The sequence below is a fragment of the Nonomuraea sp. NPDC050328 genome, assembly GCF_044459405.1.
Classification (GTDB): domain Bacteria; phylum Actinomycetota; class Actinomycetes; order Streptosporangiales; family Streptosporangiaceae; genus Nonomuraea.
In genome coordinates this window covers 111,868-167,814 of record NZ_JBITIW010000015.1, presented here as the reverse complement: position 1 = coordinate 167,814, position 55,947 = coordinate 111,868, and the positions used below count along the sequence as shown (strand labels likewise).

The 55,947-nt window shown below is 72.1% G+C and carries 48 protein-coding genes and 1 pseudogene (2 of these 49 cut by a window edge); 21 read left to right on the top strand and 28 right to left on the bottom strand.

The window, feature by feature from the left end; translation table 11 throughout:
• The 5 genes in view from ACIBG7_RS39665 to ACIBG7_RS39645 are tightly spaced (at most 37 nt apart) and all read left to right on the top strand, a layout consistent with a single transcriptional unit that may run on beyond the window.
• A protein-coding gene (locus ACIBG7_RS39665; RefSeq protein ID WP_357930801.1) for a maltose ABC transporter substrate-binding protein crosses the window boundary here: on the top strand, positions 1-563 show its 3' portion. 742 nt of this gene lie to the left of the window's left edge; the window shows 563 of its 1,305 coding nt (coding positions 743-1,305); its start codon lies off the left edge, out of view; its stop codon occupies positions 561-563.
• Positions 556-2,052, top strand: a complete 1,497-nt coding sequence (locus ACIBG7_RS39660) for an ABC transporter permease subunit (protein WP_397339591.1) — start codon at positions 556-558, stop codon at positions 2,050-2,052. The genes ACIBG7_RS39665 and ACIBG7_RS39660 overlap by 8 nt, the downstream gene beginning before the upstream one ends.
• Positions 2,049-2,891 (top strand): ABC transporter permease subunit, encoded by an 843-nt coding sequence (locus ACIBG7_RS39655; RefSeq protein WP_357930796.1) that lies wholly within the window; start codon positions 2,049-2,051, stop codon positions 2,889-2,891. Before ACIBG7_RS39660 ends, ACIBG7_RS39655 begins: the two co-directional genes overlap by 4 nt.
• Positions 2,888-4,594, top strand: coding sequence for a glycoside hydrolase family 13 protein (locus ACIBG7_RS39650; protein WP_397339590.1), 1,707 nt, complete (start codon positions 2,888-2,890; stop codon positions 4,592-4,594). The genes ACIBG7_RS39655 and ACIBG7_RS39650 overlap by 4 nt, the downstream gene beginning before the upstream one ends.
• Positions 4,595-4,631: 37 nt before the next feature.
• Positions 4,632-5,174: a DUF305 domain-containing protein gene (locus tag ACIBG7_RS39645; RefSeq protein ID WP_357930792.1), complete on the top strand. Its 543-nt coding sequence runs from the start codon at positions 4,632-4,634 to the stop codon at positions 5,172-5,174.
• A gap of 3 nt (positions 5,175-5,177) precedes the next feature.
• On the opposite strand, the gene ACIBG7_RS39640 is transcribed toward ACIBG7_RS39645, so the two are convergent.
• The 5 genes from ACIBG7_RS39640 to ACIBG7_RS39620 form a co-directional block, all read right to left on the bottom strand.
• On the bottom strand, positions 5,178-5,912 hold the full coding sequence (locus ACIBG7_RS39640; RefSeq protein ID WP_357930789.1) for a lytic polysaccharide monooxygenase: 735 nt from the start codon (positions 5,910-5,912) through the stop codon (positions 5,178-5,180).
• A 106-nt stretch (positions 5,913-6,018) separates the two neighbouring features.
• Positions 6,019-6,462 (bottom strand): response regulator, encoded by a 444-nt coding sequence (locus tag ACIBG7_RS39635; RefSeq protein WP_357930786.1) that lies wholly within the window; start codon positions 6,460-6,462, stop codon positions 6,019-6,021.
• Positions 6,455-7,924 (bottom strand): ATP-binding protein, encoded by a 1,470-nt coding sequence (locus ACIBG7_RS39630; RefSeq protein ID WP_397339589.1) that lies wholly within the window; start codon positions 7,922-7,924, stop codon positions 6,455-6,457. Before ACIBG7_RS39630 ends, ACIBG7_RS39635 begins: the two co-directional genes overlap by 8 nt.
• A gap of 4 nt (positions 7,925-7,928) precedes the next feature.
• Positions 7,929-9,062, bottom strand: coding sequence for a fused response regulator/phosphatase (locus ACIBG7_RS39625; protein WP_357930782.1), 1,134 nt, complete (start codon positions 9,060-9,062; stop codon positions 7,929-7,931).
• Between the two features lie 4 nt (positions 9,063-9,066).
• The gene (locus ACIBG7_RS39620) at positions 9,067-9,996 is read right to left on the bottom strand and encodes a LysR substrate-binding domain-containing protein (RefSeq protein ID WP_357930779.1); all 930 of its coding nucleotides are present in this window, start codon (positions 9,994-9,996) and stop codon (positions 9,067-9,069) included.
• A 134-nt stretch (positions 9,997-10,130) separates the two neighbouring features.
• Between ACIBG7_RS39620 and ACIBG7_RS39615 the strand changes: the two genes are divergently transcribed.
• Genes ACIBG7_RS39615 through ACIBG7_RS39605 form a run of 3 tightly spaced genes read left to right on the top strand, consistent with a single transcriptional unit; the run spans position 10,131 to position 13,548 of the window.
• Positions 10,131-10,892, top strand: coding sequence for a succinate dehydrogenase cytochrome b subunit (locus ACIBG7_RS39615; protein ID WP_357930777.1), 762 nt, complete (start codon positions 10,131-10,133; stop codon positions 10,890-10,892).
• Positions 10,889-12,811, top strand: coding sequence for a fumarate reductase/succinate dehydrogenase flavoprotein subunit (locus tag ACIBG7_RS39610; protein WP_357930774.1), 1,923 nt, complete (start codon positions 10,889-10,891; stop codon positions 12,809-12,811). The genes ACIBG7_RS39615 and ACIBG7_RS39610 overlap by 4 nt, the downstream gene beginning before the upstream one ends.
• Positions 12,808-13,548, top strand: coding sequence for a succinate dehydrogenase/fumarate reductase iron-sulfur subunit (locus ACIBG7_RS39605; protein WP_357930771.1), 741 nt, complete (start codon positions 12,808-12,810; stop codon positions 13,546-13,548). Before ACIBG7_RS39610 ends, ACIBG7_RS39605 begins: the two co-directional genes overlap by 4 nt.
• Before the next feature lie 49 nt (positions 13,549-13,597).
• On the opposite strand, the gene ACIBG7_RS39600 is transcribed toward ACIBG7_RS39605, so the two are convergent.
• Positions 13,598-14,026 (bottom strand): ester cyclase, encoded by a 429-nt coding sequence (locus ACIBG7_RS39600; RefSeq protein WP_397339588.1) that lies wholly within the window; start codon positions 14,024-14,026, stop codon positions 13,598-13,600.
• Positions 14,027-14,094: 68 nt separating this feature from the next.
• On the opposite strand from ACIBG7_RS39600, the gene ACIBG7_RS39595 reads away from it, so the two are divergent.
• The gene (locus ACIBG7_RS39595; protein WP_397339587.1) at positions 14,095-14,460 is read left to right on the top strand and encodes a winged helix-turn-helix transcriptional regulator; all 366 of its coding nucleotides are present in this window, start codon (positions 14,095-14,097) and stop codon (positions 14,458-14,460) included.
• Here ACIBG7_RS39595 and ACIBG7_RS39590 read toward each other — a convergent pair.
• A complete protein-coding gene (locus ACIBG7_RS39590) occupies positions 14,457-15,056 on the bottom strand; it encodes a TetR/AcrR family transcriptional regulator (protein WP_397339586.1) in 600 nt (199 codons plus the stop codon). The two genes, ACIBG7_RS39595 and ACIBG7_RS39590, sit on opposite strands and share 4 nt — an antisense overlap.
• Before the next feature lie 157 nt (positions 15,057-15,213).
• Here ACIBG7_RS39590 and ACIBG7_RS39585 point away from each other — a divergent pair, with 157 nt between their 5' ends.
• Complete coding sequence (locus tag ACIBG7_RS39585) at positions 15,214-16,074, top strand: polysaccharide deacetylase family protein (RefSeq protein ID WP_397339585.1); 861 nt, start codon at positions 15,214-15,216, stop codon at positions 16,072-16,074.
• Between the two features lie 15 nt (positions 16,075-16,089).
• Here ACIBG7_RS39585 and ACIBG7_RS39580 read toward each other — a convergent pair whose 3' ends face one another.
• Genes ACIBG7_RS39580 through ACIBG7_RS39570 form a run of 3 tightly spaced genes read right to left on the bottom strand, consistent with a single transcriptional unit; the run spans position 16,090 to position 20,008 of the window.
• Complete coding sequence (locus tag ACIBG7_RS39580; protein WP_397339584.1) at positions 16,090-16,680, bottom strand: TIGR03086 family metal-binding protein; 591 nt, start codon at positions 16,678-16,680, stop codon at positions 16,090-16,092.
• Positions 16,681-16,735: 55 nt separating this feature from the next.
• Positions 16,736-17,188, bottom strand: coding sequence for a hypothetical protein (locus ACIBG7_RS39575; RefSeq protein WP_397339583.1), 453 nt, complete (start codon positions 17,186-17,188; stop codon positions 16,736-16,738).
• Between the two features lie 6 nt (positions 17,189-17,194).
• Positions 17,195-20,008 (bottom strand): ATP-binding protein, encoded by a 2,814-nt coding sequence (locus tag ACIBG7_RS39570; protein ID WP_397339582.1) that lies wholly within the window; start codon positions 20,006-20,008, stop codon positions 17,195-17,197.
• A gap of 120 nt (positions 20,009-20,128) precedes the next feature.
• Between ACIBG7_RS39570 and ACIBG7_RS39565 the strand changes: the two genes are divergently transcribed.
• Positions 20,129-21,271, top strand: a complete 1,143-nt coding sequence (locus ACIBG7_RS39565) for an FAD-binding oxidoreductase (protein WP_357930750.1) — start codon at positions 20,129-20,131, stop codon at positions 21,269-21,271.
• Here the strand turns inward: ACIBG7_RS39565 and ACIBG7_RS39560 are convergent.
• The 5 genes and pseudogenes from ACIBG7_RS39560 to ACIBG7_RS39540 all read right to left on the bottom strand — a co-directional run bounded on the left by ACIBG7_RS39560 (position 21,246) and on the right by ACIBG7_RS39540 (position 28,153).
• Entirely contained in the window at positions 21,246-21,899 is a 654-nt protein-coding gene (locus ACIBG7_RS39560) for a phosphotransferase (RefSeq protein WP_357930747.1), read from the bottom strand. The two genes, ACIBG7_RS39565 and ACIBG7_RS39560, sit on opposite strands and share 26 nt — an antisense overlap.
• Positions 21,900-21,905: 6 nt before the next feature.
• Positions 21,906-22,583: a respiratory nitrate reductase subunit gamma gene (gene narI, locus ACIBG7_RS39555; protein ID WP_397339581.1), complete on the bottom strand. Its 678-nt coding sequence runs from the start codon at positions 22,581-22,583 to the stop codon at positions 21,906-21,908.
• Entirely contained in the window at positions 22,580-23,131 is a 552-nt protein-coding gene (gene narJ / locus ACIBG7_RS39550; protein WP_397339580.1) for a nitrate reductase molybdenum cofactor assembly chaperone, read from the bottom strand. The genes narI and narJ overlap by 4 nt, the downstream gene beginning before the upstream one ends.
• Positions 23,128-24,626, bottom strand: a pseudogene (gene narH, locus ACIBG7_RS39545) (nitrate reductase subunit beta). The gene narJ and the pseudogene narH overlap by 4 nt, the downstream one beginning before the upstream one ends.
• The gene (locus tag ACIBG7_RS39540; RefSeq protein ID WP_397339579.1) at positions 24,626-28,153 is read right to left on the bottom strand and encodes a nitrate reductase subunit alpha; all 3,528 of its coding nucleotides are present in this window, start codon (positions 28,151-28,153) and stop codon (positions 24,626-24,628) included. The pseudogene narH and the gene ACIBG7_RS39540 overlap by 1 nt, the downstream one beginning before the upstream one ends.
• A 46-nt stretch (positions 28,154-28,199) precedes the next feature.
• On the opposite strand from ACIBG7_RS39540, the gene ACIBG7_RS39535 reads away from it, so the two are divergent.
• From ACIBG7_RS39535 to ACIBG7_RS39515, 5 genes are all read left to right on the top strand, one after another.
• Entirely contained in the window at positions 28,200-29,360 is a 1,161-nt protein-coding gene (locus ACIBG7_RS39535; protein WP_397339578.1) for a nitrate/nitrite transporter, read from the top strand.
• A 40-nt stretch (positions 29,361-29,400) separates the two neighbouring features.
• Complete coding sequence (locus ACIBG7_RS39530; RefSeq protein ID WP_397339577.1) at positions 29,401-31,086, top strand: ABC transporter ATP-binding protein; 1,686 nt, start codon at positions 29,401-29,403, stop codon at positions 31,084-31,086.
• A 1-nt stretch (position 31,087) separates the two neighbouring features.
• Entirely contained in the window at positions 31,088-32,854 is a 1,767-nt protein-coding gene (locus tag ACIBG7_RS39525) for an ABC transporter ATP-binding protein (RefSeq protein ID WP_357930730.1), read from the top strand.
• Between the two features lie 127 nt (positions 32,855-32,981).
• Entirely contained in the window at positions 32,982-34,580 is a 1,599-nt protein-coding gene (locus ACIBG7_RS39520) for a histidine kinase (RefSeq protein WP_397339576.1), read from the top strand.
• Positions 34,581-34,646: 66 nt separating this feature from the next.
• The gene (locus tag ACIBG7_RS39515; protein WP_357930725.1) at positions 34,647-35,291 is read left to right on the top strand and encodes a hemolysin III family protein; all 645 of its coding nucleotides are present in this window, start codon (positions 34,647-34,649) and stop codon (positions 35,289-35,291) included.
• On the opposite strand, the gene ACIBG7_RS39510 is transcribed toward ACIBG7_RS39515, so the two are convergent.
• The 5 genes from ACIBG7_RS39510 to ACIBG7_RS39490 all read right to left on the bottom strand — a co-directional run bounded on the left by ACIBG7_RS39510 (position 35,276) and on the right by ACIBG7_RS39490 (position 38,631).
• A complete protein-coding gene (locus ACIBG7_RS39510; RefSeq protein ID WP_357930722.1) occupies positions 35,276-35,695 on the bottom strand; it encodes a hypothetical protein in 420 nt (139 codons plus the stop codon). The genes ACIBG7_RS39515 and ACIBG7_RS39510 overlap by 16 nt on opposite strands.
• Complete coding sequence (locus ACIBG7_RS39505) at positions 35,692-36,135, bottom strand: MarR family transcriptional regulator (RefSeq protein ID WP_357930720.1); 444 nt, start codon at positions 36,133-36,135, stop codon at positions 35,692-35,694. The genes ACIBG7_RS39510 and ACIBG7_RS39505 overlap by 4 nt, the downstream gene beginning before the upstream one ends.
• A gap of 32 nt (positions 36,136-36,167) precedes the next feature.
• The gene (locus ACIBG7_RS39500; protein ID WP_357930718.1) at positions 36,168-36,608 is read right to left on the bottom strand and encodes a VOC family protein; all 441 of its coding nucleotides are present in this window, start codon (positions 36,606-36,608) and stop codon (positions 36,168-36,170) included.
• Between the two features lie 42 nt (positions 36,609-36,650).
• Complete coding sequence (locus tag ACIBG7_RS39495) at positions 36,651-37,934, bottom strand: glycosyltransferase (RefSeq protein WP_397339575.1); 1,284 nt, start codon at positions 37,932-37,934, stop codon at positions 36,651-36,653.
• A gap of 82 nt (positions 37,935-38,016) precedes the next feature.
• Positions 38,017-38,631 carry a TetR/AcrR family transcriptional regulator gene (locus tag ACIBG7_RS39490; protein ID WP_397339574.1) on the bottom strand — a complete coding sequence of 205 codons (615 nt, stop codon included), beginning with the start codon at positions 38,629-38,631 and terminating at the stop codon, positions 38,017-38,019.
• 179 nt (positions 38,632-38,810) lie between these two features.
• On the opposite strand from ACIBG7_RS39490, the gene ACIBG7_RS39485 reads away from it, so the two are divergent.
• On the top strand, positions 38,811-39,359 hold the full coding sequence (locus tag ACIBG7_RS39485; protein WP_397339573.1) for a GNAT family N-acetyltransferase: 549 nt from the start codon (positions 38,811-38,813) through the stop codon (positions 39,357-39,359).
• Between the two features lie 144 nt (positions 39,360-39,503).
• A complete protein-coding gene (gene pyrH, locus ACIBG7_RS39480; RefSeq protein ID WP_357930709.1) occupies positions 39,504-40,220 on the top strand; it encodes a UMP kinase in 717 nt (238 codons plus the stop codon).
• Positions 40,221-40,465: 245 nt separating this feature from the next.
• Here pyrH and ACIBG7_RS39475 read toward each other — a convergent pair whose 3' ends face one another.
• Positions 40,466-42,526, bottom strand: coding sequence for a prolyl oligopeptidase family serine peptidase (locus ACIBG7_RS39475; protein WP_357930707.1), 2,061 nt, complete (start codon positions 42,524-42,526; stop codon positions 40,466-40,468).
• A gap of 44 nt (positions 42,527-42,570) precedes the next feature.
• On the opposite strand from ACIBG7_RS39475, the gene mshB reads away from it, so the two are divergent.
• On the top strand, positions 42,571-43,473 hold the full coding sequence (gene mshB / locus ACIBG7_RS39470; protein ID WP_357930704.1) for an N-acetyl-1-D-myo-inositol-2-amino-2-deoxy-alpha-D-glucopyranoside deacetylase: 903 nt from the start codon (positions 42,571-42,573) through the stop codon (positions 43,471-43,473).
• An 11-nt stretch (positions 43,474-43,484) separates the two neighbouring features.
• The gene (locus tag ACIBG7_RS39465; protein WP_397339572.1) at positions 43,485-43,949 is read left to right on the top strand and encodes a DUF6113 family protein; all 465 of its coding nucleotides are present in this window, start codon (positions 43,485-43,487) and stop codon (positions 43,947-43,949) included.
• Here the strand turns inward: ACIBG7_RS39465 and ACIBG7_RS39460 are convergent.
• The gene (locus ACIBG7_RS39460) at positions 43,837-44,844 is read right to left on the bottom strand and encodes a hypothetical protein (RefSeq protein WP_397339570.1); all 1,008 of its coding nucleotides are present in this window, start codon (positions 44,842-44,844) and stop codon (positions 43,837-43,839) included. The two genes, ACIBG7_RS39465 and ACIBG7_RS39460, sit on opposite strands and share 113 nt — an antisense overlap.
• A gap of 74 nt (positions 44,845-44,918) precedes the next feature.
• On the opposite strand from ACIBG7_RS39460, the gene ACIBG7_RS39455 reads away from it, so the two are divergent.
• Positions 44,919-45,338, top strand: coding sequence for a hypothetical protein (locus ACIBG7_RS39455; protein ID WP_357930697.1), 420 nt, complete (start codon positions 44,919-44,921; stop codon positions 45,336-45,338).
• Here the strand turns inward: ACIBG7_RS39455 and ACIBG7_RS39450 are convergent.
• From ACIBG7_RS39450 to ACIBG7_RS39425, 6 genes are all read right to left on the bottom strand, one after another.
• Positions 45,335-47,794 carry a penicillin acylase family protein gene (locus ACIBG7_RS39450; protein ID WP_397339622.1) on the bottom strand — a complete coding sequence of 820 codons (2,460 nt, stop codon included), beginning with the start codon at positions 47,792-47,794 and terminating at the stop codon, positions 45,335-45,337. The genes ACIBG7_RS39455 and ACIBG7_RS39450 overlap by 4 nt on opposite strands.
• A 94-nt stretch (positions 47,795-47,888) precedes the next feature.
• A complete protein-coding gene (gene cysS / locus ACIBG7_RS39445; RefSeq protein ID WP_397339569.1) occupies positions 47,889-49,256 on the bottom strand; it encodes a cysteine--tRNA ligase in 1,368 nt (455 codons plus the stop codon).
• Positions 49,257-49,277: 21 nt separating this feature from the next.
• A complete protein-coding gene (locus ACIBG7_RS39440; RefSeq protein ID WP_397339568.1) occupies positions 49,278-51,128 on the bottom strand; it encodes a sigma factor-like helix-turn-helix DNA-binding protein in 1,851 nt (616 codons plus the stop codon).
• Positions 51,129-51,176: 48 nt separating this feature from the next.
• A complete protein-coding gene (locus ACIBG7_RS39435) occupies positions 51,177-53,012 on the bottom strand; it encodes a UvrD-helicase domain-containing protein (RefSeq protein ID WP_397339567.1) in 1,836 nt (611 codons plus the stop codon).
• A gap of 7 nt (positions 53,013-53,019) precedes the next feature.
• Positions 53,020-55,161 carry a hypothetical protein gene (locus ACIBG7_RS39430; protein WP_397339566.1) on the bottom strand — a complete coding sequence of 714 codons (2,142 nt, stop codon included), beginning with the start codon at positions 55,159-55,161 and terminating at the stop codon, positions 53,020-53,022.
• Positions 55,162-55,273: 112 nt separating this feature from the next.
• A protein-coding gene (locus tag ACIBG7_RS39425; RefSeq protein ID WP_357930684.1) for a methyltransferase domain-containing protein crosses the window boundary here: on the bottom strand, positions 55,274-55,947 show its 3' portion. It continues 79 nt past the right edge of the window; the window shows 674 of its 753 coding nt (coding positions 80-753); the start codon falls outside the window, past its right edge; it ends in the stop codon at positions 55,274-55,276.

The following is a 55,947-nucleotide window of genomic DNA, read 5'->3' as shown; positions in this document are numbered from 1 at the left end:
GCGGCCTGGCGTTCGCCAAGGCGCTGGACGGCTGGCGCAAGAGCAAGGCGCTCAGCGCGGACGTCACCTACGACATCGCCAAGGAGGCCTTCAACTCCGGCAAGGCGCCCTTCCAGCTCACCGGCCCGTGGAACACCGACGACGCGGTCAAGGCGGGCATCAAGCTGGCCGTCGAGCCGATCCCGTCGGCGGGCGGCAAGCCGGCCGCGCCCTTCGTCGGCGTGCAGGGCTTCATGATCTCGGCGAACGCCAAGAACAAGCTGGTCGCCAACGAGTTCGTGCTCAACTACCTGGGCACGCCCGAGGTGAGCAAGGAGCTCTACGACTCCGGCAAGCGGCCGCCGGCCATGACCTCCGTCTACGAGCAGGTCAAGAGCGACCCGATCATCGCCGGTTTCGCCGCGGCCGGCGACATCGGCCAGCCGCTGCCCAGCATCCCGGCGATGGACGCGGTCTGGACCGAGTACGGCCACGCCGAGCGCGACATCCTGCTCGGCAAGGGCGACCCGGTCAAGCTGATGAAGCAGGCCGCCACGAAGATCAGAGACAAGATCGGTGACTGATCCGGCCAGGTCCGGCCAGCGGCTCGGGTCGCTGGCCGGGAAGCTGCTGCTCGTCGGCCTGGTCAACGCGCTGGCCGTCTACGGGCTGGTGGCGACCTACGCGGTGCGCGACTGGGGGATCTTCGCCGTGATCCTGGTCGCCACCGCGGCGGTGGACTACGTCTACTTCAGCCGCCGCACGCTCGCCTCGCGCTACCTGCTGCCGGGCCTGATCTTCCTGCTGATCTTCCAGGTGTACGTGGTGATCTACACGGCCTACGCCGGCTTCACCAACGTGGGCGACGGCCACAACCTGGACAAGCCGCGGGCGCTCCAGCACATCCTGGCCGTGTCGGAGAAGCGGGTGCCGGGCAGCCCGCCGTACAAGGTGCAAGTCCTGGCCGGTCCGGACGACCGGCTGCACCTGCTGGCCACCGGCCCCGACGGGCGGACCACCCTCGACGGCCGGCCGGCCACCGGGGTGCCGGCCGATCACCGGGTGCTGCCCTTCCGCGACCTGGTCGGCCGCCAGCAGGAGGTGCTGGCACTGCGGGTGCCGCTCCAGGACGGCTCGCTACGCACCGAGGACGGCTCGACCGGCTACATCGCCAAGCCGACCCTGCGTTACGCCGACGACGCCCTCACCGACACGGTGACCGGCACGGTCTACCGGGCCACCGAGCGCGGCTACTTCGAGTCGGCCGACGGCAAGGTGCTGACGCCGGGGTGGAAGGAGGTCGTGGGCCTCGACAACTACGTCCGGGCCTTCACCGACGAGCGGCTGCGCGCGCCGCTGCTGTCGGTCTTCGCCTGGACCTTCGCCTTCGCCGCGCTGTCGGTGCTGACCACGTTCGCGCTCGGGCTCCTGCTGGCCCTTACGCTCAACCGCGAGGGCCTGCGCGGGCGCGGGATCTACCGCTCGCTGCTGGTGCTGCCGTACGCGGTGCCGTCGTTCCTGTCGGCGCTGGTGTGGACCGGCATGCTGAACCAGAGCTTCGGCTTCGTCAACCACGGCCTGCTCGGCGGCGCGGACATCCCCTGGCTCAACGACGCGACCCTGGCCAAGGTCAGCGTGCTGCTGGTCAACCTGTGGCTGGGCTTCCCGTACATGTTCCTGATCTGCACCGGCGCGCTCCAGGCGGTCCCGGCCGAGGTCAACGAGGCGGCCCGCATCGACGGCGCCGGGCCCTGGCAGCTCTTCCGCCGGGTCACGCTGCCGCTGCTGCTGGTCTCGACCGGGCCGCTGCTGGTGGCCTCCTTCGCCTTCAACTTCAACAACTTCACCGTCATCTACTTCGTCACCGGCGGCGGGCCCAACATCCCCGACGCGCCGATCACGCTCGGCAGCACCGACCTGCTGATCTCCGCCGTCTACAAGGTGGCCTTCGGCGGCGCCGGGCGCGAGTGGGGCTTCGCCTGCGCGATGTCCACGATCATCTTCCTGGTCGTCGCGGCCATCTCCGCGGCCGGGTTCCGCCGCACCCGCGCGCTGGAGGAGACCTACTCATGACCCGCTGGTTCCGGGTGTACGGCTGGCGCCACCTCGTCGGCCTGCTGGCCCTGGTCTTCGCCCTGCTGCCGATCGTCTTCGTGATCAGCGCCTCGCTCAACCCGCGCGGCACGCTCACCGCCTCGGTGACGCTCTTCGCCGACGCCTCGCTGGACAACTACCGGGACCTGGCGGGCATCCCGTACGGCTTCTGGTTCGGGAACACGTTGTGGATCGCCGCGGCCACCGCCGTCGCCACCGTGCTGCTGGCGGCCAGCGGGGCCTACGCCTTCTCGCGCTTCCGCTTCAAGGGCCGCCGGCTCGGCCTGCTCGGGCTGCTGCTGGTCCAGATGTTCCCGCAGGTGCTCGCGGCGGTGGCGATCTTCCTGCTGATGGCGCAGATCAAGGGCGCGCTGCCGGGCATCGGGCTGGGCACGCAGTTCGGGCTCGTGCTGGTCTACCTGGGCGGCGCGATGGGCGTGAACATCTTCCTCATCAAGGGCTTCTTCGACTCCATCCCCACCGAGCTGGACGACGCGGCCAAGGTGGACGGCGCCTCGCACACCCGGGTGTTCTTCACCATCATCCTGCGGTTGGGCGCGCCCGTGCTGGCGGTGATCGCGTTGCTGTCCTTCATCGCCACCGTCAACGAGTTCATGATCGCGAGCATCATGTTGCAGGACCCGCAGCGCAAGACGCTCGCCGTCGGGCTCTACGGGCTCATCTCCGAGCGGCTGTCGGCCAACTGGGGCGTCTTCTCCGCCGGGGCGCTGCTCGGCGCGGTGCCCAGCGTGCTGCTCTTCCGCTTCCTGCAGCGTTACATCGTCTCCGGCCTGCTGAGAGGATCGGTGAAGGGGTGATCGGGCCCCACCACGACGGCTCCGAGCTGTACGTGCCGGTCCGGCCGGCGCTCGGCGCGACCGTCCCGGTGCTGGTGCGCGTGCCGCACGGCCACCCCGTCGAGCGGATCCACCTGCGCTCGACCTACGACGGCGACACCCGGATCGTGCCCGCCCGCCCGGTCCGCCGGGACGCGGAGGCCGTCTGGTGGCAGGCGGACCTGCTCGTGCACAACCCGCGCACCCGCTACCGCTTCCGGATCGACGAGTCCTGGCTGCACGCGGGCGGCCTGGTCGAGCACGACCCCACCGACGCCACCGACTTCCAGCTCACCGTGTACGGCAGGCCGCCCGCCTGGCTGCGCGACGCGGTGATCTACCAGATCTTCCCCGACCGGTTCGCCCGCTCCGGCCGGGTGAACGAGGCGCACCCCGGCTGGGCCGTCCCGGCGGCGTGGGACGAGCCGGTCGTGCACCACGGGCCGGACACCGGCCGCCAGCTCTACGGCGGCGACCTGCACGGCGTCACCGAGCGCCTCGACCACCTGGCCAAGCTGGGCGTGGACGTGCTCTACCTGACGCCGTTCTTCCCCGCCGGCTCCAACCACCGCTACGACGCCGCCACCTTCGAGCACGTGGACCCGCTGCTCGGCGGGGACGCCGCGCTGATCGAGCTCACCACGCGGGCGCACCGCCGGGGCATGCGGGTGATCGGCGACCTGACCACCAACCACACCGGCGCCGGCCACGAGTGGTTCCCGGAGCGGGGCGCCTACTACTACCTGCGCGAGGACGGGGGCTACGCCTCGTGGTTCGGCGTGCCCTCGCTGCCGAAGCTCAACTGGGGCTCGCCCGAGCTGCGCGCGGAGCTGGCGCGGGTGGCGGGCCGGTGGCTGCGCGAGCCGTACAACCTGGACGGGTGGCGGGTCGACGTGGCCAACATGACCGGGCGGCTGGGTGCGGAGGAGCACAACCAGGCGGCGGCGCGGACGATCCGGGCGGCGCTGCCGGACGGGAAGCTGCTGATCGCCGAGCACTTTCACGACCACACCGCGGACGTGCCCGGGGACGGCTGGCACGCGGTCATGAACTACGCGGGCTTCGCCAAACCGGTCTGGTCGTGGCTGACCCCCGGCTCCGGCTTCGTCTTCCCGGGCGAGGCCGGGCCGCTGCGGCCCCGCGCGGGCCGGCTCGTGGCCCGGACGATGCGCGAGTTCGCCGCCGCGGTGCCGTGGTCGGTCAGCGAGGCCAACGTCAACCTGATCAGCTCGCACGACGTGCCGCGGGCGCGCACCACGCTCGGCTCAGACGCGCTCGTCGCGGTCGCCGCCGGGCTGCTCATGACCTACCCGGGCACGCCGATGCTGTTCATGGGCGACGAGTTCGGGCTGGAGGGCCTCGACGGCGAGCACGCGCGCACCCCGATGCCCTGGGACCGCGAGCCGCCGCCGCTGTGGGAGGTCTACCGCGACCTCATCGCGCTGCGCCGGAGCTCCCACGCCCTGCGGCACGGCGGGCTGCGCTGGGGGCCGGTGGGCGACGACGTCCTGGTCTTCCTGCGGGAGAGCCCGCGCGAGCGGTTGCTCGTGCTGGCCGCCCGCGCGCCGTACGAGCCGCTTGACCTGCCGCTGGGCCCCAACCTGTACGGCGGCGCTGCCCGGGCCGACGGATTTGGGCCCACCTTCCAGGTCTGGCGTCTTGCGCAGCCCACCCACTCCGGTTAATCCTTAGGAAAGTTTCCTTTTAACAAGGGGATTGACCGTGCGACGCACCGGGATGGCCGCGGCTCTGATCGCCGCCCTGCTGGCCGGCGGCTGCTCGACCGCCGACTCCGCCCTGCCGACCGAGCAGGTGAACGCGGTGGACGTGATGTTCGTGCAGATGATGCTCCCGCACAACCAGCAGGGCATGCGCCTGGCCGGCATCGCCGGCGACCGGGCAGCCGCGGCCGAGGTGCGCTCGCTGGCCGCGGCCATCGAGACCACCGAAGCACTGGAGATCAGGGACATGACCCGCTGGCTGCACGAGTGGGACCAGCCCCTGGCCGCCCCCAGCTCCGCGCACGCCGCCCACGGCGGCCTGCCGGAGACCAGCGAGAAGGAGATCGCCCGGCTGGCCAAGGCGACCAGCGGGTTCGACCGCGACTTCCTGACGCTGATGATCGCCCACCAGGACGACGCGGTGCGGATGGCGAAGCTCGCGGCGCTGAACGGCTCCAGCCCGCGCGTGCTGAACCTGGCCCGGCAGGTCGACCGGGCCAGGTCCGCGCAGGTCACCTACATGCGGAGCCTGCTGGGCAAGTAGCCGTCACAGCCGCTGCCAGAGCGACGGCGCGTTGGGCGGCTCCCAGCCGGTGAGCGAGGTGTGCCCCTGGAGGCAGCGGTAGGAGGCGCCGCCGTAGGTCACGGTGGAGCCGGTGGCGTAGGTGATGCCGGGCGCCCACGAGCCGCCGGGCGGCAGCGTCGGGGTCGCGGTCGGGGACGGGGTGGGCGAGGAGGTCGCCGTCGGCGTGGGGGACGGGGTGCTTCCGCCGCCGCCGATGTTGACGTCCATGCAGCTGTAGAAGGCCATGCCGGTGTCGGCGATGTTCCAGATGGCGAGGATCTTCTGGCGGCCGCTGAAGCCGCCCAGGTTCACCGTGTGCGAGATGGTCGAGGGCGGCTGCTGGCCGTTGCCCGCCACGAACCCCACCCGGGTGTTGCCGATGTAGTACTCGTAGTCACGCGTGGCGTGCCGGGCGGTGAAGCGCCAGGTGAAGGTCACCGAGGAGCCGACGCCGGTGACCGGCCAGGCCTTGCTCTCGTCGCTGAGCGGCGCCCAGCGGGAGTCGCCGGCGTGGCAGTTGCGCTGGCCCTTCGGGCCTTCCACGCTCTGCGGCTCGTAGACGACCGGGCCGCAGTTGGCCACGCGACCGGCCGCGCAGTGCGCCTGCCGGCTGGGCGGCGCGGTCACGTAGCCGTGCGCGAAGGCGGGTTCGGCGATCACCGCCGTGCCCGCCGCCACGAGGAAGGCGGTTGACAGGATGGTTAGGAGTCTTCTCATGAAACGCTCCTGTGAAATGGGGGGATAACCCAAATGTAAAAGAAAGTTTCCTGTCTTTTAAGGGGTATGGCTGACTTTGGGTCCCCCCGCTTGTCAGATTTCCGCCCTACAGGAGGTGGAGGGGGAGCTTGACCACGGTGACGAAGAAGTGGTCGATCTGCCGCACGACCCGGATGAACTGCTCGAAGTCCACCGGCTTGGTCACGTAGGCGTTGGCGTGGAGCTGGTAGCTGCGCACGATGTCCTCCTCCGCCTCGGAGGTGGTCAGCACCACCACCGGGATGCTCCGGAGGTTGAGGTCCGCCTTCACCTCCGCCAGCACCTCCAGCCCGCCCTTGCGCGGCAGGTTGAGGTCCAGCAGGATCAGGTCCGGCCGCACCGCGCCCGCGTAGTCGCCGCGCCGGTGCAGGAACTCCATGGCCTCCTCGCCGTCGGAGACCACGTGCAGGTGGTTGCGGACCTTGTTGAGCTCGAAGGCCTCCTGGGTCAGCAGCACGTCACCCGGGTCGTCCTCGACCAGCAGGACCTCGATCGGCTGGAAGTCAGGCACGGCTCGTCCCCCGCAACGTCCAGCGCATGGTCGTCCCCTCCTGGACCGAGGTGTCCACCCAGATGGTGCCGCCGTGATTCTCCACGATCTTCCGGCAGACGGCGAGCCCGATGCCGGTTCCGTGATAGGCGTCGCGCGGATGCAGGCGCTGGAAGAGCAGGAAGATGCGCTCGGCGTACTTCTCCTCGACGCCGATGCCGTTGTCGGCGCAGGAGAACTCCCACAGCCCGGCGCCGGCCGGCCGCGCCGACACGTGCACCACCGGCGGCTCGGCCGAGCGGAACTTCACCGCGTTGCCGATCAGGTTCTGGAAGAGCTGGGTCAGGCTGGTGTGGTTGCCCAGCACCTCCGGCAGCTCGTCGTGGGTGACCGTCGCGCCCGACTCCTCGATCTGCGCCTCCAGGTTGCGCACCGCGGCGCGCAGCGGCAGCTCCGCGCTGATCGGCGCCTTCTCCCCGCCCATGCGGTCCACCCGGGAGAAGTCGAGCAGGTCGTTGATCAGCGACTGCATGCGCTTGGCCCCGTCCACGGCGAAGTGCATGTACTGCCGGGCCCGGTCGTCGAGCTGGTCGCCGTAGCGCTGGTCCAGGATCTGGGTGAAGCTGGCCACCTTGCGCAGCGGCTCCTGCAGGTCGTGGCTGGCGACGTAGGCGAACTGCTCCAGGTCGCCGTTGGAGCGGCGCAGCTCGGCGGCCTGCTCCTCGGCCAGCCGCCACTGCCGCAGGATCTCGCGCCGCATGCCGTCGATGTGGCCGGACAGCGCCACCAGCTCCGGCGGGCGCGCGACGTCGATGCGGCCCTCGAAGTCGCCCTTGGTGACCGCGTCGACCTGCTCGGCCAGGGTGGTGATCGGCTTGAGCACGACCCGGCGGACGACCAGGCCGAGCAGGATCAGCAGGGCCACGGTGACCACCAGCAGCACGCCCAGGGCCACCGCCTGGTCGAACGCCCGGGCCTCGATGACCGTCCTGGCCTGCTCGTGCCGGCGCTCCAGGACCGTGCGCTCGGCGCCCACGGCCTGCCGTACCGCGGCGTAGAGCGCGGTGTTGACCTTGGCGAGCTCGGTGCTGAGCGGCCTGCCGGCGGCGATGAGATCGCCGTAGCCGCGCCGCCAGGCGTCGGTGGCGGCCGCGATGCCGTCCAGCATCGGGGCGTCCTCGGGCACGAGGCGGCGCAGCTCGCCCAGGATGGCCGCCTCGTCGCGCCGGGCCTGCCGGTAGACCTCCAGGTGGTGCGGCTCCTTGGTGAGCCCGTAGGAGCGCACGGAGGCGTCCTGGCCGGCCTGGACGAGCGCCAGGTCGAGCGTCTTGAGCGCCGCCGGGTCGATCACGTCGATGATGCGGGTCCGGACGTCGCTGAGGTGCATCGTGGCGTTGACCATCAGCGCCGACCCGGCGAGGATCACCAGCGCGCCCACGATGGCGGCGTAGCGGAACCAGCGGTCGAGCGACCAGCCGGCCATGGGCTCAGCCCCTTCTCGTCACCAGGAGCGCGGCGACATCGTCGTTGATCTCCGAGACGCCCTCGATGATGCGGTCGAGGTCGATCGTGCCGTGTTCCTTGATCACCTGCACCAGGCCCTCGGTGCCGAGCAGGTCGGAGCCGTCGCCCACGGTCGCCTCGATCAGGCCGTCCGTGTAGACGAGCACCGACCAGGCGCGGCCGAGCTCCACGTCGACCGGCTTCCACTCCGCGTCGGGGAAGATCCCCAGCGGCGGTCCGGACGGCGAGGCCGCGGCGGAGCTGACCGTGCCGTCCCGCATGATCAGGGGCGGCGGGTGGCCGACGATGTACATCCGGGCGTGGTCGAGGCCGGGGGAGATGGTCGTGGAGCAGAGCGTGGTGAAGATCTCGGGGGACTTGCGCTCCTGCCGCAGCAGCGAGTCCATGATCTGCAACATCTCGGTGCCGGTCTTGCCGGCCATCACCAGCGTGCGCCAGGCGATGCGCAGCGCCACCCCGAGCGCCGCCTCGTCCGGGCCGTGCCCGCAGACGTCGCCGACCACCAGGTGCACCGAGCCGTCGGCGGTCTCGACCGTGTCGTAGAAGTCGCCGGCCAGCAGCGTGCGCTGGCGGCCCGGCCGGTAGCGGCTGGTGCGTTCGAGCTGGGTGGTGCGCAGGATCGGGGTGGGCAGCAGGCCGCGTTCGAGGCGGGCGTTCTCCTTGGCGGTCAGCTCGGCCTGCACCAGGTTGAGCTGGGCCAGGTCGGCGCGCTTGCGCTCCATCGCGTAGCGGACCGCGCGGGCCAGCAGCCGGGCGTCGACGTCCTGCTTGACCAGGTAGTCCTGGGCGCCCGACTGGACCGCCGCCACCCCCACGTGCACGTCGCGCAGCCCGGTCAGCACCAGCACCGCGGCGTGCGGCGCGATGGCCAGCACCTGCCGCAGCGCCTCCAGCCCGTGCGCGTCGGGCAGCGAGAGGTCCACCAGCACGCAGTGCACGCTGGTGGTCAGCCGCGGAGCCGCCTCGGCCAGCGAGCGCGCCCAGATCAGCTTGGGCGGCACCTCCGCCTGCTTCAGCAGCTCCTCCACGAGCACCGCGTCGCCGGCGTCGTCCTCGATGAGGAGCAGGGTCAGCGGTACGTCGAGGGTCTGCGTCACGGGGTCATTCTGCGATGAGCTCGAGCCCCTGGGGAAGGGTGTGCTCGTGCGCGGACTCGGCGAGGAAGAACAGGAAGGTGTCGCGGAAGGCCAAGGCCGCCCGGGTGGGCTCGACGTCCTTGCGGTGCGCGAGCGCGATCGTGCGGCTCAGTCCCGGCGGCGCCAGCGGGGTCCCGGCCAGGCCCGGCCGGCCGTCCAGCACCATCGACGGCACCACCGCCCAGCCCAGCCCCGACTCCACGAAGCGCAGCACCGCGTCCATCTCGCCGCCCTCGACCGCGTACCGCGGCTCGAAGCCGGCCTGCCGGCACGCGCTGAGCGTGGCCTCCCGCAGGTCGTAGCCGCGCCGGAACATCACCAGCGGCTGGGTCCGCAGATCCTCTATCCGCAGGTACGGCTTGCGCGGCGCGTTGTGCGAGGGGGTGGCCACGACCAGGCTCTCGCGCAGGATCTCCTCGGTGACCAGGGCCGGGTCGTCGCTCTGCAGCGGCAGGATGATCAGCGCCAGGTCGAGCTGGCCGCGGGCGAGCGTGCGGACCAGGTCGCGCGAGCCGCCCTCCTCGACCAGCAGTTCGACGCCCGGGTAGGTGGCGTGGAAGCGCGCCAGGGCGTCGCCGAGCAGGCCCGCGCAGACGCTGGGGGTGGCGCCGAGCCGTACCCGGCCGCGCTTGAGTCCGGCCAGCTCGGCCACCTCGCGCCGGGCGGTGTCGGCGTCGGCGAGCATCCGCCTGGCCAGGGGGAGCAGCGCCTCACCGGCCTGGGTCAGCGTGACGTTGCCGCGGGCACGCGAGAAGAGCGGCGCGCCGAGGTCCTCCTCCAGGGCCTTGATCTGCTTGCTCAGCGAGGGCTGGGCCACCCGCATCCGCTCGGCCGCCTGGGTGAAGTGCCGGGTCTCGGCGACCGCGACGAAGTAGGCGAGCTGCTGGAACTGCATGTGAGATTCGTCGCATTCGTCGGGTCGTGGGCGCTATAAGGGCGGGATAAATCAAGGATCATAGCCTAAGGCTATCGAAACCAGATCGGTGATGACTTGGACGGATCGTCGCAGGGTACCTAGCCTCTCAAGACGTGACAGCCACGATAGAGCGCGGTGCCGCCACGGCGCCGGTAGCCCCCGTTCCGCCAGCGCAGCCCGCCGCGCCCAAGCCGCGCAGGAAGTCGAAGGGCTTCCTCGGCTCGTCCAACGGCAAGAAGGTCACCATGGCCGCCACGGGCGCGATCATGGTCGGCTTCCTGGTCCTCCACATGCTGGGGAACCTCAAGATCTTCCTGGGCAAGGACTCCTTCAACGAGTACGCCCACGCGCTCCGCACGCTGCTGGAGCCGATCCTGCCCTACCGCACCGTGCTGACCATCCTGGAGGTCATCCTGGCCGCCAGCGTCGTGCTGCACATGTGGGCCGCGATCTCGCTGTCCCGCCGCGCGCGCCAGGCCCGGCCGGTCAAGTACGCGGTGAAGAAGTCGCAGGCCGGCGGCTACGCCACGCACATCATGCGCTGGGGCGGGCTGACCATCGCGCTCTTCCTCGTCTGGCACCTGCTCGACCTCACCTTCGGCGTGGTCAACCCCAAGGGCTTCGACTCCGCCCCCGCCGACCGCATGATCGCCGGGTTCGACCCCTCCCGCTGGTGGGTCACCGTCATCTACGTCGTCGCCGTCGTCATGGTCGGCCTGCACCTGCGCCACGGCGTGTGGAGCGCCTTCCAGACCCTGGGCTGGGCGGCCGGCCGGTACAAGGCCCTGCGCGGCGTCGCCGGGCTCCTGTCGGCCGTGCTCATCGTGGGCTTCCTCGCCCCGCCCATCGCCATCATGATCGGATTCAAGGGATGAACTACACCGAGGGCTCTGAGATCCGCGACACCAAGGCGCCCGCCGGCCCGATCGAGGAGCGGTGGGACAAGCGGAAGTTCTCCGCCAAGCTGGTCAACCCGGCCAACAAGCGCAAGCTCAACGTGATCGTGGTCGGCACCGGCCTGGCCGGCGGCTCGGCCGCCGCCACCCTCGGCGAGCTCGGCTACAACGTCAAGTCCTTCTGCTACCAGGACTCGCCCCGCCGCGCGCACTCCATCGCGGCCCAGGGCGGCATCAACGCGGCCAAGAACTACCGCGGCGACGGCGACTCGATCTACCGGCTCTTCTACGACACGGTCAAGGGCGGCGACTTCCGCGCCCGCGAGTCCAACGTCTACCGGCTCGCCCAGGTCTCGGTGAACATCATCGACCAGGCGGTCGCGCAGGGCGTGCCGTTCGCCCGCGAGTACGGCGGCCTGCTCGACACCCGCTCCTTCGGCGGCGCGCAGGTCTCCCGCACCTTCTACGCCCGCGGCCAGACGGGCCAGCAGCTCCTGCTCGGCGCCTACCAGGCGCTGGAGCGGCAGGTCGCGGCCGGCACCGTGGAGATGTTCACCCGGCACGAGATGCTGGAGCTCATCGTCGACGACGGCAAGGCGCGCGGCATCATCGTCCGCGACATGGTCACCGGCGAGATCGAGCGGCACGTCGCCGACGCGGTCGTCCTGGCCACCGGCGGCTACGGCAACGTCTTCTTCCTGTCGACCAACGCCAAGGGCTGCAACACCACGGCCATCTGGCGGGCGCACGAGAAGGGCGCCTACTTCGCCAACCCCTGCTACACGCAGATCCACCCGACCTGCATCCCGGTCTCCGGCGAGTACCAGTCGAAGCTGACCCTGATGTCGGAGTCGCTGCGCAACGACGGCCGCGTGTGGGTGCCGCTGCGCAAGGGCGACGACCGGGCCCCCGGCGACATCCCCGAGGACGAGCGCGACTACTACCTGGAGCGGATCTACCCCTCCTTCGGCAACCTGGTCCCGCGTGACATCGCCTCCCGCGCCGCCAAGAACGTCTGCGACGAGGGCCGCGGCGTCGGCCCCGGCGGGCTCGGCGTCTACCTCGACTTCGCCGACGCCATCGGCCGCCTCGGCCGCGACGCGGTCGAGAAGAAGTACGGCAACCTCTTCGAGATGTACGAGCGCATCACCGGCGAGGACCCCTACTCCCAGCCGATGCGCATCTACCCCGCCGTGCACTACACGATGGGCGGCCTGTGGGTGGACTACGACCTGCAGTCCACCATCCCCGGCCTCTTCGTGATCGGCGAGGCCAACTTCTCCGACCACGGCGCCAACCGCCTCGGCGCCTCCGCGCTGATGCAGGGCCTGGCCGACGGCTACTTCGTGCTGCCCACCACGCTGGGCGACTACCTGGCCGCCGGGCCCTTCGGCGAGGTGGACGAGCAGGCCGTCGCCGAGGCCGAGATCAAGGTCCGGCAGAAGATCGACCGGCTGCTGGCCGTCAACGGCACCCGCACGCCCGACTCCTTCCACCGCGAGCTCGGCCGCATCATGTGGGACTACTGCGGCATGGAGCGCACCGAGGAGTCGCTGCGCAAGGCGCTCGACCTCATCCCCGCCCTGCGCGAGGAGTTCTGGCGCAACGTCAAGGTCAGCGGCACCAACGAGGAGCTCAACCAGGTGCTGGAGAAGGCCGGCCGCGTCGCCGACTTCTTCGACCTGGCCGAGCTCATGTGCCTCGACGCCCTGCACCGCACCGAGTCCTGCGGCGGCCACTTCCGCGCCGAGTCGCAGGACGCCGACGGCGAGGCCCTGCGTGACGACGAGCACTTCGCCTACGTCGCCGCCTGGGAGAAGGGCGAGGACGGGTTCGTGCTGCACAAGGAACCGCTCGAGTACGAGTACGTCAAGATGACCCAGCGGAGCTACAAGTGAACCTCGTTCTGAACGTGTGGCGGCAGAGTGGCCCCACCGACGCCGGCCGCATGGTCAAGTACCAGGTCCAGGACGTCTCCCCGGACATGTCCTTCCTGGAGATGCTCGACGTGCTCAACGAGCGGCTGATCCTGGAGGGCGACGACCCGATCGCCTTCGACCACGACTGCCGCGAGGGCATCTGCGGCATGTGCGGCATGGTCATCGACGGCGTGCCGCACGGCGAGCAGCGGGCCACCACGACCTGCCAGCTCCACATGCGGCACTTCGAGGACGGCGCGACCATCACCATCGAGCCCTGGCGGGCCGCGCCCTTCCCGGTGGTGAAGGACCTCGTGGTCGACCGGTCGGCCTTCGACCGCATCATCCAGGCCGGCGGCTTCGTCTCCGTCCCGGCCGGGTCCGCGCCCGACGCCCACTCGGTGCCGGTCCGCAAGGACGACGCCGACGCGGCCTTCGACGCGGCCACCTGCATCGGGTGCGGCGCCTGCGTCGCGGCCTGCCCGAACGGCTCGGCCTCGCTGTTCACCGCCGCGAAGATCACCCACCTGTCGCTGCTGCCGCAGGGCCAGCCCGAGCGCGTGTCCCGCGCCAAGGCGATGGTGGACCAGATGGACCTGGAGGGCTTCGGCGGCTGCACCAACACCGGCGAGTGCACGGCGGTCTGCCCCAAGGGCATCCCGCTGGACACCATCGCGCGGATGAACGCCGACTACCTCAAGGCCAACGCCAAGTAGTCGTTCAGGACGGGTGGGGTACGGCCGGCCGTACCCCACCCCTCGCAGGTCAGGCGGTCAGGCCGAGCTGGCGCATCATGGCGTCGCGGTCGTAGAAGAGGTTCTCCTCCACGATCCGCCCGTCCGCCCAGCGCGCCACCGTGCAGAAGTCGACCTCGAAGGACTTGCCGGTCGGCGGCAGGACGGTCCCGTCGGGCAGGTGCATGGGCTCGGTCATCGTTCCGCTGAAGCGGGCGATCGAGCACGTCCAGTCGCCCTCGGCGAGCAACACCCGGTAGGGCCGGTTGCTCACCTGGTTGTCGGGGAAGGTGGCGAACACGCGCCGCGCGTCGGCCTCGTGGTGCTCGACGCCGTGGCTGGGCGGCTGCCCCGGCAGCCGGACCACCACGTCGTCGGCGTGGTAGCGGGCGAAGGTGGTCCAGTCCTGGGCGTTCCACGCGTCGTCGACGAGCTGCATCAGTTCGGAGGGAGTGGACATCGGTTCTCCTTTCGGCGACCGCCACGCTACTATCCTTCGGGAAGTAGTTACCAAGAGGAAAGCGGCTCATGGCTGCCCCCGAGTTCGACCCCTGCCCGATCGGCCCGGCGGCCGACCTGATCTTCGGCCGGTGGACCGCGCAGGTGGTGTGGGTGCTCAACCACCACGGCCGCCTGCGCTTCACCGAGCTGCAGCGGATGGTGCCCGCGATCACCCCCAAGGTGCTCACCGGCCGGCTGCGGCAGCTCGAACGCGACGGCCTGGTCGAGCGCACCTACCACGCCGAGATGCCGCCCAGGGTGGAGTACGCCACGACGCCCCTGGCCCGGAGCCTCACGCCGGTCTTCGACGCGCTGGCCACCTGGTCCGACGCCCACCTCGGCCAGATCGCGACGGCCCGCGAGCGGTACGACGCCGCGGACGGACCGCGCTAGCGGGGTCGCAGCCCGCGCATGGCGAGCTCGGCGACGTCGTCCAGGAAGGCCTCGTCGGTCGGGCGGCCCGAGACCAGCAGCCGGTAGTAGAGCTGCGCGTAGACCAGCTCGATGGCGCGGTAGGGGTCGATGTCCGCGGCGACCTCGCCGTCCTCCTGCGCCCGGCGGATCCGGGCCGCGACCAGGTCGGAGGCCGGCTCGATCAGCCGTTTGCGCAGTTCGGCGCCGAGCTCGGGGTCGTGCTGGGCCTCGCCGACCAGCCAGGACAGCACGGGCAGCGTGTCGCCGACCGTGTGGATCCAGGCGTCTTTGATCATCTGCTTGAGCTCGGTCTCGAAGTCGACGCCCCGGGGCTCGTTGAGGCGCTTGTAGAGCTGCCCCTCCAGCCGCCGGGCCCAGGCGTCCAGGACGACCGCGCCCTTGGACGGCCACCAGCGGTAGATCGTGCGCTTGCCGACGCCCGCGCGGGCGGCGATGCCCTCGATGCTGACCTTGGCCAGCCCGCCCTCGGCCGCCATGGCGAGGGCGGCGTCGAGGATCGCGGCGGTCGTCTGCGGGTTGCGCCGGGCGGGGTCGGGTGCGTGCGCCGGGGTCATGCCACCTCACTTCCAGTCGGTCCGAGGGTATCGGCTCGGGGAGACGATCCGGTTCGTGTTGACAGGGAGGTACGGCTCTGCCCTACAGTTCGGGGATACGGACCGGATCGTGTCGCGATACGAACCGGTCCGTATTCTATGCGCGGAAAGAGGAATCATGAAGAACGAGTTGTACGACTACAGCCCGATCATCGACCGGCCGGCGATCACCTGGCCGGGCGGGGCGCGCGTGGCGTTCTACGTCGGGCTCAACGTCGAGCACTTCGTCCTGGGGAAGCCGTCCACCAGCATCAACCAGGGCACCGCCGGGCTGGTGCCCGACCCGCTCAACCACGGCTGGCGCGACTACGGGCCCCGCGTGGCGATCTGGCGGATGATCGACATCTTCGACCGGCACGGAGTACGGCCCAGCGTCCTGCTCAACTCGGACGTCGCCGCGGAGTACCCGCAGATCATCGAGGCCGGCCGGGCCCGCGACTGGGCCTGGCTCGCGCACGGAAAGAACAACTCGACCGTGCAGGCCGAGGTCGAGGCGGAGGAGCGGGCCTACCTGACCGAGGTCGTCGAGACCATCGAGAAGGCCACCGGGCGCCGGCCGCGCGGCTGGATGGGGCCGGCGCTGAGCGAGACCTTCCAGACGCCCGCCCTGCTGGCCGAGCTCGGTCTCGACTACGTGATGGACTGGACCAGCGACGACCAGCCGTACTGGACGAACGTGCCCGGGCTGATGAGCGTGCCGTACACGCTGGAGCTGAACGACCTGGGGCTGTTCACCGCGCACTCGATCAGCGGCCCGGACTTCGTGCGGATCGTGCGGGACCAGCTCGACCAGTTGCACGCCGACGCCGAGCACAGCGGTCGGGTCATGTCGCTGGCCCTGCACCCGTTCGTCACCGGGCAGGCCTTCCGCGCCAAGTACCTCGACCAGGCGCTGGAGTACGTGGTCAACCACCCGGGGGTGTGGACCACCACCAGCGACGAGATCGCCGCCCACTACGCCGCCACGATGGGGGCGTAGCGGGCGGGCGACGACTCAGGCGGTCCAGTCGGGGCGGCGGCCCAGGAAGCGCAGGAGCTTGGCCGCGTCGTCGTCGCCGGGCTGCTCCTCCAGGGCCGTGGCGTAGGCGCCGTAGGCGCGCAGGGGCTCCACGATGGCCAGGGCGGGCTGGAGGCCGCGCGCCAGCTCGGATGTGAGGGGCGAGGGCTGGCCGGTGGCGACGGCGATGTCCCAGGCGTGCACCGCCGCGTCCAGGGCGCAGGCCGCGGCGCCGACCTCGGCGGGCAGCTTGTTCGGCGGGACGGGGACCGGCACCTCGGCGGCGTCCGGCGCGATGGTGGCCCACGCGGCGGCGGAGGCGCGCATGGAGTTCTCGGCGAGGTCGGCGGGGGAGCCGTCGATCCGGCCGGAGGGGGCGAACGGGTTCTCCTCCGGGCCGGGACCGCCGGTGATGAAGGCGGCGAAGCCGAGCTGGTCGCCGGCGGCGTGCTGGAGGACCTGGGTGACCGTCCACTGGTCGCAGGGGGTCGGCCGGTCCCAGGCGTCGGCGGGGACGCCCTGAACGGCGGTGCGCAGGGCCTCGTGGGCGGCGGTGAGGACGGTCCAGGGGGTGTTGTTCTCGCTCATGTCTTCACTCTATCAGAACGGAACCATCTATTCCACTATTTGGCTTCACCGGTCTTCAGGGGAGGACGAGCTCGGTCACCTTCACGGCCATCGGGCCCGCCGGGTCGTAGACCACCCGGACCGCCAGGCGCCCCTTCCGGAGCACCTCGTACAGCCCGCCGGGACCGCACTCGGTCTTGCCGAAGCCCTTCCTGGTGTAACTGTCGTGCGGGTAGCCCGCCGCGCGCTTGCCGCACTTCTTGTTGACCTGGTAGAAGCGCAGGCCCTCGGTGTAGTCGATCCTGATCGCCTTGCCGCTCTTCTTGCCCAGCGACCAGCCCGGCAGGCCGCTCTCGCCGAGCTCGCCGAGCGTGGCCTTGGTGGGGGTGACGATCATCGCCGAGTCGCCGGACATCTTGGCCCAGCCGTACACGGTCTTCAGCGAGCCAGGGGCGGCCTGGGCCGGGACGGCGGTGAGCGCCAGCGCGGCCGCGCTGGACAGGCCGAGGAGGAGGGGAGTGTGTCGCATGAACGATCAGACTCCCGCACCGCCCGAAAGGTTCAGCAGGTCTTCGGTGCAAGCCTGCTCGAACCGGGCGCCGATCCGCTCCCACGCCCGCGCCGAGCGGGCCAGCTCGTCCCGGTCGCCGTGCAGGCGGCCACGCGCGCGGGACAGGCAGGCGGCGGCCCAGTCGCTGCCCAGCGCGGCCGGCGCGGCCTGGGCCAGCCGGTCGGCGGCGTCGGGCAGGCCCGCGGCGACGGCCAGCTCGGCGGCCGTGGCCTGCGCGTAGCGCTCGAAGCGACCCGGCCTGAACTCGGCGAAACCGCGCTCGACCAAGGCCGCGGCCTGCCCGAAGTCGCCGGTGTGCAGGGCCACGCGGGCGTCGGCGAAGGCGGCGAACGGCACCAGGTCGGCCGTCCTGTCCAGACCGGCCGCACGAACCCGCCACGAGCGGGCCTGGGCCTCCTCGCCGCGCAGGCCGTAGGCCATCGCGACCGCGTACACCGACACCGCCAGCCACCGGCCCGGACGGCTGCCCGCCCACTCGCGGCGCTCCCACATGGCCGCCGCGTGACCGAGCGCCTCGTCGAACTCGCCCATCAGGACCAGCGGGGGGATCAGCTTGTTCAGGGCGATGGCCAGGTGGCTGCCGGCCAGGTCGTCGCCGAGGTTGCGGCGGGCGACCGCCAGCGCGGTGGGCAGGTCGCCGGCGGCCAGCGCGTAAGAGGAGGCGGAGTGGAAGGCGTCGACGATCTCGATGCCGGACTCCGGGTCGTCCCGGTCCATGTCGTCGATCAGCGCCAGCCGTTCGGCGGCCGTGCGGTAGGCCTCGCGGAGCTCGCCCTTCCTGGCGTGGGCCATGGTCAGGGCGTCGAGGGCGGCGCTCAGCAGGACCGGGTCGCCGGTGGCCTGGGCGGTGGCGACCGCGTGCTCGGCCGCCTCGTGCCCGGCGGCCTCGCCGCCCGCCGTCCAGGCTCGGGCTCCGGCCAGGTGGGCGGTCGCGGTGGCGCCCGCCGTCAGCTCGCTCGCCTCGGCCTCCAGGAGGGGCAGGCGCTCGTACGGCACGCCGGACTCGAAACCGAAGCCCGGGTGCCGGCGGGCGACCACGACGGCGCGGGACAGCAGGATCGCCCGGTCCGTGCCCTCGGCCTGGTCGGCGGCGGACAGGAGCAGGTCGAAGGCGTCGCCGGCGGCGGCGGTGGCCAGGGCTACCGAGGCGGCGGACCGGAGGTCCTTCGCGGCCTCGGCGGGGGTGGGGGCCAGCTCGGCGGCCTGGGTGAACCGCTCGCGGGCCTCGCGCAGGAACCGCCGGGCATAGGCCAGCTTTCCCAGGGCCCGAGCCAGCCGATGCCGCCGCCCGGCCTCCTCCGGAAACGGGGAAGGGTGGGTCGGGGATCCCTGAACGGGGGTTCCCAGGGCCGCGGTTCCCAGGGTCGGGTTTCCCAAAGCGGGGGTTCCCTGGGTTCCGGGGTGGGGGGAGTCGGTGGGGTGGGGAGTGGGTGGGTGGGTGAGGGCGGTGCGGAGGTCGTCGGCGATGAGGTCGAACTCCTCCCGCCAGCCGGTGGGCCACCCGGCGAGCCGTTCGGCCGCACCGGCCGCCCACCCCAGGTGAGCCGCCCGTACGGCAGGCAGGTCGTCCCCCAGGGCGGCCCAGGCGAAGGCCCGGACCGTCTCCAGCATCCGCCACCGGCTCTCGCTCCGCACGACCAGGCTCTTGCCGGTCAGCCGGGCGAGGCCGTCCACGGCGGCCAGGCGGTCGCCGGTGAGCGCGGTGGCGGCGTCGAGGTCGAAGGTGCCGGCGAAGACCGACAACCGCCGGAACAACGCGCGCTCCTCCTCGTCCAGGAGGTCGTAGCTCCAGCCCAGGACGGCGGCCAGGGAGCGGTGCCGTTCGTCGCCCCCGCGTCCGCCGGACAGCAGCCGGAGGGAGTCGTCCAAGGCGGCCAGCAGCCCCTCGGGCCCCAGGGCGGCACTGCGGGCGGCGGCGAGTTCGATGGCCAGGGGGACGCCGTCGAGCCGCGCACAGATCTCCGCCACCACGGCCGGGTCGGCGTCGAACCCGGGGTCGGCGTCCCTGGCCCGGTCGAGGAACAACAGCACCGCATCAGAGGCGGCCTCGGCCGCACGGGAGGAGGGGGAGGAAGGGGAGGCGGCGGAGGACGAGGCGGGGGAGGACGAAGCGGGGGAGAGGGGGAGGGGAGCGATCGGGACGATGCGTTCTCCCGGGATCCCCAGGTGTTCCCGGCTGGTGGCGAGGACGCGGGTGCCCGGGCAGAGGGCCAGCAGCCGGTCCACCAGCGGCGCCACCGCGTCGAGCACGTGCTCGCAGTTGTCCAGCACGAGCAGCGCCTGCCCGCTCCCCAGCCGCTCGGCGAGCGCGTCCTCCAAAGGCTGCTGCGTGCGCTCGATGACCCCGAGGGCGGAGGCCAGCGCCTGGGCCACCGACCCGGCCCGCACCGGCACCAGGTCCACGAAGGCCCCGCCGCCGGTGAAGCCGGAGGCGGTGACGATGGCCAGCCGCGTCTTGCCGACGCCGCCGGGTCCGAGCAGGGTGACCAGCCGCGATCCGGTGAAGGCGGCGGCGATGGCGGCCCGCTCGGCGCTCCGGCCGACGAAGGTGCTGCGCGCGGCGGGCAGACCGGTGACGGTGTCGCCGGCGGGCGAGGTCTGGCCGGCGAGCGCCGCGAGCGCCTTGCGGTCGGCCGCGCCGTACTTGCGCAGCAGCGAGGAGACGTGGCTCTCCACGGTGCGGACGGAGATGTGCAGCTTCCTGGCGATCTCCGCGTTGGTCAGCCGCGCGCCGAGAGCGGCCAGGACTTCAGCTTCGCGCTCGGACACTTCGCTCATGAAGGGCCACTTTAGTCACGAAACACCGGTGAGGTTCCGGCCGGTTGCGGGTCTGTTTCCGTAGTGGATCCGTGGTCGCCACGGATGTCCGCGGAGCCCTGACCGAGGAGAGTTGGACCCATGACGACGAACCTGATCGCTTCCGAGACCGGCACCATCCTCCCTGGTCAGCAGGGCTACGACGAGGCGCGCAAGGCGCTCAACCCGGCCGTCGACGCGCACCCGGCGCTGATCGTGCTCGCCTCTGGCGTGGCGGACGTGCGTGGTGCGGTGCTGACCGCCCGCGAGCTCGGCGTGCCGCTGGCCGTGCAGGGCAGCGGGCACGGCACGCACGTGGCCGCCGACGGCGCGGTGCTGCTCCGGACCAACGCGATGGACGAGGTCGAGATCGACCCGGTGCGCCGGGTGGCCAGGGTGGGCGCGGGCGCGAAGTGGGGTCAGGTCATCGACGCCGCCGCGCCGTACGGGCTGGCTCCGCCCGCGGGCTCCTCGCGCGACGTCGGCGTCGCCGGGTTCACCCTCGGCGGCGGCGTGGGCTGGCTGTCGCGCCGGTACGGCTTCGCCGCCGACCACCTGCTGCGCGCCCAGGTCGTCACCGCCGACGGCCGCCTGGTGAGCACGGACGACCACCCCGACCTGCTGTGGGCGCTGCGGGGCGGCGGCGGCAGCTTCGGCCTGGTGGTCAGCATGGAGATCGCGCTGCTGCCGGTCCCGCTGGTCTATGCCGGGATCGTGCCCTTCACCCAGGGCCTGGAGGCCTACCGCGAGCTGGCCGAGGCGGCGCCGGACAGCCTGAGCACCGCGCTGATCGTCACCCCCGAGGGCACCAAGCTGAAGGTCATGAGCGTGGGCGCCGACCCCGGCATCGAGGGCGTGCGGCCGATGGCGTTCGGCGAGGCGGTCATGGGCGGCACGCCGGCCCGGGTGCTGGAGTACTTCACCGGCCTGCCGGACGCGGTCCTGGAGACGGCGGCCGAGGCCGGGCAGCACGCCACCGTCGAGATCCGGCACTGGGGTGGCGCGATGGCCGAGCACACCGGCCCGGTCGCGGCGGCCGGCGCGAGCTTCTCGGTGATCGTCAGCGAGGCGCTGCCGGGTGTCGCCGAGGCGCTGCGCCCGCACGCCACCGGCGGGTCGTTCCTGAACTTCCTGGCCGACACCACCCGTACCGCCCAGGCGTTCACCGGCTACGCCGAGCTGGCCCGCATCCGGCGCGAGTGGGACCCGGCCGAGCTGTTCAGCGTGGGTCACTCCATCCGGTGACCGCCTCGATCCGCTCCAGCCAGGTCTTCTCGCCCGGCCCGCCCGGCTCCCACCGGGTGCAGAAGTCGAGCAGTTCCTGGCACCGCGCCACCATCGCCGCCTGCCGGGCGGGCCAGTCGGGGATCGGCCCGCCGTACGCGGCGAAGAACTCCGGCAGCGCCCAGGCGTGCTCAGGATGGTGCGTGCGAATGATCCACTCGCACCAGACGAGGTCCTCGACCGGGTCGCCGGCGTGCGCCCACTCCCAGTCGACCAGGGCCGCCGGCTCGAAGGTCTCGGGGTCGAGCAGCAGGTTGTTGGGGCCGAAGTCGCCGTGGACCAGCACCCGGCCGGAACGCACCGGCATCGACTGGATGAGCCGCAGCAGCTTCCCGCAGGCGCGCAGGACCTCGACGGCGTGGCCGTCGTCGAGCAGGTCCTGGCCGTGCTCGCCGGTGACGAACCGGGTGGTGAGGCTGGTCTCGCTGACCTTGACCACGCTGGGCACCGGAAGCCGGCCCCGGTAGCGTCTGAGCATCACCCGCTCGGTGTCGAGCCTGGTCAGCGCGTCGGGGCCGGCGAAACACTTGACGACGAACATGCCGTCACCGAATGTGCTGTTGGTGTAGCCGTGCCGCAGGTGCCCCATGAGGAGCTATCTTCTCGCAGTGCGGGACCGGTAGACGAGGTACGGGCGGAACAAGTACCCGATCGGCGCCGAGAAGGCATGGACCAGCCGGGTGAACGGGAACAACGCGAACAGCGCCATGCCGATCAGCGCATGCAGCTTGAACGGCCACGAGGCCTGTTCCATGGCCGCCGCGTCCGGTTGCAGCAGGTAGACGCTCCTGAACCAGGGCGAGACGCTCTGCCGGTAGTCGGTGGAGTGGTCGACCGTGCTGAGCACGGTGGCCGCCAGTCCCGCGACGAGGGCGGCGACGAGCACCACGAACATCAGCTTGTCGTTGCGCGTGGTCGCCCGGAAGATCGCCCGCGTGGTGCGCCGCCGGTACAGGAGGATCGCCAGCCCGGCCAGCGTGCAGAAGCCCGCGATCCCGCCCACCACGAGCGCCACCGCGTGATAGGCGGTGTCCGTCACGCCCAGCGCCCGGGTCCACGACTCCGGGATCAGCAGCCCGAGCACGTGCCCGAGGATGACGAAGATCAGCCCGAAGTGGAACAGCGGGCTCCCGATGCGCAGCAACCGGCTCTCGTACAGCTCGGACGAGCGCGTGGTCCAGCCGAACCGGTCGTAGCGGTAGCGCCAGACCAGCCCGCCGACCAGCACCACGATGACGACGTACGGCAGGATCACCCACAGCAGCGTGCTCACCCGTACACCCCCACCGACTCCGCCGGCGGCCCGCTCATGGCCAGCGTCTCGGCGGTCCTGCGCTCGGCGGCGGTCAGCGGCGGCAGGATGGCGCAGATCCGTCCGATCACCGACGCGTACGGCGAGCCCAGCTCGGTCAGCGACCGCTCCAGCAGGTCCAGCGCCGGCCGGTGCTCACGCAGCAGCGCCTCGCCCGAGGGGTCGAGCGCCCCGAACTCCAGCATGACCGGCAGGTAGTCCGGCAGCTCGTCGCAGAGCTCCCAGCCGGCCGCCCGGTAGCGCCCCTTCAGCCGGGCCAGCGACTCGCCCCGCCGCCGCGTGTCGCCGTCGGTGTAGTAGGTCAGGTAGAGGCAGCAGCGCCGGCGCAGGTCGAAGGTCTCGACGTAGTGCGCCGCCAGCTCGCCCGCGCCCAGTTCCTCGGCCCGGCCGATGAAGTCGGTGAAGTACGGCAGCGCGGCCTCCCTGATGAGCGGCAGCCGCGCCCAGAACCGCTCGTCGGGGTAGGCGAGCAGGTGCGCGGCGGCCTGCAGGACCAGGGCCCGGTTCATGACGGCTCCTTCTTGGTCTGGCGACGCTTGAGGCTGTGGAAGCTCTCGATGCTGACCGGCACCGGCCCGCCGGAGCCCGAGCCGAACGGGCCGGGTCCCTCGTAGCCGACGCTGCAGCCGATCTCCTCGACCGCGCCGGGTGCGGTGCCGTACGCGGTGGGGATCACGTAGCGCTCCTCGTACTTGGCCAGGGCCAGCAGCCGGTACATGGCGTGGATGTCCGCGGCGGGCAGGCCGGTGTCGGGCGGTTCCTCGCCCAGGTTGACCGCGCGCATGTGGGCGCGCATCGCGGCCAGCTTGCGCAGCGAGGCCACGACCGGGCCGGGGTCGCCGGCGGTGAACAGCTCGGCGAGGTAGTCGACCGGGATGCGCAGGGCGTCGATGGCGGCGAACAGGTTGCCCGCGTCCTCGCCGTCGTGTCCGGTGGTGGCGAGCGCGTCCACGACCGGGGAGAGCGGCGGCACGTACCAGACCATCGGCAGCGTCCGGTACTCCGGGTGCAACGGGAGCGCCAGGCGGTACTTCGTGATCAGGTCGCGGACGGGCGACCTGCGGGCCGCCTCCAGCCAGTCGTCCGGGATCCCGGTGATCCGCGGGTCGTCGGGGTCGAGGAAGAGCGAGAGCTGCGCCTCGTACAGCTCCTTGTCGTCCTTGACCGAGGCCACCTCCGAGACGCGGTCGGCGTCGTAGAGCATCACGCCGAGGTAGCGCAGCCGCCCCACGCAGGTCTCCGAGCAGACCGTCGGCAGCCCGACCTCGACCCGCGGGTAGCAGAAGGTGCACTTCTCGGCCTTGCCGGTGCCGTGGTTGAAGTAGACCTTCTTGTACGGGCAGCCGGTCACGCACATCCGCCAGCCGCGGCAGCGGTCCTGGTCGACCAGGACGATCCCGTCCTCGACCGCTTGTACATCGCGCCCGACGGGCAGGAGGCGACGCAGGACGGGTTGAGGCAGTGCTCGCAGATGCGCGGCAGGTAGAACATGAACGCCTGCTCGAAGCTGAGCTTGACCTGCTGGTTCAGCTTGCCGAGCAGCGGGTCGGGCGAGGGGTCGCCGCCCAGGTCGTCGTCCCAGTTGGCGCTCCAGCGCACCTTCGTCGGCTCGCCGGTGAGCTGCGAGTACGGCTGGGCGACCGGGGTGTCGGCGCCGAGCGGCGAGCGGATCAGCGTCTCGTAGTCGTAGGTCCAGGGCTCGTAGTAGTCGCCGATGCCGGGCAGCACCGGGTTGGCGAAGATCTCCAGCAGCTTGCGGAAGCGCCCACCGGCCCGCAGCCTGAGCCGGCCCTTGTTGTCGACCACCCAGCCGCCGCGCCAGCGTTCCTGGTCCTCGTAGCGGCGGGGATAGCCCTGGCCGGGGCGGGTCTCGACGTTGTTGAACCAGACGTACTCCACGCCCGGCCGGTTGGTCCACGTCTGCTTGCAGGTGACCGAGCAGGTGTGGCAGCCGATGCACTTGTCCAGGTTCATGACCATGGCGATCTGGGCCATCGCGCGCATCAGTACGCCACCTCCTGGGCGCGGCGGCGGATCATGGTGATCTCGTCGCGCTGGTTGCCGGTCGGGCCGAGGTAGTTGAAGGCGTAGGAGAGCTGCGCGTAGCCGCCGATCATGTGCGTCGGCTTGATCAGCACGCGGGTCAGCGAGTTGTGGATGCCGCCGTGCCGGCCGGTCGCCTCCGATTTCGGCACGTCGATCACCCGTTCCTGGGCGTGGTACATGTACACCGTGCCGCGCGGCATGCGGTGCGAGACCACCGCCCGCGCCACGACCACGCCGTTGCGGTTGACCGCCTCGATCCAGTCGTTGTCGGCCGCGCCGATGGCCGCCGCGTCCTCCACCGACATCCAGATCGTCGGTCCGCCCCGGCTGAGCGTCAGCATCATCAGGTTGTCCTGGTACTCGGAGTGGATCGACCACTTCGAGTGCGGGGTGAGGTAGCGGACCGTCAGCAGGCCGGGGCCGCCCTCGCCCCACAGGGCGGCGACGTCGAGCGGCGGGCGGAAGACCGGCAGGGCCTCGCCGTACTCGTGCATCCAGTCGTGGTCGAGGAAGAAGTGCATCCGCCCGGTCAGGGTGTGCCAGGGCTTGTCGTTCTCCACGTTGATGGTGAAGGGCGAGTAGCGCCGGTCGTGCGCCTCCTTGCCGGACCATTCGGGGCTGGTGCCGACGTGCACCGGCCGGGCCTGGGTGTCGGAGAAGACGATGCGGACGTCGCCGTGCATGACGTCGGACAGGTCGCTGCCGGTGCGTTCCTGCAGTTGGCGGAAGCCCTGCGCGGCCAGCCGCCCGTTGCTGCTGCCGGACAGCGCCAGGATCGCCTCGCACGCCTTGGCCTCGGTGTCGAGCAGCGGCCGGCCCGCCTCGTCGGTGCCGCAGCGCTGCGCCAGCCAGCCGATCTCCTCCCGCGGGTCGAAGGTCACCCCCTTGACCGGGAGCCCCAGGCGTTCGGCGAGCGGCCCGAGCGTGGCCATCTTCGCCGCCACGGCTCCGTAGTCGCGCTCGACGACCGCCAGGTTCGGCTCCACCGGACCGGTGGGCGCCCGCCCGCCCGGCTGGGCCGTCTCGCCCGGGGTGTCGTGCTGGTACGGCAGGCAGACCACGTCCTTGCGCACGCCCAGGTGCTTGGCGGCCAGCGTGCTGAAGGCGCGGGCGATGGCGTGGAAGGCCGTGAAGTCGCTCCTGGTCTCCCAGGGCGGGTCGATCGCCGGGTTGAAGGCGTGGATGAACGGGTGCATGTCGGTCGTCGACAGGTCGTGCTTCTCGTACCAGGTCGCGGCGGGCAGCACCACGTCGGAGAAGAGCGTCGTCGAGGTCATCCGGAAGTCCAGCGTGAGCAGCAGGTCCAGCTTGCCGCGCGCGCCCTCCGGGTCGGGGTCGGGCAGGTTGGAGCCGGTGCCGAGCAGGTGGTGCAGGAAGTACTCGTTGCCCTTGGCCGAGGAGCCCAGCAGGTTGGAGCGCCAGACGGTCAGCACCCGGGGCCAGTTGCGCGGCTCGTCCGGCGCCTCCACCGCGTACCGCAGCCGGCCCTCGCGCAGTTCGCGCCGGGTGTGCGCGATCGGGTCGGCGTGCTCGCCGAGCTCCAGCGGGTTGCGGTCGAAGGCGGGCGCCATCGGCATCCAGCCGTTGCGCACCGCCTCGGCGACCAGGTCCACCGTGCGCTTGCCGGCGAACTCGCCCGGCCCGAGCGGGGAGGCCAGGTCCCCGGCGTCGAACCGGTCGTAGCGCCACTGGCCGGTGTGCAGGTACCAGAACGGCGTGCCCGGCACCTGCCGGGGCGGCCGCGACCAGTCGAGGGCTCCGGCGAGCTGCGCCCACCCGGTCTGCGTGCGGCACTTCTCCTGGCCGACGTAGTGCGCCCAGCCGCCGCCGTTGCGGCCCTGGCAGCCGGTGAGCAGCAGCAGCGACAGGAAGGCGCGGTAGATCGTGTCGCCGTGGAACCACTGCGTGGTCCCGGCGCCCAGCACGATCATGCATCGGCCGCGCGTCTTCTCCGCGGTCTGCGCGAACTCGCGGGCGATCTTGACCGCCCGGGCGGCGGGCACGCCGCTGATCGGCTCCTGCCAGGCCGGCGTGTACGGCTCGGCCGCGTCGTCGTAGCCCTCGGGCCAGCGGCCCGGCAGGTGGTCGCGGCGCACGCCGTACTGGGCGAGCATGAGGTCGAAGACGGTCGTCACCAGGTGCCCGCCCACCCGGCGGACCGGCACGCCCCGGGTCAGCACGCCCTCGGCGTCGAAGCGCGGCAGCCGCACCTCGGCCGTCTCGCCGGCCGCGCCGACGTACAGGGTGAGCTGCGGGTCGGCGTCCAGCTTGAGGTTCCAGCGGCCCTTGCCGGAGTCGGTCCAGCGGAAGCCGACCGAGCCGTTCGGCACGACCGGCTCGCCGTCCGGGCCCAGGAAGACGGTCTTCCACTCCGCGGCCTCCTCGGCCGAGCCCAGGTCGGCGGCGGTCAGGAACTTGTCCGGCAGGTAGGCCCCGTCGTGCTCGCGCAGCCGGACCAAGAACGGCAGGTCGGTGTACTTGGCCACGTAGTCCGCGAAGTAGGGCACCCGGCGTTCGACGAAGCACTCCCTGAGCAGCACGTGCCCCATCGCCATGGCCAGCGCGCCGTCCATGCCGGGGACGACCGCCAGGAACTCGTCGGCGAACTTGGCCGCGTCGTTGTAGTCGGGCGCGACCACCACGACCTTCTGCCCGCGGTAGCGCGCCTCGGCCATCCAGTGCGCGTCCGGCGTGCGGGTGACCGGGACGTTGGAGCCCCACAGGATCAGGTAGGCCGCGTCCCACCAGTCGGCCGACTCCGGCACGTCGGTCTGGTCGCCGAAGACCTGCGGCGAGGCGACCGGCAGGTCGGCGTACCAGTCGTAGAAGGAGAGCATCGTGCCGCCGATCAGCGACAGGAAGCGGGACCCGGCCGCGTGCGAGACCATCGACATGGCCGGGATCGGGGAGAAGCCGGCCACCCGGTCGGGGCCGTAGGCCTTGATGGTGTGCACGTGCGCGGCGGCGACCAGCTCGGTCGCCTGCTCCCAGGTGATCCTGACCAGGCCGCCCTGGCCGCGGGCGCTCTGGTAGCGCTCGCGCTTGGCCGGGTCGGTGGTGATCTCGGCCCAGGCGGCGACCGGGTCGAGGCCGCGGGCCCGGGCCTCGCCGTACATCTCGACCAGCACGCCGCGGGCGTAGGGGAAGCGGATGCGGGTCGGCGAGTAGGTGTACCAGGAGAAGGCCGCCCCGCGCGGGCAGCCGCGCGGCTCGTACTCGGGGCGGTCGGGCCCGACGCTGGGGTAGTCGGTCTGCTGCGTCTCCCAGGTGATGATGCCGTCCTTGACGTACACCTTCCACGAGCACGAACCGGTGCAGTTCACCCCGTGGGTGGAGCGCACCACCTTGTCGTGACTCCAGCGGTCGCGGTAGAAGGCGTCGCCCTCCCGGCCTCCGGCGAGGTAGACCGTCCGCAGGTCGTCGCCGGTGACCGTCCGGCGGAAGAACCGGCCGGTCTTGAGAAGCAGCTCTTCAGCGCTAGCCATGGGCCCACTTCATCACATGCAGTAACTATCTGCTACACAGGGTGATATGCAGGCGCGAAACTTGACCCTGGCCACGGTGGCCTTTGCCGTCACGTTCTGGGCGTGGAACCTGATCGGGCCGCTGTCCGGCAGCTACGACAAGCTGCTCGGCCTGTCGGCCACCCAGACCTCGCTGCTGGTCGCCATCCCGGTGCTGGTCGGCTCGCTGGGCCGGATCCCGGTCGGGGTGCTGGCCGACCGGTTCGGCGGGCGGGTCATGTTCGCGGTGATCTGCTTCGCGACGATCATCCCGGTGCTCTTCGTCGGCTGGTCGGGCTCCTATCCCGCGTTGTTGTTCTGGGGCTTCGTGCTGGGCGTCGGCGGCACCTCCTTCGCGGTCGGCGTGCCGTTCGTCAACGCCTGGTACGAACCGGCCCGGCGCGGCTTCGCCACCGGCGTCTTCGGCGCGGGCATGGGCGGCACCGCGCTGTCGGCCTTCCTCACCCCGCGCCTGGTCGAGTCGCTCGGCCGGGGGACGACGCACGTGCTCATGGCGGTCGCGCTCGCCGTGATGGGCGTGATCATGCTGCTGTTCAGCCGCGACGCGCCCTCCTGGCGGCCCTCCACCGAGCCCGCGCTGCCGCGCATGCGGGAGGCGACGAAGATCAAGGCCACCTGGCAGTGCGCCTTCCTCTACGCGGTGGCCTTCGGCGGGTTCGTCGCCTTCTCCACCTACCTGCCGACGCTGCTGCAGAACGTCTACGAGTTCGCCCAGACCGAGGCCGGGCTGCGGACGGCCGGCTTCTCCATCGCCGCGGTCGTCGCCCGGCCGCTCGGCGGCATCCTCTCCGACCGGGTCGGGCCGGTGAAGGTGCTGCTGACCGCCTTCGCCGGTGCCGCGGTCCTGGCGGTCGTGCTCTGCCTCAACCCGCCGCTGGAGGTGCCGGCCGGGGTCAGCTTCGTGCTCATGGCCTTCTTCCTCGGCCTCGGCACCGGCGGCGTCTTCGCCCTCGTCGCCCAGCTCGTCGAGGCCTCGCGGGTGGGCACGGTGACCGGTCTGGTCGGCGCGGCCGGCGGGCTCGGCGGCTACTTCCCGCCGCTCGTCATGGGCGCGGTCTACGAGACGACCGGGGCCTACACGGCCGGCTACCTGCTGCTCGCCCTCACCGCGCTGGCCGCCCTGCTCTACACCGCCCGCGCGTTCAGGCCCGCTCGCGGCCGAAAATGATTTGCCTGGTCAGGCGGCTGTTTGCCAGTCTTGACGCCCTATGCGCCCTCTCCCCGAAGCCGATCCCGGCACGCCTGACGTCCGCAGTCCACTCCGCTACCTGTGGTGGAACGCGCGCCGTCAGGCTGCCCCGCTGTGGGCCGGCATCGGGTTCGCGGTGGTCTGGTGGCTGGCCCAGTCGCTGGTGCCGACCGTGCTCGGCAAGGGCATCGACGCCGTCCGCGGCAAGGAGACCGGCACGCTGCTCGCCTGGTCGGCCGTGCTGTTCGGGCTGGGACTGCTCCAAGCCTTCTCCGGCGTCATGCGGCACCGGATGGCGGTCTTCAACTGGCTGTCGGCGGCCTACCGCACGGTCCAGGTGACCGCCCGGCAGGCGACCAGGCTGGGCGCGACCCTGCCCAAGCGGCTGTCCACCGGCGAGGTGGTGAGCGTCGGCAACTCCGACATCGCGCACATCGGCAACGCGATGGACATCCTGCTGCGCGGCACCGGCTCCGTCGTCGCCATCGCCACCATCGCCGCGATCATGCTCTCCACCGCGTGGGAGCTGGGCCTGCTGGTCCTGATCGGCGTGCCGCTGATGTCGGCCGTCGTCGGCCCGCTGCTGAAGCCCCTGCACCGGCGCCAGCGCGAGCAACGCGAGCTGCAGGGCGAGCTGTCCACCCGGGCGGCCGACATCGTCGCGGGCCTGCGCGTGCTGCGCGGCATCGGCGGCGAGCGCGTCTTCGCCGAGCGCTACCGCCTGGAGTCCCAGCAGGTACGGCAGGCGGGCGTCCGGGTGGTCCGGGTCGAGTCGCTGCTCGAAGGCGTGCAGATCCTGCTGCCCGGCGTGCTGATCGCGGCGGTCACGGCCATCGGCGCGAGCTTCGCGGTCGACCACCGCATCTCCGCCGGCCAGCTCGTCGCCTTCTACACCTACGCCGTCTTCCTCATCGCGCCCATGCGCACGCTGATCGAGGCGGCAGACAAGCTGACCAAGGGGCACGTGGCGGCCAAGCGGGTCATCCGGATCCTGGCCATCGAGCCCGAGGTCAGCGGCGGCGACGGCGGCTCGCCCGGCGGTGAGCTGCACGACGAGGCCTCCGGCGTACGGGTGCGGCCGGGCACGTTCACCGCGCTGACCGCCTCGACGCCCGAGCAGGCCGCCGAGATCGCCGACCGGCTCGGCCGCTACGCCGAGGGCCAGGTCCGCTTCGGCGGGGTGCCGCTGGCCTCGCTGCCGGTGGCCGAGGTGCGCTCGCGCATCCTGGTCGCCGACAACGCCGCGCGGCTGTTCACCGGGCGGCTGCGCGACGAGCTCGACGTGGCCGGCGCCTCCGACGAGGCGGTGGCCGAGGCGCTCCACGCCGCCTGCGCCGAGGACATCGTCGAGTCGCTGCCCGACGGCCTCGACGCGCACGTGGCCGAGGCCGGCCGCGAGTTCTCCGGCGGCCAGCAGCAGCGGTTGCGCCTGGCCCGCGCGCTGATCACCGACCCGGAGGTGCTCATCCTGGTCGAACCGACCAGCGCCGTGGACGCCCACAGCGAGGCACGCATCGCCGACCGGCTGGCCAAGGCCCGCGCCGGCAAGACCACGCTGGTCTGCACGACCAGCCCGCTCGTGCTCGACCGCACCGATCACGTGATCTACGTCGAGGACGGCGCCGTCCAGGCCGAGGGCCCCCACCGGGAGCTCCTGGCCGCATCCCCGGCCTACGCCGGGACCGTGACCCGAGGGGAGGACTGAGATGGCCAAGACGCTGCTCCCGGTCGCCGACCAGGCCCAGGTACGGGCCTACGCCCGGCGGCTGACCCTGAAGTACCCGCGCGAGCTGACCGTGGCGCTGCTGCTGCACGGCCTGGCCGCCGTCGCCGGCCTCGGCGCCCCCTGGCTGCTCGGCGGGCTGGTCCAGGACGTCGAGTCGGGCCTGCCGGTGCGGATCGCGGTGGTGGCGCTGTCCATCGGCGCCTTCTTCGTCGGCCAGGCCGTGCTGGTGCGTTACGCCGCGCTGGCCTCGGCCAAGCTCGGCGAGAAGGTGCTGGCCGAGCTGCGGGAGGAGTTCGTCGAGCGAATCCTCGCGCTGCCGCTGTCCACCGTGGAGCGGGCCGGGTCCGGCGACCTCATCACGCGCACCTCGCGGGACGTCGACTCCCTGTCCCGGACGGTACGGCATGCCGTACCGGAGACGTTGATCTCGCTGGTCACCTTCACCATCAGTGTCGGCGCGCTCGTCCTGGTCGGCCCGCTGCTGGCGGCGCCGATGCTGCTCGCCGCGCCGATCCTGTGGTTCTCCACGCGGTGGTACCTGAAGCGGGCGCGCGACGGCTACCTGCGGGAGAACGCCGCCTACTCGGTGATGACCGAGGGCCTGACCGAGACGGTCGAGGGCGCCCGCGCGGTCGAGGCGCTCGGCCTCCAGGAGCGGCGGCACCGCCGTACCGACGCCGACATCGCCGGCTCGTGGGCGGCCGAGCGGTACACGCTCGGGCTGCGCACGCTCTGGTTCCCGTCGGTGGAGCTCGGCTACGTGATCCCGATCGTGTCCACGCTGCTGGTCGGCGGCCTGCTGTACAGCTCAGACCTCGCCACGATCGCCCAGGTCACCACGGCGATGATCTACGTGCAGCAGCTCATCGACCCGCTCGACCGCTTCCTGATGTGGATCGACGAGCTCCAGGTCGGCGGCGCGGCCATGTCCCGGCTGCTCGGCGTCGCCACCGTCCGCGACGACCGGGTGCCGGGCGACGAGCGGCCGGCCGGTGAGGAACTGGCCGCCGAGCACGTCCGTTACGCCTACCGCGAGGGCCGCGACGTGCTCCATGACGTCTCGCTGCGGATCGCGCCCGGCGAGCGGCTGGCCATGGTCGGCCCGTCCGGCGCGGGCAAGTCGACGCTCGGCCGCCTGCTGGCCGGCATCCACGGCCCGCGCTCGGGCTCGGTCACCGTCGGCGGCGTGCCCCTGGTCGAGCTGCCCCTGGACGAGCTGCGCGGCCACGTCGCGCTGGTCACCCAGGAACACCACCTGTTCAAGGGCACGCTCCGGGAGAACCTGCTCATCGCCGACCCCTCGGCCGACGACGAGCGGATCCTGGCGGCGCTCGGCGCGGTGGACGCGCTCGACTGGGTGCTCGCCCTGCCCGACGGCCTCGACACCGCGGTCGGCTCCGGCGGCACGGACGTCTCGCCCGCGCACGCCCAGCAGCTCGCGCTGGCCCGGCTGGTCCTGGCCGACCCGCACACGCTGGTCCTGGACGAGGCCACCTCGCTCATCGACCCGCGGGCGGCGCGCAACCTGGAGCGGTCCCTGGCGGCGGTGCTGGAGGGGCGCACGGTCATCGCGATCGCGCACCGGCTCTACACCGCGCACGACGCCGACCGGGTGGCCGTGGTGGAGGACGGGCGGATCAGCGAGCTGGGCTCGCACGACGAGCTCGTCGCGGCCGGCGGGCCGTACGCGGCGTTGTGGGAGAGCTGGCACGGCAGCCCGGCGGCGCTCGACCGGGTGAGCCAGTAGTCGCTGCGGCTCGGCCAGCAGTTGCCGGCCGGGCCGTGGTAGCTCGGTCAGTTGCCGGCCGGGCCGCGGTGGCTCGGTCAGTTGCCGGCCGGGCCGCGGTGGCTCACAATCCCCTTCCGGGGGATCAATGGCGAAATTTCACGACCGTACGGCCCGGCTGATCGCGGCGGGCCTGTGCGGGCTCGGCCTCGCGGCGCTGGCTGGCTACCCGCTCGTCCTGTGGACGGCGTCGCAGGTGTCTGTCCTGATGAACCCCAGCGTGCTGCTGTTCGCCCTGATCGCCACGCTGCTCGGAACCGTCGTGGTGGTCCGCCGGCCTCGCCTGGCCGCCGGGTGGCTCCTGCTGGCCGCCGGGGTGTCGTCGGCGGGGCTGGCCTTCGTGATCGTGCTGCAGAACTTCCCGTCCTTCGGGGACGAGCCCGGCGGCTACCACCTGGTCAGGGTCACCCGCGCGTTCTTCCGGCAGGCCGGCCACCTCGCGCTCGTGCTGCTGCCGCTGGTCTACCCGGACCGGCGGCTCGGCGAGCGGGGCTGGCGGTGGCTCTACCTGGGCCTGACCGCCTGGTTCGCGGCCGGCTGGCTGGCCCGGGTCGTGCAACCGGCCGCCTCGCCCTCCGTCCCGGCCAACCCGTGGGGCCTGCCGCAGGCCGAGGCGCTGGCGGCGGGGATGGTCGAGTGGGGTGAGCCGGTCCGGGCCGTCCTGACCTGGGGCGGCGTGGGCCTCCTGCTCCTGCGGTTCCGGCGGGCCGAGCCGGACGGGCGGCGGCAGATCGGCTGGTTCCTGCTCGCCGTACTGATCGAGAACCTGTGCACGGTGGCCTGGGACCTGACTCGCTGGGGCGGCTTCGCCCTCGTGGACGGCGCGCCGGCCATCCCGCTGGCCGTGCTGCTGGCGATCACCCGGTACCGCCTCTACGCGATCGACACCCTGGTCGGCCGGGCGGTCATCGGCGGCGTCCTGGTGGGCGGGGTCGCCGCGACCTACCTCGGCGCCGCGGCGCTGGCCGGGTTCTTCCTGGCCGACCACGGCCGGCTGGTCGGCGTGGTCACGGCCGTCGTGGCGGGCAGCTTCTTCCGTCCGGTCCAGCGGGGCATCCAGCGGCGGCTCGACCGCCTCCTGTACGGCCGCAGCGGCGATCCGCAGACCCACGCGCGGGCCCTGCGGGACCAGATCCAGCATGCCGGTCCGGCCGATGCGCTGGGGGCCGCCGTCGAGGCGGTCATGAACGGCCTGGCGGTCCGCGGCGCCGCGGTCGACCTCGGCGCCGGATCCCCGGCCGCCGGGCCGACCCGGGGCGACCTGGGCGGGACGGCCCGGGAGATCCCGCTGGTCTGGCACGGGCAGCGGGTCGGCACGCTCCTGCTCGGTGCGCCCGGCGTGCGGCGCTTCCCCCGGGCCTACGAGCGGCGCATGCTGGTAGCGCTGGTGCCGATCGTGGCCGACGCCGCGCATGCCGTACGGCTGGCCGAAGACCTGCGCCGCACCCGCGAACGGGCGGCAGGGGTGGCCGAGGAGGAGCGGCGGCGGCTCCACCGTGACCTGCGCGACGGCCTGGGCAGCCGATTGACCGGCATGGCCCTGGCCCTCGACTCGGCGCGGCACTCCCTGGACGGCTCCCCGGACCGCGCGGATCGGTTGCTGGGCGACCTGCGGCTCGGCATGGACGCGGTCACGGAGGAGATCCGCGACCTCGTCCACGGCCTGCGCCCCGGCGACCCGGACTGAATCCGGGATCCCGGTGTGACGAGCACAACAACCTACGGCGACGTAACTTACGCTACCGTAGGTTGTATGACGGTCCTCGAAAAGCCCCGCCTCCGGGGCTGGCTCCACGCCGGCGCGCTGCCCGCCGCGCTGGTGGCCGGGTTCGTCCTGGTCGCCCTCGGCCCGACGGTCGAGGCACGACTGGCCGCGACGGTCTACGCGATCACCTCGGCCCTGCTCTTCGGCGTCTCGGCCACCTATCACCGCGGCAAGCTGTCGCCCCGGGTGGCGGAGGTGCTGCGCCGCTTCGACCACGCGAACATCTACCTGATCATCGCCGGCACCTATACCCCCTTCGCCCTGCTCGCCCTCGACGGCCTGCCCAGGCTGCTGGTGCTCACCGTCATCTGGGTGGGCGCGCTGGCCGGGGTGCTGTTCAAGATCTTCTGGGTGGACGCGCCCCGCTGGCTCTCCACGGCCCTCTACATCGGCCTCGGCTGGGTCGCCGCCTTCGTGCTCCCGCAGCTCATGGACGGGGCCGGGGCGGCCGCGCTGGTCCTCGTCGTCATCGGCGGCCTGCTCTACACCGCCGGTGGCCTGGTGTACGGCTTGCGCCGCCCGGACCCGTCGCCTCGGTGGTTCGGCTTCCACGAGGTCTTCCACGCGCTGACGGTGGCCGCGTATGTCGTGCAGTACGTGGCGATCTCGTTCGTCGTCTACTCGGCCGCCTGACTTCCGGCCGGTCGTTCGGCCATGGTCCAGGGGAAGGGCGCGAGGTCAGGCTCCACCCACCCGCTCCTCGCCCGCGGCGCGGCCAACGTCGTAGAGCGGTAGAACCTCCCCAGCAGCCGCTTGTCCAGCAGTGCGGGGTTCCGGCCCACGAACTCCGCGAACTCCTCGCCCTCGGCGACGTGGTATCCCACCAGCTCCACCCAGGCCCGGCTCATCGTCGCGTGGTACTTCTGCGGCGCGCCCGCGTACCTCGCGGTCTGCCGGATGCCGTCACTCACCAGCCCGACCGCCGCCTCGGTCCCGCACCGCCGTACGGCAAGCCAGGTCAGGTGCACATGCTCCCGATGCCCGAACCGGGCGGCACCCCGCATCACCTCGGCCATCAACTCGTCGAACGCCGTCATCCCGGCCCCCTCCTTCGGTGATCGCCGCCCTCGGCGAGCGCCTGAAGCCCCTCCCGCAACCCGGCGACCGCCTCCTCGGAGAACCCGCCGAGCGCCCGCTCCTCCAACCCGGAGATCGCCCTCCGGATGGTCGCGGCCGCCTCCCGCCCCGCCGCGGTCAGCCTCACCTCGACCGCCCGCCGATCACCGGGACGAGGACCCCGCGCCAGCAGCTCCCGGCGCTCCAGCCGGTCGAGCACGCTGGTGAGCGTCGTCGGCCGAGTGCCCGCCGCCACCCCCAGCTCGCGGATCGTCCGCGCCCGCCCATCGGCCAGGTTCGCCAGCACGTTCATCTCCGACGCACTCAATCCCAGCCCGGCGAGTTCGGCGGCCAGGAGGTGCAGGGTGGCATGAGTCGCCCGTTGCAGTGCCAGCAACGCCGACCAGGTCTCATCTGTCACGATTTCAGATTATCCGAAATCGTAGTATCTCACTACGTGGAACGCTTGGAGAAGAAGACGCAGAACGGATGCCCGGCGGGGTCGGCATACACCCGCAACGGCTCCTCCTCGTCATCCATCCGGTCCAGCAACAGCCGCGCCCCGAGCCCCAGGATCCGTTCGTGCTGCGCCTCCAGTGCCTCCACCGACGGCACGGTCATGTCCAGGTGCAGTTGCTGCGGGATGTCCTGCTCGGGCCACGTCGTCCGTGGCTGCCGATCGACCTGCTGAAAGGCCAGGAGGGACGCGCCCTCAGGCGTCCTCAGCACCAGCCAGGACCGCCCCCGCTCGTCATCGCCCCCCGCCTCCGGCGGCTCATCCCCGGGCCGGTACTCCAGCCCCAGCAACACCCGATAGAACTCCGCCAGGGCCCTGGCATCGGTGCCGTCCAGCACCACCTGGCACAACCTCAGCCCGCCGCTTGAATCAGCCATCCGAACCCCCTTGCCCTCGCCCCGCTCCTGCTCCCGAGGGCCTCAGCTAAACCCGACAGTCCGTTGCCGGTGCCCGCTGGTGAGCGCCTCCAGTTCGGCAACCGCCTGGTCGGTCGCGGCCTCGGCGGCGATCTCACCCGCCAGCCGCCCGGCCTCCCTGCGGTAGGACGGTTCGTTCAGCACCCGATCCACAGCCTGGGCAATCGCCTCGGCCGACGCGTTCTTGCTCACCGTGACCCCAGCACCGGCGAGCTCGACGTGCCGGGCCACCTCCGGCTGATCACGCCCGAGCGGCACGCAGACCAACGGCACCCCCGCGGCCAACGACTTCACAGCCGTCCCATGACCGGCATGCGTGACGGTCACCGCAGCGTGCCGCAACGCCAGACTGTGCGGCGCCCTCGCAACGACCGTCACATTCCCAGGCGCCCGCACCGTAGCCGGATCCACCGCCGGTCCAGTGGTCAACAGCCCCCGCACCGGCAGCGTCCCCAGAGCCTCGGCGATCCGCTCCAGCCGGGCGCGTTGATTCATGTACGACGAGCTCAGGCCCACCAGCACCAGCGGCGCATCCCCCTCGGGCAACTCCAGTTCCCCGGCCCAGGCCGGATCATCCAGCCGCGCCCCCACATGCCGCAGCTGAGCGGGAAACTCCCTGCTCGGGTAGTCGAGCGCCCGCGGAGACAACACCAGCACCCGATCGACCCGCTCGAAGGCGTCGATCACCGACTCCACCGGCACCAGCCCGTGCGCGGTGCGTGCGGCATTGAGCGCCTTCAGCCCCTTCGCCCACGGCTTGGCCATCATCCGCCCCAGCGCCCGATCCCGCAGCCGCCCCACCGCGCCCCGGCCCGGCCGCAACCCCAGCCCGGGCGGCGGCGCCCCCGGCGTGGGCAGCGGATAGATCGTGGTCACCAACGACACCAGCGGAATCCCCGCCGCCTCGCCCCCGGTGAACGCGCCGAGCAGCATGTGCTCGGCCACCAGCACATCCGCCGGCCGGGCCCGCAACTCGGCCAGCGTGTCCCTCGCATAGTCGATCGCAGGACCGCAGACGATCCGATCCCTCAACCGCGCGAACGCACCCAGCGGGGTCCGTGCCTCAAAGTCCTTGATCACATCCTTGGCCGGATCGCTGGCATCCCCCTGCGGCGCGGTAGTCCAGGGAACATGCTCCAGCCCTCCGGCCACCACCTCGTCCCGGAGCGAGGCATCAGCCAGCACCCGAACGGTGTGCCCGCGCTCCCGCAACGCCCGGGCGATCGACAGAACCGGCGGTACGGCTCCGCCTCCGGCCCACGTGGCAAACAGGAAACTCTTCGTCATCAGATCTCTCCGGGGATCTCGGGGCCTCGTGGACCTCGGAAGTCTTTGGGCTGGGAATGCGGGTTGGGGGATCGCGCAGATCTCAGGGGACTTGCGGGTCCGGGGCAGCTTGGCGATCTCGGCGGGGGTCGATCCCGGTCAGCAGATCGCGCATGGCGCGTTCGGCCTCCGCCCGCGACAGCCCGAGATCACGCCGCCACAACTTCCACAGGTACACATCCGTGGCGGCGTAGTGCAGGTTCAGCGCATGCTCCCGTTCGGGACCCGCCTCCGGGAGCCGATCGGCGAAGACCTCCTCCAGCCAGGCCCGATGCTGCCCACGCGCCTGCACAGCCGCCCGCCCCAGAGCGGGCACCCGATCCACCTGTGCCGCCCAGAGCACGTTCGCGTCCCCCTGCCGCTCGTAGTCGGCGAACAGCACCGCCACGATCGCCGCCACGTCACCGACCGGCGCCTGCCGAGCCACCGCCGTCCGCGTCGCCACCCACTCGGCCACCGCGTCGGCCAGCCCGTCCTTCCCGCCGAACCGGTTGACGACCGTCTGGACCGACACCTCCGCCTCGTCGGCGATGTGCTGCAGCGTTACCTCGTCGTACCACCGCTGCGTCCACAACCTGGCAGCCGCCTCCATCACCCGCTCCCGGGTGGCCTCCATCGCCGCAGTCCGCGCACCCATCCGGTACGAACGCCTTTCCATGGAGTGGACGCTATATTCAAATTAATGACCGGTCAAACCAAATCTCCGCAGAGAGCCGCCCCTCGCCCGGTCACCCCGCCCGCCAACCTTCCGGCCCCGAGCCGACACCCTTCGAGCCGGTCAGCCGTCCCGAGTGCTCACCCCGTCCGCCCGTCCCGCGATGCGGTAGTTTCCCCGTCATGAGTGATCTTGGTCCCGTCACCTGGCCACCCGCCCCGATCAGCACCGACCGCCTCCTCCTCCGCGCGCCCGAGGCCCAAGACCGCGCGCCCCTCATCGACCTGTTCACCTCACCCGAGGTCGGCACCTACATCGGCGGCCCCCAACCCCGCGACGAGTTCGAGCGCACCTTCCCCGCCGTCCCCCCTCGCCGCCCAGGCCTGTTCGCAGTCACCCTCAACGGCACGCTCATCGGCATCATCGACGTCAAGCGCCGCCCCGCCGACCGCCCGGGCCACATCCGACCGGACGGCGGCGAGGTCGAGCTCGGCTACCTGTTCCTGCCCCACACCTGGGGCCACGGCTACGCCACCGAAGCCTGCGCCGCCGCCCTCACCTGGATCACCACCGCCCTCCCCGGCGAGCCGGTGGTCCTCTCCACCCAGACCGCCAACGTCCCCTCCATCCGTCTGGCCGCCAAGCTCGGCTTCACCGAGACGGCCCGCTTCGAGGAGTACGGCGCAGAGCAGTGGTTCGCCGTCTGGTGGCCTCCCACCCCGCCCACCTGACCGCCGACCCTTCACCGAGGCCGCGGGCGGTATCCGGGCCGACCTGCGCGGTTCCTTTCCCAGCCAGAGCGCGCCTCATAGGCTTGATCAGGTCGCCAAGGGCGCGGCCGTGAAGGGAACGGGATGGGTCGTTACTCACGAGTCGTGGTCAAGCTCAGTGGCGAAGCACTCGCCGGAGAAGCCGGTTGGGGGACCGACCCGGCAAGCCTCGCCCAACTGGCCGAGGAGATCCTCTCCGTCAGCGACCTGGGCGTAGAGGTCGCGGTGGTCATCGGCGGCGGCAACTACTTCCGCGGCCGGATGGCCGAAGGCTGGGGCATCGGCCGAGCCGAAGCCGACAACATCGGCATGCTCGGCACGGTGATGAACGCGCTGATGCTCCGTGGAGTGCTCACCGCCCGCTCCCAGACAGACGTGCGGGTGATGACGGCCGTGCCCATGCAGAGCGTCGCGGAGCCCTTCATCCGCCTTCGCGCCGACGGGCACCTCCGCCGCGGGCTGATCGTCCTGCTCGCCGGTGGCATCGGCCAGCCGTACGTCACCACGGACTATCCCGCCGTACAACGAGCCCTGGAACTCGAAGCGGACGCCCTACTGGTGGCCAAGCGCGGCGTCGACGGCGTCTACGACAGCGACCCGAACGTGAACCCGACCGCCCAGCGGTACACCCACCTCACCTACCGAGAGGCCCTGGCCGCCGGAGTGAGGGTCATGGACGAGAGCGCCTTCGTCCTCGCCAACGAGCAGGGTCTCCTCATGCACGTGTTCGACGTGGCAGCCAGGGGCGCCATGAAGGCGATCTGCCAGGGCGAGGACATCGGCACCAGGATCACCCGCGATCCGGCCACCCCAGCGGCCTAGCCACCGCGAGCGATCCGCGATCAGGTCCAGGTGCCCACCCGCCCGCTCGATGGGCAGGCCCAGCCCTCTGGGACTCAAGCGAGCCCAAGGCGCTCCCTCGTCCTGATGAAGTCGTCCCACGCCCGGGGAGCGCGAGGGGCCGGGAGGCCCCTCGCACCGGGGGTGTGGGGGACGCCCGGAGGCGGTCCCCCACCAAGCACAGCCCGAGCCGATCGCGCGAAGCGCGCCCCATGAGGCCCATGCGGTCAGAGGGAGAGGGCCTTCTTGAGGAAGTCGACCTGAAGAAGGAGCAGGTTCTCCGCCACGACCTCCTGAGGCGTCATGTGCGTAACCCCGGAAAGCGGCAGCACGCTGTGCGCACGCCCCGCCGACAGCAGGGCGGAGGACAGCCGGAGGGTGTGGGCGGCGACGACGTTGTCGTCGGCCAACCCGTGGACGAGCAGGAGCGGCCGCTCAAGCTTGGGAGCGTCGGCGAAGAGCGAGGACTGGTCGTAGACCTCGGGCTGGACCCGCGGGTCGCCCAGGTACCGCTCGGTGTAGCAGGTGTCGTACAGCCGCCAGTCGGTGACCGGCGCGCCGGCGATGGCGGCGTGGAAGACGTCGGGCCGGCGCATGACGGCCAGGGCCGCGAGGTACCCGCCGAAGGACCAGCCGCGGATGGCGACCCGGGACAGGTCGAGGTCGTCGGGGTACTGGGCGGCCACCCCCTGGAGCGCATCGACCTGGTCGTCGAGGACGGGCCCGGCGAGGTCGTTGAGGACGGCGTGCTCGAAGTCGCGCCCTCGGCCGGGGGTGCCGCGGCCGTCGGCGACGATGACCGCGAAGCCCTGCTCGGCGAACCACTGGCTGGTGAGGTACATGCCGTGCGCGGCCAGCACGCGCTGGGCGTGCGGCCCGCCGTACGGGTCGAGGAGGACGGGCAGCCGCCGGGAGCCGGGCTCGTGCCAGGAGGGGAACAGGACGGCGGTGGCGAGCTCGCGGGTGCCGGAGCGGCCGACGTGGACGCGGAGGTCGAGGCCGGGCCGTTCGGCGTGCGAGGGGATGGGGAGCGCGGTGCCGTCGCGGAGGACGACGGTGCAGGAGACGCCTTCGTTCTCCAGGGTCTGCTCGGTGAGGACGCCGACGCCGCCGGCGAGGCGGCCGGAGTAGACGCCGGAGCGGGTGGAGACGGGCAGGAGGGAGTGGCCGTCCCAGGTCCAGAGCTGGATCTCGGTGGGGTCGCTGCCGCTGGCGCGGAACAGGACGGTGTCGCGGTCGACGTCGAGGACCTCGCGGACGATCAGCGAGGGCGGGGTGACGGGCTTGCCGCCGACGAGGAGCTGGGTGCCGGAGAGCCAGACGAGGCTGCCGTCCTCCAGGTGGGCCGGGACGCCGCGGCCGATCTCGACCCACGCCGGGCTGGTCTCTTCGAGGACGAGCTCGGAGGCGCCGGTGGCCGGGTCGACGGTGAACAGGCGCAGCGACTTCTGGTCGCGGGCGAGGGTGACGATGGACAGCGCGTGGCCGTCCCAGGCCGCGTTGGCGAGGTACTCCTGCTCGTACGGCACGCGGACCCGGCTGCCGTCGAGCCCGATGACGAACAGCTCGACGACCGCGTTGTCCGTCCCGGCCGCCGGGTAGCGCTGCTCGACGGCGGGCCGGTCGGGGTTGGCCGGGTCGGCGATGTGCCAGACCTGGACGGGCGCCTCGTCCACCCGGGCGACCAGGAGCGCGTCTCCGGCGGGCGACCACCAGTAGCCGCGCATCCGGTCCATCTCCTCGGCGGCGATGAACTCGGCCAGGCCGTACGTCACGGTCGGGTACTCGGGCACGGCCAGTGCCCGGTCCTCCAGGGTGGCCAGGTCGTGCAGCCGGAGCGCCCCGCCGGAGACGTAGGCGACGTGCCGCCCGTCGCCCGACAGCCGGGGGTCGATGACGCCGCCGGGCGTTTCGAGCTGGGTGCTCTCGCCGGTGAGCAGGTCGGTGACGTAGAGCTCGCCGGAGAGGGCGAAGGCGGCCTTGCGCACGGCCCGGTCGGCCGAGTAGGCGACCACGCCGCCGGCCTGCTCGCGGCTGCGCTCGCGGCGGGCCTTCTCCTCGGGCGGGAGGTTCTCCTCCGAGGGGCCGCCGAGGGTGCGGGGGTCGACGACCAGGCGTTCGAGGCCGCCGGCGGTGTCGAGTTCCCACAGGCAGGTCACCGGGTCGGTGCCGGTGCGGGTGCGGAGGAAGACCACGCGGCCGCCGTCGGGCGCGATGGTGAAGCTCCGGGGCACTCCGAGGGTGAACCGGCGGGTCCGGGCATGCAGGCGCGGGAAGCTCTCACTCATGGGGACAATCCTGCCAGTTCCGCAGGCCAGCTACCCTCGGAGGCATGAGTGATCGACGCTTGCTGCTCGTGCACGCGCATCCCGACGACGAGACGATCGGCACCGGCGCGACGATGGCGAAGTACGCCGCGGAGGGCGCCCACGTCACCCTGGTGACCTGCACGCTGGGGGAGGAGGGCGAGGTGATCCCGCCGGAGCTGGCGCATCTGGCGGCCGACCGCGACGACACCCTGGGCGAGTACCGGATCGGCGAGCTGGCCGCCGCCTGCGAGGCGCTCGGCGTCGAGGACCACCGCTTCCTGGGGGAGCCCGGCCGCTGGCGCGACTCGGGCATGATGGGCGTGGCCTCGAACGACCGGCCGCAGGCGTTCTGGCAGGCCGATCTCGACGAGGCGGCGGGCGAGCTGGTGAAGGTCATCCGCGAGGTGCGCCCGCAGGTGCTGGTCACCTATGACGAGAACGGCTTCTACGGCCATCCCGACCACATCCAGGCGCACCGGGTGGCGTGGCGGGCCACCGAGCTGGCCGCCGATCCGGGCTTCGGCACGGGGGAGCCGTGGCAGATCGCCAAGTTCTACTTCACCGCGGTGCCGAGGTCGGTCATGCGCCGCCAGGCCGAGGCGATGCGGCAGTCGGGCGTCGAGTTCGTCGTCGAGGACGTGGACGACATGCCGTTCGGCTGCTCGGACGAGGTCGTCACGACCGAGGTGGACGCCCGGCCGTACGTCAAGCGCAAGCTCGACGCGATGCGCGCGCACCGCACCCAGATCAGCGTGGACGACCCGTGGTTCGCGCTGTCGAACAACATCGGCCAGGAGGCGCAGGGCGTCGAGCACTTCATCCTCAAGCGGGGCGTGCCGGGGCCGGCCGTCCGGGGGGTGCCGGTCGAGGCCGGCGGGCTCGGCGAGCCGCGCGAGAATGATCTTTTCGCTGGTCTTCCCCACTAAGCTCATCAGGCATGGAGTCCGCGCTGGCCGGAATGGCGTACGGCATGTTGTCGGTGCTCGGCGTCGTCGTCGGGGTGGTCGGCGCGTTCAACCAGGCGTGGCCGCTGGGCGGGTTGCCGGCGGCCGCGGTCGCCTGGGTCCTCACGATCTTCGTGGTCTGCCTGGCGGCGGGCCGGATGATGCGCTCGCGGCTGGGCGCCGCCGCGGTGGCGGCCGGCTGGCTGCTGACCTCGATGCTCTTCGTGGCCCAGCCGGCCGCGGGCGACTACGTCTTCTTCGGTGAGGCGGGCACGGTCTACCTGTACGGCGGGATGGCCGCGGTGGCCGCGGCCTTCCTGTTCGCGCCCGCCTCGAAGGCGATGGTCACTGGCCAGGGGCCGGGGTCAGTTCCGGGATCGACGGCGTCGGAGCCGGAGCCAGACCCTGCGGATCGGCCGCGGCCTGGGGAGCGGGAGCCACGCGAACCACGCCCTTGAGCGCGCCGTTGGCCGCGCACGGGTCGGGCGAGGGGCTGGGCACGGCGAGGGTGATCTTGCCGTCACCGCAGAAGACCAGGCGCTGGGAGGCGGTGGGCGCGGGCAGCGGGCTGGTCAGGCAGACGAAGTAGGTGCAGACGTCGGCCGGTGGCGCGGTGACCTCGGGGTCGGTGGTCGGGCTCGCGCAGTAGTGGTAGCGGAACGGGTTCCATGGCGCGTCGCAGCCCTTGTTCGGGGCGGGCGCGGCGGTCACGGTGATGGTGGTCGCGGGCGCGGTGACGGTGACCGTGGGGGTCGCGGTCACGGTGGCGGTCGCGGTGAACGTCACGGTGGCGGTGACCGAGATCGTCGTGGTCGGCCCCGGGACCGACTGGGTGACCGTCGGGCCGGTGGTCACCGTGGCCGTCGTGGTGGCGGTGGGCGCCACCGTGACCGTGGCGGTCGGCGCGACGGTGACGGTCTTGGTCGGCCAGGGCAGCACCTTGACCGAGATGACGGGCTTGCCACTGAGCCGGTAGGAGCCCTTGCCGAGCTTCGTGGTCTTCTTCCCGGCGCCGGTGGTCACCGCGAACTCGCTGGTGACGGTCCGGCACGACTTGCCCTTGCAGACCTTCTGCCGCACGGTGAACCGGCCGGCCGCGCCGTACCGGATGGAGGCCTCCAGGTAGGAGACGCCCTTCCGCTTCACGACCTTGGTGACCGCGGTGTACTTCGCGGTGGTGGCCGTCGGGGTGGGGGTGGGCGTGCTCACGACCGGCCGGTACGGCGCGCGGGACGTTTCCAGGGGCGGCGTGCCGTACTCGTGGCCGACGGTCTGGGTGCTCGTGACGACCAGCCCGCCTACGGTGGCGAGTGCCATCAGGCCGACCAGTGCGGCGAGGATGAGGAATCTCATGATCCTGCTCTGAGGGGGATTGTCAGGACGGGAGTCATTATCCCGTCATGCCCCCTTCGGTCAATACTGGAGGCGTGCAGAGGCGCTACCGGATCCGGCGTGTCGTCAACTTCGTCAACCTCTCCACCCCGCTCGGCCTGCTGATCGCCGCGGTCGGCGGGGCCAGGCCGACGCCCGGCCCGGACGGGCTCATCCTGGCGTACGGCTACCGCTTCAGATTCCCGATCGCGGGCGCGTTCACCGTAGGGAACGTGGTGCTGACCAGGCGCACCGAACTCGACCTGCGGCTGATCGGGCACGAGGCCCGGCACGCCAGCCAGTGGGCGTGCTGCGCCGGGCTGCCGATGCTGCCGCTGTACCTGCTGGCCATGGCCGCCTCGATGGCGGTCTGCGGCGACCAGGCCTCCTACAACCCGTTCGAGCGGCTGGCCGGGCTCGACGAGGGCGGCTACGAGCGGCGGCAGCCGTGGTGGCGCCGCCGCCCGGCGGCCTAGGGGACGAGCCGGAGGGTGTGCGTCGCGGCGGCGCGCACCTTGTCGGGGCTGGCGAGCATGGGCAGCGTCTCGCCGCGCGCCCACAGCGGCGCCTGGTCCCAGTAGTTGGGGTGGTAGGCGTGCCCGGAGTTGCCGGTCAGGTTGATCCACCGGGAGTTGTCCAGGTCGGCCAGGTCGACCACCATCCGCATGGAGGCGACCGAGGTGACCTCGTAGCCCTGCTGCACGTTCCAGCCGTTGGCGTTGACCGCGTCCTTGCCGCCGGGGGCGCCGAACGGGCCCCGGTTGAAGATCGCCTCGATGGGGGCGATGCCCGAGGTGCCGAGCGACTGGTTGGTCAGCGTGAGGGTGTGCAGGTCGCCCCAGGTGGCGTCCGGGCCGATCTCCTCGTGCGCGTCGACCATGGCCTGGCGCAGGATGTCGGCCTTCTTCTCGGTGTAGGAGGTGGTGGTGTCGTCCCAGAAGGCGTCGTCGGGCCGCTCCAGCAGGGCGCGCACCACCTCGTACCAGCGGTCGCCGCCGGTGGGGCGGGCCGCCTCGGGCAGGTCGTCGTCGAAGGCCAGGCGGAGCAGGTGCCGCCAGACGGCGTTGAAGTAGGCGGCGGGCTTGGAGTCGAGGCTCTGCGTGCCGTCCCAGTCCTTGAGCTGCTCGCGGGCCTGGACGGCGGGTCCGGCCAGCTCGACCTCGGTCAGGTGCGGGATCAGCGTCGAGGCGAACTCGTTGCGGGTGTCGTTCTGGAGCGCGCCCATGGTCTCGGGGCTGATCTTGCCCTTGCCGAGCTCCTGCTCCAGGAGCTCGCGGATGCGCTGGGAGCGGTAGCCGTACGACCAGTCCTTGGTCAGCAGCGGGCCGTACCGGCTGGGGTCGATGACCGCGTTGTTGGCGGTGACGATGAAGCCCGCGGCCGGGTCGGTGAGCGTGGGCAACTGGTCGAAGGGGAGCGGCTCGGGCTTCCAGTCGTACTCGCCGGTCCAGCCGGGCACGGGCGCGGTGCCGTCGCCCTTGAGCCGGACCGGGATGCGGCCCGGCGACTGGTAGCCGATCTGGCCGTCCACGTCGGCGTAGATCAGGTTCTGGGAGGGCACGTCGAACAGCGCGGCGGCGGCGCGGAACTCGTGCCAGTTGCCCGCCTCGTTCATCGCGAAGATCGCGTCGGCGCTGGAGCCGGGGATGAGCGCGGTCCACTGCAGCGCGACCGCGTTGGCGCCCTGCGCGGCCTCGATGCCCATGACCTCGCCGACCAGCGGCCCGTGCACGGTGCTGCGCACCTCCAGCCGGACCGGCTCGCCCCCGGCGACTTTGATCGTCTCGGTGCGGGTCTCCAGCTTGCGGGTGGCGTCCTTGTGCAGGTAGGTGTCGCCTTCGACCTTCTCCAGGAACAGGTCGGCGACGTCGGGCCCGAGGTTGGTGAACCCCCAGGCGATGCGGTCATTGTGCCCGATGATCACGCCGGGCAGGCCGGAGAAGGTGAACCCGGTCACGTCGTAGGTGCAGTTCTCGGACTTCGCGCGGCAGTGCAGCCCCGCCTGATACCAGACGCTCGGCATCTGGGCCGACAGGTGCGGGTCGTTGGCCAGGATCGGCTTGCCGGTGGTGGTGTGCTCGCCCGACACCACCCACGAATTGGAGCCGATGCCGTCCCGGTCGGCGGTGCTCAGCAGGCTCGGCACCTTCGACAGCAGCTCGGCCGCCGAGGTGATCGCCTTGTCGCCGCCCTGCTCGGGCGCGGCCTGCGGGTCGAAGCGCCCGTTGGTGAGCGCGCCCTGCCCGACGATCGGCGCGTGCCGGTCGAAGGGGTAGCCGGGGAAGAGCTGCGCCACCCGCTCGGCCGGGAGCTTGGTGGCGGCCAGCGCGCGGTCGATCTCGGTCTCCATGTTGGAGCGCAGGTCCCAGGCCATGGCCTTGAGCCAGGCGACGGAGTCCTCGATCTTCCATTCCTCTGGCCGGTAGTCGCCGTTGGTCAGCTTGAGCACCGAGTACTCGAAGCTGCGCGCCGAGGCGTCCTCGTTCCGCTTCAGCCAGGCGTTGACGCCCTTGGCGTAGGACTCCAGGTAGCGCCGGGTGGACTCCTTGAGCTCCGGCACCTCCTGCTCGGCGACGCGCCGCCAGCCCATGGTGCGGATCGCCTTGTCCTGCTCCAGGGTGGCCGGGCCGAACATCTCCGACAGCCGGCCGGAGGTCACGTGCCGGCGGAAGTCCATCTCCCAGAAGCGGTCCTGGGCGTGCACGAAGCCCTGCGCCAGGAAGAGGTCCTCGGCGGTGTCGGCGTAGATGTGCGGCACGCCCGACTTGTCGCGGTAGACGTCCACCTTGCCGGTGAGGCCGGGGAGGGAGAGCGTGCCCTCGAACTCCGGGAAGGACTGGCGCACGGTCCAGGTGACCACACCGGCCAGCACCAGCGCGAGCACCACCAGGACGGTCAGGACGCGCGCCAGCCACCGCACCGGCCACGGCATCCACGCGTACGGCCTAACCCTCACGAAAACCTCCCTTGACCTGCGTTTCACCAAGTGTGGCAGGCCGAAGGTACTGCTTGGTACGGGGCCGGGCTCAGCGCCAGACCTGGCCCTCCGGGGTGTCGGCCACGTGCACGCCGAGCTCCGCGAGCTCCTCGCGCAACCGGTCCGCGGCGGCCCAGTCCCGGCCCTCTCGGGCGCGTTCGCGGGCGGCCAGGAGCTCGGCGCCGCCGGGCGGGAGCGAGCGCACCTTGCCGATCTCGGTGGACAGGTCGAGGCCGAGCAGGTGGTCGAGCTGGAGGAAGGTCTCGAACTTGGCGCCGGGGGAGACCGCGTCGGCCTTCTCCAGCTCGCGCAGCACCCGCAGGGCGGCCGGGGTGTCGAGGTCGTCCTCGAAGGCGGCCTCCGCCTGCCGTACGGACTCGGTGTGCAGGGGCGCGGAGGGCGACTCGGCCCACTCGGCCACCCGCGCCCGCCAGCGGCGCAGCGTGCGGTCGGCGGCGCGCAGGGTGTCCCAGGTGAGGTTCATCTGCTGCCGGTAGCGGTGCTCCAGGAAGGCCAGCCGTACGGCCAGCGGATCGAGCCCGGCCTCGGCCACGTCGGACAGCAGCACGACGTTGCCGGTGGACTTGGCCATCTTGCGCCCGTCGAACAGCAGGTGCTCGCCGTGCACCCAGTGCCGCACGACCTCCTTGCCCGCGGCGCTGTCGGACTGTGCGCGCTCGTCCTCGTGGTGCGGGAAGCGCAGGTCGATGCCCCCGGTGTGCAGGTCGATGTGGTCGCCCAGGAACTCCAGCGACATGGCCGAGCACTCGATGTGCCAGCCGGGGAAGCCGGTGCCGCCCCACGGCGTCTCCCACACCAGCTCGCGGTGCGAGTGCTTCCACAGCGCCCAGTCGGCGTGGAAGCGCTTGCGGGGGTCGACGCCCTCCACGCGGTGGCCGGGCTGGAGCGCGTCGAGCCGGTTGCCGGAGATCTCGCCGTAGCCGGGGAAGGTCTCGGCGGCGAAGAACACCGAGCCGTCCGGCACCGCGTAGGCGTGGCCCTTCTCCATCAGCTTGACGATCAGCTCGATCATCAGCTCGATGGTCTCGGTGGCGCGCGGCGTGTGGTCCGGCGGGCGCAGGTTGAGCGCGGCGGTGTCGCGGCGGAAGGCGTCCTCGTAGAAGCGGGCGATCTCCATGCTGGAGCGGCCCTCGGCCCTGGCCTGCGCGGCGACCTTGTCCTCGCCGATCTCCGCGTCGTCGACCAGGTGGCCCACGTCGGTGATGTTCTGGCAGACCTCGACCCGCGCCCGGCGGCGTTCGAGCACCCGCCGGATCAGGTCGGACAGCAGGTAGGAGCGGAGATTGCCGACGTGCGCGTAGCGGTAGACCGTGGGGCCGCAGGTGTACATGCGCACCACGCGGCCCCCGGGGACCTCCTGGACCTGCCGAGCGCGAGTGTCGTAGATCCGCAACATGCCTTCGAGACTATGCGGGGATCATTCGCCGAGGAAACCCAGGATGTCCCGGTCGCCGCGCTCGCGCAGCCGCGCGACCACCTCCTCGCGCCCGGTGACCTCGGGAAGCCCGATGCGCGAGCCGATCAGCCGCATGGCCTCCGCCTCCGACTGCACCGGCGCGGTGTAGCCGATCAGATGCAGCGCCCGGTTGAGCGGCGGCAGCCCGGGCGGGGCGGCCGGCAGGAACCGGGTCAGCAGCTCGCCGCCGTCGGAGACGGTCAGGAAGACGTGGTCGCCGTCGGCCGCCTTGAACTCCGCCAGCACGTTCCTGATCGAGCCCATCGTCGGCTGGTTGTGCCAGGAGATCACCACGTCGCCGGAGGGCGCCGAGGCGGTCAGCGACCCGCCCGGCGCCATCCCCAGGTAGGCGGCGAAGCCGGTGGGCAGCGGCGAGCCGGAGCCGCGCAGGTGCTCGGAGTTGATGTCCACCCGGTGCCACCAGCGTCCGTCGCGGGAGCGGAAGCTCCGCCGCGTCTCGGAGACGTCCTTGCGTGGCTGGTACGGCTCCGCCGCCTCGCCCGAGGGCGAGGTGCCGGCCACCCGCACCCAGCCGCGCTGCGTGCGCTCGAAGCCCGGCCCGCCCGCGTAGGCGCGCACCGAGCTCTCGCTGACGTCGTAGCGTCCGGTCAGGTTGGTGACGATGGTGCTGATCGACGCCTCGCCGCCGGCCCGCTCGATCTCGCGGGCGATCATCTCCCTGATGCCGAGGTACTCGTCGCCGCCCCACCGGGTCAGCCCGTACTTGTTCCGGTCCACCCGCAGGAAGCGGTCGTCGGCGGTGAGCTGGTTGCGGATGCCGACCAGCGAGTAGTCCTCGCCGATGCGCTCCTGGATCTCCTCGGGCGACAGCGGGTCGCCGGAGACCGCCAGCACCGCCTCGGCCTTCTCGTTGATCGAGCGCGGCCACGGCACCACGTGCTCCTCGAAGACCCGCAGGTGCGGGACGGCGAGGATCCACCGTTCCGCCACGTCCTCGCGGATGCCGAGCTGGGCCACCACGCCGACCGCCTCGGAGATCGGCCGCGGCCCGTCGGCGAACAGTTGCCGGGTCTTCTCCCGCAGCTCGTCCGCGCCGCCCGCGACCAGCCAGCCGTCGGCCTGCTCGTAGCCGGTCAGCAGGGTCCGCACGAAGCGCCAGGCCGGGATGCCCAGCGTGCTCAGGTCCTCGCGGTGCCACGGCACCGCCGCGGCCAGATCGTCGGCCGGTACGGCGGAGCCGAGCCGCCCTCGCAGCCAGGTCACGTGCGCCACCAGCGGCACGGCCTCCGGCGAGGCCAGCCAGCTCTCCACATGGTCGCGCAGGTCGCGCTCGATCTGCCGGATGCGCTCGCGGGTGACGTTGAAGCGCTGGGCCAGCTCGTCCAGCGTGACGCGGGAGGCGGCGTAGAGCCGGTCGCGGGCGATGGCCCGCTGCCGCTCGTCGAGGTCGGTGAAGACCTCGTCCACCAGCTCGGGCAGCGGCCGGTCGGGCCGGGCGGCCCTGACCTGCGCGGCCTGCGACGGCGGTTCGAGCAGCCGCTCGAAGACGTCGAGGAAGAGCTTCTGGACCACGTCGCGGCCGAGCGACTCGGGCGTGCGCTCGCTCTCGGCGGGGTCGGACAGCCGCAGCAGCGGCAGGATGTCGCCGATCTGCAGGTGTCCCCAGCAGGCCACTGCCAGGTCGGCCAGGTGGTCGGCCACCGCCTGCGTGCCGATGAGGGCGCACGCGCGGTCGAAGGGGACCGCCTGCCACCACGCATCGGGCAGGTCGGCGTCTTCCGCGATCGGCGCGATCTGACCGGGGGAGGTCCAGCGCACCGGCGGCGCGAGGTCGCTCAGGCTGAGATTCATCGGGGTCCAACCGGCAAAGGAGAGATATCCGCAGTTCAGGGTATGTGATTACAAAGAGAGAAATGGGCTCCCTCGCCCATAATGGGAGATATACAGCAACGACCTCGCCCGGGTGCATGCCACGAACAGCACGCTACGCTCGCGCAGCAGCGCGCGCGCACGGGCACCCGGCTCCACCGGCGGCGGATCCGGAACGACACCCTCCGCGACTCCGTAGAGCGCGACACGATCGAATTCCAGGCCTTTCAGCCCGTGGAAGCTGGTCACCAGCACCCCCAGCCCGTCCAGCGCCCGCCGCCCGGCCCTGACCAGCGCCGTGGTGCGCGCCGCCGCGGCGATCTGCCCCGGGCGCACCCCCTCGGCCAGCCAGCCGCGCACGGTCGTCGCCAGCCCGGCCAGCTCGGCCTCAGCCGACTCGTACCGGCGGATCATCGGCCGCTCGCCGTGCCGGGCCGCCCGGTAGCCGCCGAGCCCGGCGACCCCCTTGACCAGCCCGTTCGCCGGACCACCCCCGCGCAGCCTGACGCCGAAGGACAGCAGCTCCTGCGGCAGCCGGTAGGAGATGCGCAGCGAGTGCTGCACCGCGTGGATGCCCAGCGACTCCAGGGAGACCCGGTTCTCGGTCACCCGCTGGTGCGGGTCGCCCACCACGAACAGGTCGTCGGCCCCGCGCGGCGCCGCCGCGCGCAGCAGCCGCCACTGCGCCGGGCTGACGTCCTGCCCCTCGTCCACCACCACGTGCCGGTACGGCTTGCGCACCTCGCCCCGGCCGCTGGAGACGTCGGCGTCGAGCAGATCGCCCACCGGCATGTCGAGCAGCCCCGCCGCCTCCTCGGCCAGCGCGGTCAGGCTGCGTGCCCCGGGCCCGGCCAGCACCGGCTGGCGGCCCTCGGCGTCGGCCACGATGCGCAGCGCCAGATGGTCCGGGTTCTCCACGTCGATGCGCTTGCGCACGATCGCGTCCTCGATGAGCAGGTCGAGCCGCCGGCTCAGCTCCTCCCGCAAACCCTGCGAGAAGGTCACCAGCAACACCCGGCCCTCGCCGTGCTGGGCCAGGTGGGCGGCGCGGTGCAACGCGATGAGGGTCTTGCCCGTGCCCGCCGCCCCGGTCACCAGCACCGGGTGCCGCCAGCCGGTCGTGCGGGCCAGCCGGTGCTGCGGCGGATGCAGGAAGACACCCCAGTCCGGCGCGTCCAGCAGCCGCTCCAGCGCGGCCAGGCTGTCCACGAACACCGCCCGGTCCGGGCTGCGGCGCAACGCCGCGTAGAAATCCTCCGGGTCGACCTCGCCCGGCTCCTCCTCGACCGCGCGGCACTCGTCCAGCTCGCGCCACGCCTCCGACATCGACCCGCCCACAGCCAGCACGGCCAGCGGGCGGTGCTGCGTCGGCGGCAGGTACGGCTCGACCGCCTCGACGTCGGCCTCGGTGGTGATGTGCCGGACCAGCGGCAGGATCCGCACGTCCAGGCCGAGCGCGAGCAGGTCGCCGTCGCAGATCGGGTCGAACAGCCGTGACGCGCCCGCGCTGCGGCGAAGCGCCGGCTCTACCCGCTCCAGCGCCTCGGCGTCCCATTCCTCGACGACGCCGATGACCGGGTTGATGCCGTAGCGGCGGCGGACCGCCGTCTCCCACGCCGCCGCGTCGGGCAGCACGGTCAGCAGCCAGTAGACGTCGCGCTGCCGTACCACCACCCCGCGCACGCCCTCGGCCAGCCGCAACGTCGCCACCCGCGGATCGTGCCCGCCGCGCACCCGCTCGGCGTGCGGCGAACCCGGCGCGTTGTGCAGGAAGCGCCGCAACGCGGCCAGCACCTCCCGGCGCGCGGAAGGGGCCAGCGCCCCCAGCGCGCCAGGGAGGTCGGGTCCGATCGCGAGCCGCGGCATCTCGGGATCAGTCCAGCAGGCCGAGCAGGTCGCGGTCTCCGCGTTCGCGAAGCCTGGTCTGGAGATCGGCCAGCCCCACCGGGCCGGTCATCCCGATCCGGGTGGCGATCACCCGGGCCGCCTGGTCCAGCGTGCCGCCCGGCGCGGTGTAACCGACCAGGCGCAACGCCTTGGTGATCGGCTCGGCGCCCTCGGAGGCCACCGGCAGGTGCCGGGCCCGCAACACGCCCTCGTCGGACAGGGTCAGGAACAGGTGGCCGCCCTCCTTGGCGCCGACGTCCTGCAACAGCCGGCCGACCGACTCCAGGGCCGGGCGGGCGTGCCAGCTCAGTGTCAGCTCACCCGCCGCGCTCCTGACCGTACGGCGCTCGCCCGGGTTCAGGCCCAGGTAGGCGGCGAAGCCGCTGGGCAGCGGGCACTCGCCGCCGCTGAGCTGCTCGGCGGTCACGTCCACCCGCAGCCACCACCGGCCGTCCGGCTGGCGGAAGCAGCGCTTGGTCAGCGAGACGTCCTTCAACGGCTTGGACGGCTGCGCCGCCGCGGCCGCCTGGGCGAACTGCGGGGCCGCAGAAGCGAAGTGCGGGGGCGCGGCCGCGACGGCCGGGGCCAGCACCGGGGCCTCCGCGTGCTGCGGCTCCGGCGGGGCGTGCTCCTTGCCGTCCGGCTTGCCGAAGAACGACGGGCGCGACGGCGGCGGGCCGCCCGCCTTCAGCGCGGCCAGCACGAAGTGCCAGGCCGGGACCTCCAGGGGGCGGATCTCCAGCCGGTGCCAGTCGGCGGCGGCCAGCAGCTCCTCCTCCGACGGCGACGCGCCGAATCTGGCGCGCAGGCCGTCCAGGTGCTCGCGCAGCGGCGCCGCCTCCGGGGAGGCCAGCCAGTCGTCCAGCCGCTTGCGCAGGCCCGCCTCCACCGACTGCAGGTCCGCCGGGGGGACGGCGAACAGCTTGGCGAGCTGCTCCAGTTGGGAGGGGGCGTTGGTGAACACCCGGTTCTGGGCCACCGCCCAGGTCTTGTCGTCCAGCCCGGCGAACGCGGCCTCCACCAGCTCGCGCAGGGCGTTGCCGTCCGCTTGGCGCTCGACCACCACGAGCGCCGGATCCGGCACCATCCCCGGCCCGGACTCCACACCGGCACTCTCCGACTTCTCAGCCCTCTCGACCGGAGCCTCGTCACCCTGCGCTTCGTCACCCTGCGGCTCGTCAGGCTGCGGCTCGGCGGGGTAGGGCGTGTCGGGGTGAGGCTCGTGAAGCGGCGCCTGCTCCAGCGGTGGCTGCTCAAGCTGGGGCTCGTCGACCCGAGCCTCCTCGGCCACCGGCTGAGCCTCCGCAACGGGGGCCTCGTCAGCCGCCCCCTCGCGGTGCTCAGCTTCGTCGGTCGCTTGGTGGCGTCGCTCGGCCGCCGCCTCAGCTTCGTCAGCCGGCTGGTCGTGGCGCTCGGCCACCGCCTCGGGCTCCTCGGCCTCCCGGTCGGCCCCCGCCTCCGCCTGAGGCCCGGCCTCGGCGTGGAGGGCGGGCGCGGCCTGAAGGGGTGCCGGGGCCCGGCCGGGCTCCTCGGTGGGCGCCGGCTCGGGCTCGGGGGCCGGGGTGGGCTCGGGAGCGGCCTCGGCGGCGAGCGCGGCGGCACCCGCCACGGGCTCGAGCTCCACGGGCCGCTCAGCCACGACGGGGCGCTCGGCCTCCACCGGCTGCTCGGCCACCGCAGGCTGCTCGGCCACCGCGGGCCGTTCGGGGGCGGCGGACGGGAGGCGGGGGGCGAGCCGTACCAAGGTCGCCCCGAACAACGTGTTGAGCACCGCCCGCGCCTGGATGAACGGCTGGTCCACCAGCTCACGGCTCGTCAGGGCGAGCAGGCCCGTCCAGGACCCGGCCCGGTCGAGGGCGATGGCCACGTGGGGCTCGTCGGCCTCGTCCGGGTCGAGGACGTGCAGGGCGGGCAGCACGTCGCCGATCGCGGCGGCGGGCCAGTGCTCCAGGGCGATCTCGGTCAGCAGTTCGCCCAGCGACTCGGGCCCGATGGCGGCCAGCACGTGCGGCATGGGCAGTGAGCGCCACCAGGCGTCGGGCAGTTCGGGCTGCCCGGTGAGGAGTGTGATCGTGGACGCGTCGCTCCACCTCAGCGGTGGTACGAGGTCACTCAGACAGAAGTTCATCCCGTTCCGTTCACCAGCCCCTCACGCCGCGACCGCGGCGCAGCCGTACTCTTGCCGCCCACGGAACAGACCATAGTCTGGCAAAACACCCATGTGCATCATGGACTACGCATCAGCGCCGGACGGCGGCGAAGCGTAGGCGGACGTAGTCCGCCATCCATCCGGTCTCCCGTCGCAGGGCCGGGGCGGCGAGCTCGTTGACCCGCCTGAGCAGCGGCTCCACGAGTTCAGGTGGAAGGCCCGCGAGCAGCCCGGCGGCGAACACGCGGACCCAGTCGGCAGCGCCTCCGGGGCACTCGTCGAGCGGGGTGGGACGGTCGAAGTATTCCAGGATGCGCACCACGAATCCATGCTTCTCCAACCGCGCGGCATATTCCGCCGGTGTGGGGAAATACCACGGCAACTCCGGTTCGGGCAGGCCGTACTCGCGCCAGGCGGTGGACATCGCGGCGGTGAGCTCCGCGCAGTTGCCCGCCCCGCCCATCTCGGCGACGAACCGGCCCCCCGGCACCAGCGCCTCCCGCACGTTGGCGATCACCATGTCGGGGTCGCGGTTCATCCAGTGCAGGGCGGCATTGGAGAAAACGGCGTCATAGGGCTGGGCGACGGAGAAGTCGTGCCCGTCGCCGATGATGAAATCGATCCCCGGGAACTGCGCCAGCGCTTTCTCGATCATGGCTGCCGACCCGTCGATGCCGAGCACCTGCGCGCCCCGCCCGGCGATCTCCGCGGTCAGCACCCCCGTGCCGCAGCCCAGGTCGAGCACACGCTCGCCGGGCTGCGGGT

What these genes read in the sequence shown, in the direction of transcription:
- ACIBG7_RS39655 (WP_357930796.1), top strand. Translation starts at nt 2,049, where the DNA reads ATGACCCGCTGGTTCCGGGTGTACGGCTGGCGCCACCTCGTCGGCCTG.
- ACIBG7_RS39640 (WP_357930789.1), bottom strand. Translation starts at nt 5,912, where the DNA reads ATGAGAAGACTCCTAACCATCCTGTCAACCGCCTTCCTCGTGGCGGCG.
- ACIBG7_RS39630 (WP_397339589.1), bottom strand. Translation starts at nt 7,924, where the DNA reads ATGGCCGGCTGGTCGCTCGACCGCTGGTTCCGCTACGCCGCCATCGTG.
- ACIBG7_RS39620 (WP_357930779.1), bottom strand. Translation starts at nt 9,996, where the DNA reads ATGCAGTTCCAGCAGCTCGCCTACTTCGTCGCGGTCGCCGAGACCCGG.
- ACIBG7_RS39610 (WP_357930774.1), top strand. Translation starts at nt 10,889, where the DNA reads ATGAACTACACCGAGGGCTCTGAGATCCGCGACACCAAGGCGCCCGCC.
- ACIBG7_RS39600 (WP_397339588.1), bottom strand. Translation starts at nt 14,026, where the DNA reads ATGTCCACTCCCTCCGAACTGATGCAGCTCGTCGACGACGCGTGGAAC.
- ACIBG7_RS39595 (WP_397339587.1), top strand. Translation starts at nt 14,095, where the DNA reads ATGGCTGCCCCCGAGTTCGACCCCTGCCCGATCGGCCCGGCGGCCGAC.
- ACIBG7_RS39590 (WP_397339586.1), bottom strand. Translation starts at nt 15,056, where the DNA reads ATGACCCCGGCGCACGCACCCGACCCCGCCCGGCGCAACCCGCAGACG.
- ACIBG7_RS39585 (WP_397339585.1), top strand. Translation starts at nt 15,214, where the DNA reads ATGAAGAACGAGTTGTACGACTACAGCCCGATCATCGACCGGCCGGCG.
- ACIBG7_RS39580 (WP_397339584.1), bottom strand. Translation starts at nt 16,680, where the DNA reads ATGAGCGAGAACAACACCCCCTGGACCGTCCTCACCGCCGCCCACGAG.
- ACIBG7_RS39575 (WP_397339583.1), bottom strand. Translation starts at nt 17,188, where the DNA reads ATGCGACACACTCCCCTCCTCCTCGGCCTGTCCAGCGCGGCCGCGCTG.
- ACIBG7_RS39570 (WP_397339582.1), bottom strand. Translation starts at nt 20,008, where the DNA reads ATGAGCGAAGTGTCCGAGCGCGAAGCTGAAGTCCTGGCCGCTCTCGGC.
- ACIBG7_RS39565 (WP_357930750.1), top strand. Translation starts at nt 20,129, where the DNA reads ATGACGACGAACCTGATCGCTTCCGAGACCGGCACCATCCTCCCTGGT.
- ACIBG7_RS39560 (WP_357930747.1), bottom strand. Translation starts at nt 21,899, where the DNA reads ATGGGGCACCTGCGGCACGGCTACACCAACAGCACATTCGGTGACGGC.
- narJ (WP_397339580.1), bottom strand. Translation starts at nt 23,131, where the DNA reads ATGAACCGGGCCCTGGTCCTGCAGGCCGCCGCGCACCTGCTCGCCTAC.
- ACIBG7_RS39540 (WP_397339579.1), bottom strand. Translation starts at nt 28,153, where the DNA reads ATGGCTAGCGCTGAAGAGCTGCTTCTCAAGACCGGCCGGTTCTTCCGC.
- ACIBG7_RS39535 (WP_397339578.1), top strand. Translation starts at nt 28,200, where the DNA reads ATGCAGGCGCGAAACTTGACCCTGGCCACGGTGGCCTTTGCCGTCACG.
- ACIBG7_RS39530 (WP_397339577.1), top strand. Translation starts at nt 29,401, where the DNA reads ATGCGCCCTCTCCCCGAAGCCGATCCCGGCACGCCTGACGTCCGCAGT.
- ACIBG7_RS39525 (WP_357930730.1), top strand. Translation starts at nt 31,088, where the DNA reads ATGGCCAAGACGCTGCTCCCGGTCGCCGACCAGGCCCAGGTACGGGCC.
- ACIBG7_RS39520 (WP_397339576.1), top strand. Translation starts at nt 32,982, where the DNA reads ATGGCGAAATTTCACGACCGTACGGCCCGGCTGATCGCGGCGGGCCTG.
- ACIBG7_RS39515 (WP_357930725.1), top strand. Translation starts at nt 34,647, where the DNA reads ATGACGGTCCTCGAAAAGCCCCGCCTCCGGGGCTGGCTCCACGCCGGC.
- ACIBG7_RS39510 (WP_357930722.1), bottom strand. Translation starts at nt 35,695, where the DNA reads ATGACGGCGTTCGACGAGTTGATGGCCGAGGTGATGCGGGGTGCCGCC.
- ACIBG7_RS39500 (WP_357930718.1), bottom strand. Translation starts at nt 36,608, where the DNA reads ATGGCTGATTCAAGCGGCGGGCTGAGGTTGTGCCAGGTGGTGCTGGAC.
- ACIBG7_RS39495 (WP_397339575.1), bottom strand. Translation starts at nt 37,934, where the DNA reads ATGACGAAGAGTTTCCTGTTTGCCACGTGGGCCGGAGGCGGAGCCGTA.
- ACIBG7_RS39490 (WP_397339574.1), bottom strand. Translation starts at nt 38,631, where the DNA reads ATGGAAAGGCGTTCGTACCGGATGGGTGCGCGGACTGCGGCGATGGAG.
- ACIBG7_RS39485 (WP_397339573.1), top strand. Translation starts at nt 38,811, where the DNA reads ATGAGTGATCTTGGTCCCGTCACCTGGCCACCCGCCCCGATCAGCACC.
- ACIBG7_RS39475 (WP_357930707.1), bottom strand. Translation starts at nt 42,526, where the DNA reads ATGAGTGAGAGCTTCCCGCGCCTGCATGCCCGGACCCGCCGGTTCACC.
- mshB (WP_357930704.1), top strand. Translation starts at nt 42,571, where the DNA reads ATGAGTGATCGACGCTTGCTGCTCGTGCACGCGCATCCCGACGACGAG.
- ACIBG7_RS39465 (WP_397339572.1), top strand. Translation starts at nt 43,485, where the DNA reads ATGGAGTCCGCGCTGGCCGGAATGGCGTACGGCATGTTGTCGGTGCTC.
- ACIBG7_RS39460 (WP_397339570.1), bottom strand. Translation starts at nt 44,844, where the DNA reads ATGAGATTCCTCATCCTCGCCGCACTGGTCGGCCTGATGGCACTCGCC.
- ACIBG7_RS39450 (WP_397339622.1), bottom strand. Translation starts at nt 47,794, where the DNA reads ATGCCGTGGCCGGTGCGGTGGCTGGCGCGCGTCCTGACCGTCCTGGTG.
- cysS (WP_397339569.1), bottom strand. Translation starts at nt 49,256, where the DNA reads ATGTTGCGGATCTACGACACTCGCGCTCGGCAGGTCCAGGAGGTCCCC.
- ACIBG7_RS39440 (WP_397339568.1), bottom strand. Translation starts at nt 51,128, where the DNA reads ATGAATCTCAGCCTGAGCGACCTCGCGCCGCCGGTGCGCTGGACCTCC.
- ACIBG7_RS39435 (WP_397339567.1), bottom strand. Translation starts at nt 53,012, where the DNA reads ATGCCGCGGCTCGCGATCGGACCCGACCTCCCTGGCGCGCTGGGGGCG.
- ACIBG7_RS39430 (WP_397339566.1), bottom strand. Translation starts at nt 55,161, where the DNA reads ATGAACTTCTGTCTGAGTGACCTCGTACCACCGCTGAGGTGGAGCGAC.